The 57387-nt window shown below is 72.4% G+C and carries 50 protein-coding genes and 1 pseudogene (2 of these 51 only partly in view); 18 read left to right on the top strand and 33 right to left on the bottom strand.

Annotation, left to right across the window (positions count from 1 at the left end; all coding sequences use genetic code 11):
- On the top strand, positions 1–1316 hold the 3' portion of the coding sequence (locus GGD88_RS01995) for a DUF4914 family protein (RefSeq protein WP_221236951.1). 583 nt of this gene lie to the left of the window's left edge; only the last 1316 of its 1899 coding nucleotides appear in the window; the start codon falls outside the window, past its left edge; it ends in the stop codon at positions 1314–1316.
- A 227-nt stretch (positions 1317–1543) separates the two neighbouring features.
- Positions 1544–1606, top strand: a pseudogene (locus GGD88_RS19355) (hypothetical protein); the annotation flags it as partial.
- Between the two features lie 28 nt (positions 1607–1634).
- On the opposite strand, the gene GGD88_RS01990 reads toward GGD88_RS19355, so the two are convergent.
- The 9 genes from GGD88_RS01990 to efp form a co-directional block, all read right to left on the bottom strand.
- Positions 1635–2060 (bottom strand): biotin/lipoyl-containing protein, encoded by a 426-nt coding sequence (locus GGD88_RS01990; RefSeq protein WP_184431176.1) that lies wholly within the window; start codon positions 2058–2060, stop codon positions 1635–1637.
- Positions 2061–2153: 93 nt separating this feature from the next.
- The gene (locus tag GGD88_RS01985; RefSeq protein ID WP_184431174.1) at positions 2154–2471 is read right to left on the bottom strand and encodes a hypothetical protein; all 318 of its coding nucleotides are present in this window, start codon (positions 2469–2471) and stop codon (positions 2154–2156) included.
- 50 nt (positions 2472–2521) lie between these two features.
- Positions 2522–4099, bottom strand: a complete 1578-nt coding sequence (locus GGD88_RS01980) for an acyl-CoA carboxylase subunit beta (protein WP_343056194.1) — start codon at positions 4097–4099, stop codon at positions 2522–2524.
- 103 nt (positions 4100–4202) lie between these two features.
- Entirely contained in the window at positions 4203–5720 is a 1518-nt protein-coding gene (locus GGD88_RS01975) for a methylmalonyl-CoA carboxytransferase subunit 5S (RefSeq protein WP_184431172.1), read from the bottom strand.
- Between the two features lie 535 nt (positions 5721–6255).
- On the bottom strand, positions 6256–7734 hold the full coding sequence (locus tag GGD88_RS01970; RefSeq protein ID WP_184431171.1) for a peptidoglycan -binding protein: 1479 nt from the start codon (positions 7732–7734) through the stop codon (positions 6256–6258).
- 88 nt (positions 7735–7822) lie between these two features.
- Entirely contained in the window at positions 7823–9007 is a 1185-nt protein-coding gene (locus GGD88_RS01965; protein ID WP_184431169.1) for a flagellar motor protein MotA, read from the bottom strand.
- 42 nt (positions 9008–9049) lie between these two features.
- Positions 9050–10495: an OmpA family protein gene (locus GGD88_RS01960; RefSeq protein WP_184431167.1), complete on the bottom strand. Its 1446-nt coding sequence runs from the start codon at positions 10493–10495 to the stop codon at positions 9050–9052.
- A 226-nt stretch (positions 10496–10721) separates the two neighbouring features.
- The gene (locus tag GGD88_RS01955) at positions 10722–11522 is read right to left on the bottom strand and encodes an inositol monophosphatase family protein (protein ID WP_184431165.1); all 801 of its coding nucleotides are present in this window, start codon (positions 11520–11522) and stop codon (positions 10722–10724) included.
- A 6-nt stretch (positions 11523–11528) separates the two neighbouring features.
- A complete protein-coding gene (gene efp / locus GGD88_RS01950) occupies positions 11529–12095 on the bottom strand; it encodes an elongation factor P (RefSeq protein WP_184431163.1) in 567 nt (188 codons plus the stop codon).
- Positions 12096–12196: 101 nt separating this feature from the next.
- Between efp and epmA the strand changes: the two genes are divergently transcribed.
- Positions 12197–13267: an EF-P lysine aminoacylase EpmA gene (gene epmA / locus GGD88_RS01945; RefSeq protein WP_184431161.1), complete on the top strand. Its 1071-nt coding sequence runs from the start codon at positions 12197–12199 to the stop codon at positions 13265–13267.
- Between the two features lie 13 nt (positions 13268–13280).
- Here epmA and GGD88_RS01940 read toward each other — a convergent pair whose 3' ends face one another.
- Together GGD88_RS01940 and GGD88_RS01935 are read right to left on the bottom strand one after the other, a co-directional pair.
- Complete coding sequence (locus GGD88_RS01940) at positions 13281–13574, bottom strand: helix-turn-helix domain-containing protein (RefSeq protein ID WP_184431159.1); 294 nt, start codon at positions 13572–13574, stop codon at positions 13281–13283.
- A gap of 108 nt (positions 13575–13682) precedes the next feature.
- Positions 13683–13976: an addiction module toxin RelE gene (locus tag GGD88_RS01935; RefSeq protein ID WP_221236950.1), complete on the bottom strand. Its 294-nt coding sequence runs from the start codon at positions 13974–13976 to the stop codon at positions 13683–13685.
- A 207-nt stretch (positions 13977–14183) separates the two neighbouring features.
- Between GGD88_RS01935 and GGD88_RS01930 the strand changes: the two genes are divergently transcribed.
- Positions 14184–14624 (top strand): DUF29 domain-containing protein, encoded by a 441-nt coding sequence (locus tag GGD88_RS01930; protein WP_184431157.1) that lies wholly within the window; start codon positions 14184–14186, stop codon positions 14622–14624.
- Between the two features lie 9 nt (positions 14625–14633).
- Here the strand turns inward: GGD88_RS01930 and thiE are convergent, their stop codons facing one another.
- The 4 genes from thiE to GGD88_RS01910 all read right to left on the bottom strand — a co-directional run bounded on the left by thiE (position 14634) and on the right by GGD88_RS01910 (position 19106).
- Positions 14634–15302, bottom strand: coding sequence for a thiamine phosphate synthase (gene thiE / locus GGD88_RS01925; protein WP_184431155.1), 669 nt, complete (start codon positions 15300–15302; stop codon positions 14634–14636).
- A 39-nt stretch (positions 15303–15341) separates the two neighbouring features.
- Positions 15342–16373 carry a glycosyltransferase gene (locus GGD88_RS01920; protein ID WP_343056193.1) on the bottom strand — a complete coding sequence of 344 codons (1032 nt, stop codon included), beginning with the start codon at positions 16371–16373 and terminating at the stop codon, positions 15342–15344.
- 370 nt (positions 16374–16743) lie between these two features.
- On the bottom strand, positions 16744–18000 hold the full coding sequence (locus GGD88_RS01915) for a hypothetical protein (protein ID WP_184431153.1): 1257 nt from the start codon (positions 17998–18000) through the stop codon (positions 16744–16746).
- Complete coding sequence (locus tag GGD88_RS01910) at positions 17997–19106, bottom strand: FAD-dependent oxidoreductase (protein ID WP_184431152.1); 1110 nt, start codon at positions 19104–19106, stop codon at positions 17997–17999. Before GGD88_RS01910 ends, GGD88_RS01915 begins: the two co-directional genes overlap by 4 nt.
- Before the next feature lie 308 nt (positions 19107–19414).
- On the opposite strand from GGD88_RS01910, the gene GGD88_RS01905 reads away from it, so the two are divergent.
- A complete protein-coding gene (locus tag GGD88_RS01905; RefSeq protein ID WP_184431150.1) occupies positions 19415–20530 on the top strand; it encodes an alpha/beta hydrolase in 1116 nt (371 codons plus the stop codon).
- Positions 20531–20845: 315 nt separating this feature from the next.
- Here GGD88_RS01905 and GGD88_RS01900 read toward each other — a convergent pair whose 3' ends face one another.
- Positions 20846–22222, bottom strand: a complete 1377-nt coding sequence (locus tag GGD88_RS01900) for an aspartate aminotransferase family protein (RefSeq protein WP_184431148.1) — start codon at positions 22220–22222, stop codon at positions 20846–20848.
- 218 nt (positions 22223–22440) lie between these two features.
- Positions 22441–23946 carry an NAD-dependent succinate-semialdehyde dehydrogenase gene (locus GGD88_RS01895; protein WP_246423496.1) on the bottom strand — a complete coding sequence of 502 codons (1506 nt, stop codon included), beginning with the start codon at positions 23944–23946 and terminating at the stop codon, positions 22441–22443.
- Between the two features lie 202 nt (positions 23947–24148).
- On the opposite strand from GGD88_RS01895, the gene GGD88_RS01890 reads away from it, so the two are divergent.
- From GGD88_RS01890 to GGD88_RS01880, 3 genes are read left to right on the top strand one after another with little or no spacing between them, the layout of a single operon-like run.
- A complete protein-coding gene (locus tag GGD88_RS01890) occupies positions 24149–24940 on the top strand; it encodes an ImuA family protein (RefSeq protein WP_184431146.1) in 792 nt (263 codons plus the stop codon).
- Complete coding sequence (locus GGD88_RS19065; RefSeq protein WP_184431145.1) at positions 24855–26405, top strand: Y-family DNA polymerase; 1551 nt, start codon at positions 24855–24857, stop codon at positions 26403–26405. The genes GGD88_RS01890 and GGD88_RS19065 overlap by 86 nt, the downstream gene beginning before the upstream one ends.
- Positions 26402–29665, top strand: a complete 3264-nt coding sequence (locus GGD88_RS01880; RefSeq protein ID WP_184431144.1) for an error-prone DNA polymerase — start codon at positions 26402–26404, stop codon at positions 29663–29665. The genes GGD88_RS19065 and GGD88_RS01880 overlap by 4 nt, the downstream gene beginning before the upstream one ends.
- Before the next feature lie 35 nt (positions 29666–29700).
- On the opposite strand, the gene GGD88_RS01875 is transcribed toward GGD88_RS01880, so the two are convergent.
- The gene (locus GGD88_RS01875; RefSeq protein WP_184431143.1) at positions 29701–30567 is read right to left on the bottom strand and encodes a metallophosphoesterase; all 867 of its coding nucleotides are present in this window, start codon (positions 30565–30567) and stop codon (positions 29701–29703) included.
- A gap of 279 nt (positions 30568–30846) precedes the next feature.
- Here GGD88_RS01875 and GGD88_RS01870 point away from each other — a divergent pair, with 279 nt between their 5' ends.
- Positions 30847–31188, top strand: a complete 342-nt coding sequence (locus GGD88_RS01870) for a hypothetical protein (RefSeq protein WP_184431142.1) — start codon at positions 30847–30849, stop codon at positions 31186–31188.
- Between the two features lie 7 nt (positions 31189–31195).
- On the opposite strand, the gene GGD88_RS01865 is transcribed toward GGD88_RS01870, so the two are convergent.
- Complete coding sequence (locus GGD88_RS01865) at positions 31196–32380, bottom strand: nicotinate phosphoribosyltransferase (protein ID WP_221236949.1); 1185 nt, start codon at positions 32378–32380, stop codon at positions 31196–31198.
- A gap of 60 nt (positions 32381–32440) precedes the next feature.
- Complete coding sequence (locus GGD88_RS01860) at positions 32441–33835, bottom strand: class II 3-deoxy-7-phosphoheptulonate synthase (protein ID WP_184431141.1); 1395 nt, start codon at positions 33833–33835, stop codon at positions 32441–32443.
- A 340-nt stretch (positions 33836–34175) separates the two neighbouring features.
- Between GGD88_RS01860 and metK the strand changes: the two genes are divergently transcribed.
- A complete protein-coding gene (metK, locus tag GGD88_RS01855) occupies positions 34176–35354 on the top strand; it encodes a methionine adenosyltransferase (protein ID WP_184431140.1) in 1179 nt (392 codons plus the stop codon).
- Positions 35344–36081 (top strand): tRNA (guanosine(46)-N7)-methyltransferase TrmB, encoded by a 738-nt coding sequence (gene trmB, locus GGD88_RS01850; RefSeq protein ID WP_184431139.1) that lies wholly within the window; start codon positions 35344–35346, stop codon positions 36079–36081. The genes metK and trmB overlap by 11 nt, the downstream gene beginning before the upstream one ends.
- Positions 36082–36407: 326 nt before the next feature.
- On the opposite strand, the gene GGD88_RS01845 is transcribed toward trmB, so the two are convergent.
- The 12 genes from GGD88_RS01845 to GGD88_RS01790 form a co-directional block, all read right to left on the bottom strand.
- Complete coding sequence (locus tag GGD88_RS01845) at positions 36408–37337, bottom strand: hypothetical protein (RefSeq protein ID WP_184431138.1); 930 nt, start codon at positions 37335–37337, stop codon at positions 36408–36410.
- 61 nt (positions 37338–37398) lie between these two features.
- The gene (locus GGD88_RS01840) at positions 37399–37893 is read right to left on the bottom strand and encodes an L-2-amino-thiazoline-4-carboxylic acid hydrolase (RefSeq protein ID WP_184431137.1); all 495 of its coding nucleotides are present in this window, start codon (positions 37891–37893) and stop codon (positions 37399–37401) included.
- A 25-nt stretch (positions 37894–37918) separates the two neighbouring features.
- The gene (locus GGD88_RS01835; protein ID WP_343056190.1) at positions 37919–39244 is read right to left on the bottom strand and encodes a TRAP transporter large permease; all 1326 of its coding nucleotides are present in this window, start codon (positions 39242–39244) and stop codon (positions 37919–37921) included.
- A gap of 42 nt (positions 39245–39286) precedes the next feature.
- Positions 39287–39829, bottom strand: coding sequence for a TRAP transporter small permease subunit (locus GGD88_RS01830; protein ID WP_184431136.1), 543 nt, complete (start codon positions 39827–39829; stop codon positions 39287–39289).
- 89 nt (positions 39830–39918) lie between these two features.
- A complete protein-coding gene (dctP, locus tag GGD88_RS01825) occupies positions 39919–40995 on the bottom strand; it encodes a TRAP transporter substrate-binding protein DctP (RefSeq protein ID WP_184431135.1) in 1077 nt (358 codons plus the stop codon).
- 126 nt (positions 40996–41121) lie between these two features.
- The gene (locus tag GGD88_RS01820; protein ID WP_184431134.1) at positions 41122–41865 is read right to left on the bottom strand and encodes an FCD domain-containing protein; all 744 of its coding nucleotides are present in this window, start codon (positions 41863–41865) and stop codon (positions 41122–41124) included.
- Between the two features lie 178 nt (positions 41866–42043).
- Positions 42044–43024 carry a hypothetical protein gene (locus GGD88_RS01815; RefSeq protein ID WP_184431133.1) on the bottom strand — a complete coding sequence of 327 codons (981 nt, stop codon included), beginning with the start codon at positions 43022–43024 and terminating at the stop codon, positions 42044–42046.
- A gap of 4 nt (positions 43025–43028) precedes the next feature.
- A complete protein-coding gene (locus tag GGD88_RS01810; protein WP_184431132.1) occupies positions 43029–43793 on the bottom strand; it encodes an SDR family oxidoreductase in 765 nt (254 codons plus the stop codon).
- On the bottom strand, positions 43794–45200 hold the full coding sequence (locus GGD88_RS01805; protein WP_184431131.1) for an acetoin dehydrogenase dihydrolipoyllysine-residue acetyltransferase subunit: 1407 nt from the start codon (positions 45198–45200) through the stop codon (positions 43794–43796).
- Between the two features lie 15 nt (positions 45201–45215).
- Entirely contained in the window at positions 45216–46187 is a 972-nt protein-coding gene (locus GGD88_RS01800; RefSeq protein WP_184431130.1) for an alpha-ketoacid dehydrogenase subunit beta, read from the bottom strand.
- Position 46188: 1 nt separating this feature from the next.
- On the bottom strand, positions 46189–47223 hold the full coding sequence (locus tag GGD88_RS01795) for a thiamine pyrophosphate-dependent dehydrogenase E1 component subunit alpha (RefSeq protein ID WP_184431129.1): 1035 nt from the start codon (positions 47221–47223) through the stop codon (positions 46189–46191).
- A 263-nt stretch (positions 47224–47486) separates the two neighbouring features.
- Positions 47487–49265, bottom strand: coding sequence for a vWA domain-containing protein (locus tag GGD88_RS01790; RefSeq protein ID WP_221236948.1), 1779 nt, complete (start codon positions 49263–49265; stop codon positions 47487–47489).
- A gap of 235 nt (positions 49266–49500) precedes the next feature.
- Here GGD88_RS01790 and apaG point away from each other — a divergent pair, with 235 nt between their 5' ends.
- From apaG to GGD88_RS01775, 3 genes are all read left to right on the top strand, one after another.
- Positions 49501–49896 carry a Co2+/Mg2+ efflux protein ApaG gene (apaG, locus tag GGD88_RS01785; RefSeq protein WP_184431128.1) on the top strand — a complete coding sequence of 132 codons (396 nt, stop codon included), beginning with the start codon at positions 49501–49503 and terminating at the stop codon, positions 49894–49896.
- A 159-nt stretch (positions 49897–50055) separates the two neighbouring features.
- On the top strand, positions 50056–50751 hold the full coding sequence (locus tag GGD88_RS01780) for a hypothetical protein (RefSeq protein ID WP_184431127.1): 696 nt from the start codon (positions 50056–50058) through the stop codon (positions 50749–50751).
- Positions 50752–50763: 12 nt separating this feature from the next.
- Complete coding sequence (locus tag GGD88_RS01775) at positions 50764–51372, top strand: FlgO family outer membrane protein (RefSeq protein ID WP_184431126.1); 609 nt, start codon at positions 50764–50766, stop codon at positions 51370–51372.
- Between the two features lie 5 nt (positions 51373–51377).
- Here the strand turns inward: GGD88_RS01775 and GGD88_RS01770 are convergent, their stop codons facing one another.
- On the bottom strand, positions 51378–52292 hold the full coding sequence (locus tag GGD88_RS01770) for a diacylglycerol kinase family protein (protein WP_184431125.1): 915 nt from the start codon (positions 52290–52292) through the stop codon (positions 51378–51380).
- A 452-nt stretch (positions 52293–52744) separates the two neighbouring features.
- Between GGD88_RS01770 and GGD88_RS01765 the strand changes: the two genes are divergently transcribed.
- From GGD88_RS01765 to lpxK, 4 genes are all read left to right on the top strand, one after another.
- On the top strand, positions 52745–53743 hold the full coding sequence (locus GGD88_RS01765; RefSeq protein ID WP_221236947.1) for a metallophosphoesterase: 999 nt from the start codon (positions 52745–52747) through the stop codon (positions 53741–53743).
- A 221-nt stretch (positions 53744–53964) separates the two neighbouring features.
- Positions 53965–54999, top strand: coding sequence for a glycosyltransferase family 4 protein (locus GGD88_RS01760; protein ID WP_184431200.1), 1035 nt, complete (start codon positions 53965–53967; stop codon positions 54997–54999).
- A gap of 66 nt (positions 55000–55065) precedes the next feature.
- Positions 55066–56412, top strand: coding sequence for a 3-deoxy-D-manno-octulosonic acid transferase (locus GGD88_RS01755; RefSeq protein ID WP_246423495.1), 1347 nt, complete (start codon positions 55066–55068; stop codon positions 56410–56412).
- Positions 56399–57387, top strand: partial view of a tetraacyldisaccharide 4'-kinase gene (lpxK, locus tag GGD88_RS01750; protein ID WP_184431196.1) — the 5' portion only. 7 nt of this gene lie beyond the right edge of the window; the window shows 989 of its 996 coding nt (coding positions 1–989); its start codon is at positions 56399–56401; the stop codon falls past the right edge of the window. The genes GGD88_RS01755 and lpxK overlap by 14 nt, the downstream gene beginning before the upstream one ends.

Genomic DNA, 57387 nt, shown 5'->3' with positions numbered 1-57387 from the left:
GCGACGGCAAGCAGGTGGTGGTCCACAACCGCTCTGCCGATATGCACGAGATATTCTCGCTTAACCTGTATCCGGGGCCGAGCGCGAAGAAGGGGGTCTACGGCATCCTTCTGAACATCGGCGAGGCCGAGGGCTGGGTGACCAACCACGCCTCCACGGTACAGGTGGTCACCCCGTACGACTACACCTTCACGATCATGCACGAGGGGGCCTCCGGCGGCGGCAAGAGCGAGATGCTCGAATACCCGCACCGAGAACACGACGGGCGCCTGCGCCTGGGCCACAATCTGGTGACCGGCCAGGAGCGCCACCTGGTCCTGCCCCAGACCTGCCGGCTGCATCCCGTCACCGACGATATGGCCCAGTCCCAGCCGGAGCTACAGCGCCCCGGCGGCAAGCTGGTCACCATGGACGCCGAGAACGCGTGGTTCGTCCGGGTCGACCATATCACCGGATACGGCACCGATCCGCACCTCGAACGGATCTGCGCCGCCCCGAGCAAACCGCTGATCTTCATCAACGTCCAGGGGGTGCCCCACGCCACCACCCTGATCTGGGAGCACACCGAGGACGCCCCCGGCAAGCCCTGCCCCAATCCCCGTGTCATCCTGCCGCGCGACGAGGTCCCGAACATCCAGGACGAGCCCGTCGAGGTGGATATCCGCACCCTGGGGATCCGCACCCCGCCGTGCACCCGCGACAAACCCACCTACGGCATCTTCGGCATGATGCATATCCTGCCGCCGGCGCTGGGCTGGCTGTGGCGCCTGGCTGCGCCGCGCGGGCACGCGAATCCGAGCATCGTCGATACCGAGGGCCTGCAAAGCGAGGGCGTGGGCTCGTTCTGGCCATTCGCCACCGGCCGGGTGGTGGACTTCGCCAACATCCTCCTGAACCAGGTCCGCGAGACGCCGGAGACCGACTTCGCCATCTTCCCCAACAGCCATATCGGGGCGTGGCATGTCGGCTTCATGCCGCAGTGGATCGGCCGCGAGTATCTGGCCCGGCGTGGCGGCGCTCGCTTCCGGCGCGGTCAGTTGCGGCGGGCCGATACCCCGCTGCTTGGCTATGTGCTGCTACAGATGCACGTCGAGGGCGCCAACGTGCCCGAGTTCTTTCTCCAGGTGAACCGCCAGCCCGAGGTGGGCGATGCGGCCTATGCGGAGGGGGCCGAGCAGCTCAAGGCGTTCTTCCGGCGCGAGCTGGAGCCCCTGCGGCGGGACCCGCGGCTCGATCCGCTCGGCAAGCGCATCATCGAGGTGTTCTACGACGGCGGCAGTCAGGGGCAGTTCAAGAACGTGTGGGACGCCGCCTGACCCTGACCGGCTCTTGATGCGAGCCTAGAGCGGAACGCCCGATTACGGACTCGCGTGGTGATTTCAAATTCGGACGTTTCGCTCTGACACCAACAGATCGCGCCGAGTCACGCTCCAAATCGGCCCCACCCCGGTGGTTCCGATTTCGAGGGATCGGCCCTAGCCCGCACCGAGAGGACCTCGGTGCGGGCTGGGAGCGCTGACCGCCCGGCGTGCCGGCGCACCTGATGACGCGGCAGCGAGTCAGGCGGTGTTCCTTCAGGCGGTGTTCCTTCAGGCGGTGTTCCTTCAGGCGGTGTTCCTTCAGGCGGTGTTCCTTCAGGCGTAGTCCATCAGGATCTGCCCGACCTTCACGCCATCGCCCTCGGCGACCCGCAGCGCCTTCACGGTTCCCGGGTGGCCGGCGACGACGTTGGTCTCCATCTTCATCGCCTCCAGGACCATGATCAGGTCGTCCTGCTTGAGTTCCTGACCGGGGCTGACGGCGATACGGTTGACCACACCCGAAAGCGGGCTGCGGCTCACCTTCTCCTCGTCCACCGCCGCATCGTCCCCCGCGCCGCCCGCCGGGCCGCCCGCGCCGTCCTCGCCGCCGGCGCCCGGCGCCGGTCCGGCCGAGGAGCGCACCGTCATCGGCGGCGCGTGCGGTGGCAGGTAGCCCGGCCGCGGCGGGGGCCGGTCTTCTTCCAGAACCTCGACATCGAGGTCGTAGGTCTTCCCGTCAAGGTCGATGCGCAGTTTCACGGCCGGAACTCCTGGCGTAGGCGGCCGGGCGGCGGGCCCGGGCAGGTCCGCGGGCGGGCCGGCAGGCCGCTTTCGGATGAGGGTCAAAGGGGCCTAGTGTCCCCGGTGCAACTGATGCGAGGTCTGGATGGCGGCGCGTCCGTGGCGGGTCCAGGCGGGCGCGCCGTCCCCGGCCGACCGGACCCGCCGCGCCGAGCGGATGCGCACGCGCTTGCCCAGGTAGGAGGTCACCGCGGCGGCCAGCATGGCCAGCGTCTCCGCACCGACGTCGGCGTCCCGATCCCGCTCGACCTCGGCCTGACGGGCCTCCAGCACCGCCACCTGGGTCCTGAGCGCATCGAGTTCGCCGCGCATGTCCTCGCGCAGGCGCTCGACCGCGGCCATGACATCGTCCAGGGTCAATTCGCTCATGTCTCTCGCTCCTGCCGGCCTTGCGGCCGATGCACGGTCTGGGGGCGGGCTCACAGCGGGATCAGGCCGTGCTTCTTGGGCGGACGCACCTCGCGTTTGGTCCACAGGCTTGCGAGTGCCTGGCCCAGATAGCGCCGCGTCTCCGACGGTTCGATGATGTCGTCGACAAGCCGCCGCCCGGCGGCGACATAGGGATTGGCGAAGGTCTCCCGGTACAGCCGGATCATCTCCGCGCGCTTGGCCCCCGTATCCTCGGCCTCGGCGATGGCCTTGCGGAAGACGATCTCGGCCGCGCCCTCGGCGCCCATGACGGCAACCTCCGCCGATGGCCAGGCCACCACTCGGTCTGCGCCCAGGTCCTTGCCGCACATGGCGAGATAGGCGCCGCCATAGGCCTTGCGCAGGATCACCGTCAGCTTCGGCACCGTGGTCGCGGAGTAGGCGAACAGCATCTTGGCGCCGTGGCGGATGATGCCCCCATACTCCTGCTCGACCCCGGGCAGGAAGCCCGGCACGTCAACGAAGGTGACCAGCGGGATGTTGAAGGCGTTGCAGAAGCGGATGAAGCGCGCGGCCTTGTCCGAGGCGTCAATGTCGAGGGCGCCCGCCTTCACCGAGGGCTGGTTGGCGACCACGCCGATGCTGCGGCCCTGGATGCGGGCGAAGCCGATGACGAGGTTGGCCGCGAACCCGGCCTGAATCTCCAGCAGGTCGCCATCGTCGACGCACCGCGCGATGACGTCGCGGACGTCGTATCCGGCCTTGACGTCGGCGGGCACGATCTCGTTGAGCGCCGGGTCCGCCTCCAGCGGCTCGTCGAACGGCAGCTGCGGCGGATCCTCAAGGTTGTTCGATGGCAGGAAGCTGAGCAGCCGGCGGCACTGGTAGAGCGCGTCCTCGTCGTTTTCGGCCACCAGGTGGACCACGCCGGAGCGGTTCATCTGCGCATCCGGCCCCCCGAGCGCCTCTGCGCTTACCGTCTCCCCGGTGACCTGCTTGATCACCTGGGGCCCGGTGATGAACATCTGCGCCTGCCGCGTCTGGATGATGAAATCCGTGAGCGCCGGGCTGTAGGAGGCGCCGCCGGCGCACGGGCCGCAGATCAGCGAAATCTGGGGCACCGAGCCGGACAGCATGACGTTGGTGTAGAAGACCCGGCCGTAGCCGGACAGGCTGTCGATGCCCTCCTGCACGCGAGCACCGCCGGAATCGTTGATGAACACGAACGGCGAGCCGGTCTTGAGGGACATCTCCATCATCTCGGCCACCTTGAGGCTGTGCACCTCGCCGGCGGCGCCGCCGGAGACCGTGAAGTCCTGGCTGGCGAGATGCACCACCTTGCCGTCGACCCGGGCGCAGCCGGTGACCACGCCGTCCGCCGGCAGGTCCTTGTCGGCCATGCCGAGCGACGTGGCGCGGTGGCGCGCGAACAGACCGATCTCCTGGAAACTGCCGGTATCGACCAGGTGTTCGATGCGCTGGCGCGCCGTCATCTTGCCGGCGGCGTGCTGTTTGTCGATCTGCGCCGGTCCCCCGCCACCCTCAACGCGGGTCCGGTTGGCGGCGAGGCCGGCGATCTTCTCCTTCATGCTCGGTGTGGGCGGTGCGCCCCCCTGACCCTGAGACATCAGGCGTTCCTCTCCCTGGATTGGCGTGCGTAACCCGGCCGTCGGCGCGGCCGGATTCCGTCCGGCCGCGCCCGCCTGGGTGGGGTGTCGTCGGTGAGTGGGCTCAGGCCGCCGGGGAGACCCGGACCTGGTGCTCCCGGCCGTTGAGAGTGACGACGTACGTCACCGGAGCCTTCGCGGCCTTGTCGGCGTCGCCGGACTTGCCGGAGGCGGGTGCTGGCGGTTCCGTGACCCGCGACGCCTCTGGATCCTTGGCCAGGGTCTTCGGCCCCTCGTGGCGGGTCTTGAAGAACTTGGTCGAGACCTGCGGGAACATGGCGTAGGTCAGCACGTCCTCGTCGCTGCCGTCGAAGCCTTCGAGCGCGGCGGCGGTGGCCCGCAGTTGGTCCCACTCCGGCTCCAGCAGGTCGGCGGGGCGGCCGGTGATGGCCGGCTTCTGCTGCTGTGCCTCGGCCTGCGTCAGCACCTCAGGGTTCTTGTCGCCGAACGTGCTGCCGTAGTACCCCAGCATCAGGTCGGCGAATTCGCTGGTCATGGTCTTGTAGCGGCCCATCAGGACGTTGAAGACGGCCTGCGTGCCCACGATCTGGCTCGACGGCGTGACCAGCGGCGGATAGCCGGAATCGGCCCGCACCCGCGGCACCTCCTCCATGACCTCCTGCACCCGATCGCCGGCGCCCTGGCCCTTGAGCTGGTTCTCCATGTTGGAGAGCATGCCGCCGGGGATCTGGCTTTCGAAGATGTCGGTGTCGATGACGGTGAAATCGCTCATGAAATGCCGGTAGCGCTTGCGCACCTCGGCGAAGTGATCGCGCACCGGGCGGATGCGCTCCAGATCGAGGCGGGTCGTGTAGCCGGTGCCGTCCAGCATCTCGACCAGGGATTCGGTCGGATTATGCCCGGAGCCGAGCGACAGGGAACTGATCGAGGTGTCGACCACGTCGCACCCGGCCTCGATCGCCTTCATCATGGACACGAAGGTGACCCCGGTGGTGGCGTGGCAGTGCAGGTGCACCCGGGTGTCCTCGCCGCAGGTCTCCTTGATGCCGCGCACCAGCTCGTAGGCCGGCTGCGGCTTCAGCAGCGCGGCCATGTCCTTGATGCAGATGGAGTCCACGCCAAGGTCCTTGAGCCGCTGCGCCATCTCCACGAAGGCCTCGGTGGTATGGACCGGCGAGACCGTGTAGCAGATGGTGCCCTGCGCCTCCTTGCCGGTGCGGCGCACGGCGTCGACGGCGGTCTTCAGGTTGCGCAGGTCGTTCAAGGCATCGAAGATGCGGAACACGTCCATGCCGTTCTCGGCCGCCTTGTCGCAGAAGCGCTCGACCACGCCGTCTTCGTAATGGCGATAACCGAGCAGGTTCTGCCCCCGCAGCAGCATCTGCAGCCGGGTCTTCGGCATCAGCTTGCGGAAGGTGCGCAGCCGCTCCCACGGGTCCTCGTTCAGGTAGCGGATGCAGGCGTCATAGGTGGCCCCGCCCCAGCATTCCAGGGACCAGTAGCCGGCGTTGTCCAGGTCCTCGCACACCGGGACCATGTCCTCCATCGCCATGCGCGTGGCCATCAGGCTCTGGTGGGCATCCCGGAGAATGAGCTCGGTGACTTCGATCTGACGTCCCATCGTGATGGTCCTCCCTCGCTGCTGCCGTTCCGCGGGGGCCGGGTGTTCGCCGAACCGTCTGGCGAGCGCGTCGAGTCCGGGCCGACCGGTGCCCACTCGCCGCAGGTGCACCGGACCGCACCTGTGTCCAGCCCATCTGTTGTTCCTGGATCCTTTGGCAGAATATGGGCGGCGGGACAGTCGACACAAGACGGTGACAGGCTACGGTTTCACCGCCGCCACGCGGTCACCTGACGCCGTCCCGACGACTCCGGACTCCGGACAAGGAAGCCGCCGACGAGCCGGCCGCGCTGCCGATCGAGGCCGCCTCCCCCTGGCTGATCATGGCCTGTCAGGCCGAGGCCCTGTGCGACCTGTGCGGCATCCCCGACGCACGCCGTCTGGACGGGCTGGACCCCGGGGGCTGCGCGCCGTGATGTGGCAATGGTGCTGGAAGAAGTTCCGGTGGCGCCAGGTGACCTCTCAAACGTCTCAGACGTCATGCGCCTTGCAGGACCGCCCGCAGGCCGCCCAGGCCACGGCAAGGCTCGCGCGGCTACCGCTGGTCCAGCTTCAGTTCGATGCGGCGATTGCGGGCATAGGCCTGCTCGGTGTCGCCCGCGGCCACCGGGCGGTGCTCGGCGAAGCCGGCGGCGGCCAGGCGTTCCGGCGGCACGCCCTGGTCGATCAGGAACTGCACCACCGAGATGGCCCGCGCCGTCGACAGCTCCCAGTTGTTGGCGAACCGGGGCGTGCTGATCGGCCGTTTGTCGGTGTGCCCGTCGACGCGCAGGATCCAGTCGATCCCGGGCGGGAACTGCTGCGCCACGCTCATCAGGGTGTCGGCTAGGTCGGCCAGGTCGTCGCGCCCCGCCGGCCCCAGCGTGGCCTCACCGACGCCGAACAGCACCTCGGACTGGAACACGAAGCGGTCGCCCTCCACCCGGATGCCCTCGCGGTCGCCCAGCACCGCCCGCAGGCGGCCAAAGAACTCGGAGCGGTAGCGTTGCAGCTCCTGCACCTTGGTGGCCAGGGCGGCGTTGAGGCGCTGGCCCAGGTTGGCGATGGTGGCCTGCTGGGCCTCGCTCTCGGCCTCCTTGGCCTCCAGCAGGTCGTTGAGGCGGGCCAGTTCGGTGCGCACCCGCTTGAGCTGGGCGTTCAGCATCGCCGCCTGGGCGCGCGCCTGCTCGGAGATGCGCTGCTCCTCCGCGAGCGCGCCCTCGGTCTCCGAAAGCTGGCGGTCCATGCTGCGGATGCGATCTTCGAGGTCGTCGCGCAGGGCGGTCAGCGCCTCCACGTCCTGGCGCAGGCGGGCGAGCTGGGCCAGCGAGGTCTCGATCGTCTCCTTGTCGACGCGGATGGTCCGGTTGGCGGCCTCCAGTTCGGCGCGCAGCCGGTCGCGGGTCTCGGTCAGGTCGGCGACCTGGGCCTCCAGCCGCGCCAGGTCGGCGAGGCGCGCCTCCAGGGTCTCGGCGTCGGCCTCGATGGTGGCATAGGCGGCCTCCAGGTCCGCCGCCAGCCGCTCTTCCGCGGCCTCCAGCGCGGCGATGCGGTCCTCGCGCCGGACCAGGGCGGCCTCGCGGTCGGCCACCTGCCCCAGGGCCGCCTGAAGGCGCTCGGCCAGGGTGCGGCGGTCGCCCTCCAGGGCGGCGATTTCCTGGCGCTGGCGCTCGACCAGATCGAGCGCCTCGGCCAGTTCCAGTTCGGTCGCCTCGCTGGCCCGGGCGGTGCCGATCAGCGCCTCCCAGCGGGCGTTGGCGGCCTGTAGATCACCCGAAAGCTGGGCCACGTCGGCGCGCAGGTCGGCGTTGGCCTGGCGCTCGATCGCCAGCAGGTCCTCGTACTGGGCCACCTCGGCGCGCAGCCGGTCGAGGGCGGCGTCGCGCCCGCTCAGCGCCTGGCCAAGGAACACCTGGGCCAGCACGAACACCAGCAGCACGAAAATGACGATGATCAGCAAGGTGGCCAGGACATCGACGAATCCGGGCCAGATGTCGAGGCTCTGGCCGGCGCGGCGGCGGCTGAGACTGGCCATGGCGGTTCCATAGTGTCAGAGACGGCGGCAGACGGGGGCAGACAGGGGCAGACGGGGGCGCTCCGACCGGCCGTGCGCGGCCCGCGGCTCACCCGCCGGAGCGCGAGGCGTCCGAGGTCCCGGCCGCCGCGGCGATGGTGCGCGCCAGCAGCTTGATCTCGGCGCGCAGTTCCTTGACCGTCTGCTCACGGCTGCTCGTCAACTCGTTGGCGATATAGGTGACGGCGGCGTCGGTGTTGCGGATATGGCCGCGCGTGGCCTCGTCCAGCCCCTCGCCGACGCGGTGCTCGGTGGCCGTGACGAGTTGCTGCATCAGCGGCCGCAGGTCGGCGTGGCTCTCGGCCAGCCGCAGCAGCACGGCCTGTTCGGTGCGCATCTGCTCGGTCAGGGTGCCCAGGGTGTCGACGAGCTGGCGCATCTGGGTCTGCATCTGCAAGCGCCCCTCTTCGCCCTGGGCGATGGTGCGTTGCAGGTCGTCAAGGCTGTCGGCGGTCTGTTCCAGCAGCGCCTGGATGTAGGCCGGCACCGAGCCGCCGGCGTCGCCGTCGCCCAGGCCGCCGCCCGACGACAACCGGGTCAGGCGCGACAGCCATTCCTCCAGGTCGTTCAGGAACGCGTTCTGTGCCCGGCTGGACTGAAGGTCCAGGAAGCCCAGGATCAGCGAGCCCGCGAGGCCGAGCAGCGAGGACGAAAACGCCGTACCCATGCCGGACAGGGGCGCCTCCAGGCCGGCCTTGAGGTCATCGAACACCGCTTCGGCGCCACTGCCGCCGATGCTCAGGTCGCGGATCACGTCGCCGATCGAGCCCACGGTCTCCAGCAGGCCCCAGAAGGTGCCCAGCAGGCCGAGAAAGATCGACAGACCGATGAAATAGCGCGCCAGGTCGCGCGCCTCGTCGAGGCGGGACGCCAGCCCGTCCATCAGCGAGCGCATGGCCGGGACCGAGATCGAGAAACGGCCGCGCCCGAGCGACTTCTCCTTGTGCTCGGTGAGCATCTGGGCCATGGCCGCGACCAGCGGCGGAGCCTGCTCGGACGACAGCCCGACCTCGCCGGCGCGGAACCGCTCCACCCAGTCGACCTCGGGCCGCAGCCGCAGCACGAGGCGGAAGTTCAGCCCGATGCCGAACAGCACGACGAACAGGATCAGGCCGTTCAGCGCCGGGTTCGCCATGAAGGCCGAGAACAGCGGCGGGAACAGCCCCGCGGCCACCACCGCCACCATGGCGACGAACAGCACCATGCGGGTGAGGAAACGGCGCGGCCGGGTCATGTGGCGGGCTCCTGGGTGCGGACCGCAGGCGGCGGGCCGGCGTCAGCGTTCGGCCGTGACGACATCGACGCGATCCCTGCGGCCATCCCCGTACTGGTTGCCGAGTGCGCGGACGTCAATGCGGGAACTCTCGACGCCCTGGTCGATCAGATAGGCCCGCACCGACAGCGCCCGAGACAGCGACGTGCGCCGCGCCTGGTTGGCGTCGCCGCCGCCGTCGGCGTAGGCCCGCACGGTGGCCCGCGCCGCCGGATTGCCGGCCAGCACGGCCGCCACGCGATCCAGTGTCCGTTGCGCGGCGTCGGGGAGATCGGTCTGGTCACCGTCGAACAGCACGCTGACGGTGCCGCCCACCGGCACGGCGGCGGCGGATCCGCCGTCCGCCGGACGCGCGGCGGTCTGCGGCGGGGACGCCGGCTCCGGCGCGGGCGCGGTCGAGACCACCTCCGGCAGGCGGGCCGGCGCGGGCGCCGGTTCGGCAGCGGGTCCGGCGGCGGGGTCGGTGGCGCGGTCGGGCGCGGCGCGGTCGGGGGTCGCCGGTGCCGGAGCGGGGGTCGGGGCGGGCGCCGGGGCCTCGACCCGTCGCGTCATCGGCGCCCCCGGCATGCCCAGCGGCGGCGGCGCCGGGCCGAGACGCCCGGTCGCATCCTGCACCAGCCGCGTGGTGCCGGCGGTCAGGCGGGTGCGCAACGGCCGGTCGGCACTGCCCGGGCGCGGCGGCGCCGGCGGCTTGGCCATCGTTACGACGACCGGCACCGCGCGGCCCGTGGCCTCGGTGGCCGCCCCCGCTTCGGTGGCCGCCGAAGGCGGCGGCGCCGGCGGCGCGGCGGCCGTCTGCGCGCCGTCGGACTCGGCAGCGGGCGCCGTGGTCTCGGGGACGGGCGGCGGCGCGGCCGCCGCCGGTGTGGGCGGGGCGGCCGGTGGTTCCGGTTCGGCGGCCGGCAGCTCGGGGGCGGGCTCGGCGCTGGGCTCGGGGGCCGGCTCGGGGGCGGGCGTCGAGGCCACCTCGGGTTCGGCCGGCGCTGGTGTGACCGGCACCGGGGCGCGCGCCGCCTCGGGAGGGGGCGCCTCGGGAGGGGGCGCCTCGGGGGACGGCGCGGCACGGCGAGCCGGCGCGGCGGGAGGCGCGGGGCGCACGGCCACGGCGGGCGGCGTCATGCCGGGCGGCAGGGTCAGGCGCGACCGCGGCATGCCGGCGGGCGGCAACTGCAACGGCCCACCCACGACCGGCGGCGCCGCGCTGGCCGGCGGCTGGTACAGCCCTGCGCCGGGGCCATAGCCGACCCCGGCACCCGGACCGTAGCCATAGCCGGCGCCGACGGAACCGGCGCCGGCGGAGAAGGCGGGGTTGACGACGACGTTAGGCTGGCCGGACTGGGCCAGGGCCGGGGCGACGACGCCCGGACCGGCGACCAGCACCGCGCCAAGGATCAGAGCCCCCAGGACGGGCGGCAACGGGGCTCGGGTCGACGATCGCTGTGCGCGCATGGCCGGCTCGTTCTTCCTGCGTCAGGGTCTCGCCCCGGATGACGCACCCAGGACACTGGTTCGGAGCATGCCGCCACATTGTGGCGTCTTGCGGGCCGCCCGAGGGCCACGCCGCCGCGACCACCGCAGGTCCCGTGGGCGCGGGCACCCCGCGGTTGCACACCGCCCCGCCATGTCACCCTATCCCAGGGCCGGCTTTTCGGGCAAGCCGACAGCGGCGGCCGCCTCAGGCCGCCGCGTCGACCGTCAGCAGGTCCTTGAGCGCCTTGTGCATGGGCTGGTTGGCGGCCAGGATGCTGCCGCCGTGCACCGGGTCGGTGCCGGGCTCCAGGGCCGTGACCGAGCCGCCGGCCTCGCGGACCAGGATGATGCCCGCGGCCACGTCCCAGGGCTGGAGGTCGTGCTCCCAGTAGCCGTCGAAGCGCCCCGCCGCCGTGAAGGCCAGGTCCAGCGAGGCCACGCCCATGCGCCGCACGCCGGCGGAGACCGCCATCACCTTCGACAGGCGCTCCAGGAACGGCTTGTGCCCGGGGCGCCCCCGGAACGGGATGCCGGTGGCGAACAGCGACTGGCCGATGTCGCGGCGCGCCGAGACGCGCAGGCGGCGGTCGTTCATGAACGCCCCGCTGCCCTTCTCGGCCCAGTACATCTCGTCGACGATGGGGCTGTAGACGACGCCGGCGACGATCTCGCCGTCCTTCTCCAGGGCGATGGAGATGGCGAAGTGCGGGATGCCGTGCAGAAAGTTCGTGGTGCCGTCCAGGGGGTCGACGATCCAGCGCCAGCGCGGATCACGGCCCTCGTCGATGCCGCCCTCTTCCATCAGGAAGCCCCAGTCGGGCCGGGCCTTCTTCAGTTCGGCCTTGATGACGCGTTCGGCCTTGGTGTCGGCGGTGGAGACGAAGTCGCTCGGCCCCTTGACCGAGACCTGAAGCTGCTCGACCTCGCCGAAGTCGCGCACGAGGCCGCGCGCCGCCTTGTTGGCGGCCGAGACCATGACGTTGATGTTGGCGGAGCGGAAGGCCATCGGCTGTCAGTCCTTGGCCCGCTCGACGTAGGTGCTGTCCTCGGTGTTGACGACAACGCGGGTGCCGGCCTCGACGAACGGCGGGATCATGATGCGCACGCCGTTCTCCAGGATGCCGGGCTTGTAGGACGCGGCGGCGGTCTGGCCCTTCACCACCGGGTCGGCCTCGACCACCTCCAGGATCACGGTCTGCGGCAGCTTGACCGAGATCGGGGTGCCCTCGATGAAGCTGACCTGGACCTTCATGCCGTCCTGCAGGAACGGCGCCTGCTCGCCCATGGCGTCCTCGGGGAGCTGGAACTGGTCGAAGGTCTCGTCGTCCATGAAATGGCAGCCGACCTCGTCCTTGAACAGGAACTGGCAGTCGCGCTCGCGCACGTCCAGGCGCTCGACCGTATCCGCGGTGCGCCAGCGTTCGTTGGTCTTGTTGCCGGACTGGATGTCGCGCATCTCCACCTGGATGAAGGCGCCGCCCTTGCCCGGCTGGATGAGCTGGATCTTCAGCACCGACCACGTGCGCCCCTGGTGATCCAGGACCATGCCGGGCCGGATGGTGTTGGCATTGATTTTCATGACGTCATTCCCTTGAATGCGGCGGGACCCTATCAGGTTGGCGCCCCCCGGGCAACCGCCTGGGGCCGACCACGCAACCCTCTGATTACTCTGGATTTTCGATGGCAGACCCGCGCCCCGCCCGGCCCTGGTGGCACCCCGACGCGGTGGCCGAGCGCCGCCCCATGCTGGCCGTGCGGACCCGCGTGCTGGCGGCCACGCGGGCCTTCTTCTCGGCCCACGGCTACCTGGAGGTGGAAACCCCGGCACTCCAGATCTCGCCCGGTCTGGAGCCGCACCTGAAGGCCTTCGCCACCGCCTGGACCCCGCCGGACGGCCGGCCGCAGGTGCCGTTGTACCTGCACACCTCGCCCGAGTTCGCCATGAAGAAGCTGCTGGCCGGCGGGCTGGCCCGGGTCTTCCAGATGGCGCGGGTGTATCGCGACGGTGAGCGCTCCGCCACCCATCACCCGGAGTTCACCCTGCTGGAGTGGTACCGGGCGGGCGCGACGTATACCGATCTCATGGACGAAACGGAAGCCTACGTCGCCGCCTGCCAGCGGGCCGCCGGTGCCAAGGCGCTGCGCTGGCGGGAGAGCGAGGCGGACGCGACGCGGCCGTGGCGGCGCCTGTCGGTGGCCGAGGCGATGGCCGAATACGCCGGTGTGGACCTGATGGCCTGTCTGCCACCGGAGCCCGCGCGCGACCCCGACCCGGCACCGCTGGCGGCGGCGGCCCGGCGGCTGGGCCTGACCGTGGGCGACGACGACCGCTTCGACGACGTCTTCTTCCGCATTTTCCTGGAGCATGTCGAGCCGCGCCTGGGCTTCGGCGCGCCGTGTCTCCTCTATGACTATCCCGTCTGCATGGCGGCGCTGTCACGACCCAAGGCGGCGGACCCCCGGCTGGCCGAACGCTTCGAGGTCTATGTCTGCGGCCTGGAACTGGCCAACGCGTTCGGAGAACTGACCGACGCGGCCGAACAGCGCGCCCGCTTCGAGGCCGACATGGATCTCAAGCAGGCGCTGTACGGGGAACGCTACCCCATCGACACGGACTTCCTGTCGGCGCTGGAAGCCGGCCTGCCCGACTGCGCCGGCATCGCCCTGGGCCTCGACCGGCTGGTCATGCTGTGCGCCGGGGCGCGCCGCATCGAGGACGTGCTATGGGCGCCGGTGGCGGAGGGACGGTAGGCGAGCGACCGGATCACCCGTCCCGCAGCGCCTCCAGCACCGCCTCGGGGCGTTTCTCGATCACCTTCAGCAGCACGCGGGCGGGTCCTTCCGGCCGGCGCGCGCCCTGCTCCCAGTTGCGGACCGACCCCACCGAGAAGCCGAAACACCGCGCGAACGCCTGCTGGGTCAACCCCATACGCTCCCGCAGCGCCTTGACATCCACCTCGGCCGGCACGGCGACGACGGTCTCGCGCACGGGCACCGGCCGGCCTTGCGCGTAGGCAACCGCTTCCCGCATGCCTTCGATGATCTTCGAAGCAGACATGTCGCGACGCCTCCATCCGTGCCGAGCGCGGCCCGCCCGGTCAGTCCATGCCATAGGCCGAAACATAGGCTTTGACCAAGCCACGCAGTTCGGCCTTCTCGGAGGCGGTCAGGGTCGCCTTCTCCCCTTGGCGTACACCGCGATCAACGCCAAGGGCATGGCCTCGTTATGGAAATAGTAGATCACGCGGGCGCCGCCCCGCTTGCCCTGACCGCGACGGGCGAGACCCCACCGCAGTTTCCGGACCCCGCCTGTCCCCGGGATTAGGTCCCCGATCCGCGGCGCGCAGGCCAGCGTCACCCTCAGATGATCCAGCTCCTCGACGCTGAACAGGGTGTCGGCGTCCTTTCGGAAGGTTTGGAACTCGAGGATCGTGACGGCACGGTCTTTCGACAGCCCCACGGTCCGCCCCTCCCGACGCTCTCGGTCTACGCTGGATAACGGTAGGACGGGCAGGCGACTGCGTCAATGAGGTATGGCCGTCCCGAACAGGGTCGCGCCGCATCGAGGACGTGCTATGGGCGCCGGTGGCGGACGACACCCCATGACTTGACCGGTTGATGCGAGGGCGGGATCCTAATCCCGACGCGCCTCCGGTGGAGCCCCGCCATGTCCACGCTGTACGATCTGGATTTCCACGCCTGGGCGACCGAGCAGGCCGCCCTGCTGCGGGCCGGCCGGCTGGACGAGGCCGACGTCGCCCATATTGCCGAGGAGATCGACAGCATGGGCCGCACGGAACGGCGCGAGCTGGTCAACCGCCTCGTCATCCTGATGCTGCACCTGCTGAAATGGCAGCACCAGCCGGCCCGTCGCGGCAATTCCTGGCGGCTGTCGATCAGGGAACAGCGGCTCCGTCTGGCTGCCCACCTGGAGGACAACCCGAGCCTCAAGGCCAGCCTCGACGCGGCCATCGTGCGGGCGTGGCGGCTGGCGGTGATCGAAGCCGAGCGCGAAACCGGCCTGCCCGAGGCCACCTTTCCGGTCGCCTGTCCCTATGCGTTCGACGCCATGATGGACGACGGGTTCTGGCCCGACGCGGCGTCGTAGCCCCCCACCCTACCCCTCTTCGCGCTCCGGGGAGTGCGCCTCCATCAGCGCGTTCAGGCGCGCCACCGCCGCCTTCGGCCCCTCGGGCCAGGCCCACACCCCGCCGCTGACGGCCAGGAAGTCGGCGCCGGCCTCGATCAGCGGGCGGGCGTTGTCGGGCGAAATCCCGCCGATGGCGACCACCGGCACCACCATGTCCTGTGCCCACCACTGCAGCAGGTCCAGGTCGGCCCGGGTCCTGGCCTCCTTGGTTTCGGTGGGGAAGAAGGCGCCGAAGGCGACGTAATCGGCCCCGTTCTCCCCGGCCTCCATCGCCAGATGGCGGGAGTCGTGGCAGGTGACCCCCACCACCCCATCCTCGCCGACGATGCGGCGGGCCTCGACCAGGGGTGTATCCTCCTGGCCGACGTGCACGCCGTCGCACCCGGTCTCCACCGCCAGGTCGGGGCGGTCGTTCATCAGCACCGCGACGTTGCGGGCCTGGGCCAGCGGCACCAGCACGCCGGCGACGCGGCGGATGGTGTCGTCGTCCACGTCCTTGAGGCGGATCTGAAGGCAGGCGACATCGCCGCCGTCCAGCGCCTCGGTCAGGGTGGCGGCGAAGGCGTCCCCGTCGTCGATGCGCGGCGGCGTGATGAGGTAGAGGCGGCAGCGGTCTTCGGGTCTGCGGGCGGGCATGGCGGGCCTTGGCTCAGCGGAACGGGAGAGCGTTCCCTCTTACCGCTCCCGCTCCATCTGGTCCAGGAAGGCGCGATAGGCGGCGACCACCCGGGCCGGGGAGAACTCGGCCGCCACGCGCTCGGCGCCACGGCCGACCAGATGGGCGGCCAGATCCGGGCTGTCCAGCACCCGACGAAGGGCCGCGGCCAGGGCGCCGGCGTCGTCCTTGGGCACCAGCAGCGCGTCGTCGCCGTCGCGCACCATCTCGGCCGGGCCGGCGGCGTCGGCCACCACCAGCGGCCTGTCGTGCGCCCAGGCCTCCACGGTCACCGTGCCGTTGGGCTCGTAGCGCGACGGGAACACCACCACATCGGCGGCGCGCATCAAGGCCGTGCGGTCATCGCGCCAGCCCAGGAAGCGCACCCGCCCGGCCACGCCCAGCGAGTCGGCCAGGGCCTCCAGGGCGCCCCGCTCCGGCCCCTCGCCCGCGATCCAGAGGTACGCGCCGGGTACGGCGGCCAGCGCGTGCAGCAGCACGTCCAGCCCCTTGACCGGGTGCAGCCGCCCCAGCGCCAGCAGCAGGGGCGCGTCCGCCGGGGTGTCGTGATGGGCGCGGTCGACCGGGGCCGCCCCCTCGTCCACGACGCAGAAGTTGGGGATGTAATGCACCCGCCGCTCGGGCCAGCCGCCATCCAGGATGTGGCGGCGGATGCCGGGGATGATGGCGATGAGGTGGTCGAAGCCCCGGTAGTACTTCAGATCGTAGTAGCCGCCCAGGCGCGCCGCCCGGATCCAGGCCCCGCCGGGCAGCTTGGCCGCCGCCCGGTTCATCCAGGCCAGCGCAACCGTGGTACGGTGCACATGCATGTAGCGGCGCAGCATCCACGGCGTCCACAGGTCCGGCCGGCCGCCGAACGGCGCGGTGTCGACCCGGCAGCCGGCGGCCCGCAGCGCGGCGACACGCTCGGCGTGGGGCCGGATCACCAGCGACTGGTCGACGCCGTCCTTCTGCAGGGCGACGGCCAGGGTGGTGAAAAAGGTTTCGGCGCCGCCGTGCGCGGCGCCGGCCATGACCTGGGTGAGATGCACGCGGACCTCTCTTGATAAGGCGCGTCATGGGTGGCCGGGATGCGGTCCCACGCGGGAGCGTGGGACCGAGAAAGGGCGCTCGCGCCCACGCTCCCGCGTGGGCGCCGTCGGCGGCATGACGGTCCCACGCCGGAGCATGGGACCGAGAAAGGGGGTCTCGCGCCCATGCTCCCGCGTGGGCGCCGTCGGCGGCATGCCGGTCCCACGCCGGAGCGTGGGACCGAGAAAGGGGGTCTCGCGCCCATGCTCCCGCGTGGGCGCCCCTCTTCCCTCTCGCGCCCATGCTCCCGCGTGGGCGCCGTATCCGGCGTGGGACCGAGAAAGGGGAGGGGAGCGGGGGACCGACAAAGCGGAGCGCGCCCCCGCGGCCCTACTCCACCGGCGTGATGGCCTCCCAGCGATGCACGGCGTCGAGGCCGTCCAGCACCACCCCGTCGAAGCCCAGGTCCATGACCGCGACGAAGAAGTCGCCCAGCAGCGCCTTCCACGCCGGGTCCCAGTACTCGGTGAAGTAGGCCCCGGTCCGGTCGCGCGCGGTCGCCGACAGCCAGCGCGGCGCCCCCAGGCGCCAGTCCGGTTCCCAGTAATAGGCGTCCTCATGCGCGAAGGCCACGTCGAAGGTCGCCAGCACCAGCCGGCGCGCCCCCAGCTTCTTGTAGCGCAACGCCTGGACGTCGGCCTCGCCCAGCGCCACCCCGCCCAGCAGGAACGGGTTCAGCACCAGCATGTCGTGGTTGGTGTCGCGCAGGGCGCCGATCAGCAGGCTGGCGTCGCCGTAGCCGGCCGCGGTCTCCAGCCACAGGATCGAGCGGGCCTGGGCCGGGTCGGTGATGTTGTCCGGGTTCTCGCCCCAGGGCCGCCCGACGGGCACCGTGTCGAGGCGGCCGTCGGCCGCCGTGTCGACATGGATCAGCACGTCGGCGGCCCGCGCCCGGCGGCGCGCCTCGGCGGCGGTCTCGCGGTCGGCGCAGTGCTCGACCGACACCAGCCGCAGGCCCATGTCGGCCAGCCGCGCCAGCCGGTCGTCCGCGATCGGCGGCTCGCCGCAGAACTGGCCGTCCAGCACCAGCCCGTCGACGGCCCCCAGGAACCCGCCGGCCGGCTCGCCCACACCGGCGGCCGGGCTGTCCGGATCGACGGCGCCCAGCCCGCCCGCGGCCGCGCGCGCCGCCTCCAGCACGGCCTCGCGACGGGTGCGGAACGCCAGGGTGGCGCCGCCGCGCGCCAGCACCGCGAAGTTCGGATCGCGGGCGCGGGCATACCGCGCCAGTTCGCGCACGATCAGCCGCAGTTCGGCGCGGAAGTCGGGGATCATCGTCGGCGGCAGCACCAGCAGCGGCTCGCCGGGATCGCGCTCGGCGGCCCGCGCGGCCTCGCGCGCCTCGCGCTCGCGGCGGTAGCGGTCCATCAGGCCGGGCCGCTCGCCCGGGTCGTAGAGGCCCTGGGGGTCCATGCCCTCCTGCTCGGGCGCCAGTCCCAGGTCGCGCATCTGCTCCATCAGCCGGTCGGTGCCCGGCCCGGTCCCGGCGCCCGGCGCGGGCGGAGCGGGATCGGCGGCCCCGGCCGGCGCGGCGCTCAGGCCCACGCTCAGGACAGCGATCAGGGCGAGGGCAAGGGGGCGGATCATGCGGCGCTCTCCGCGACATGCTCGGCGATGGCGAGGCAGGCGGTCAGGCCCGGGCTCTCGATGCCATACAGCGCGGTATAGCCCGGCACCCCGGTCTCGCGCGGGGACTGTATCACGAAATCGCGCGCCGGCTCTCCGGGCGCCTGCACCTTGGGCCGGATGCCGGCGTAGGAGGCCGCCAGCGCGCCGTCCGGCAGCCCCGGCCAGTAGCGCCGGATGGCCTCGACAAACTGGCCCACCCGGCCGTCGTCCACGGTGTAGTCGGGGCGCTCCACCCAGGCCACGTCCGGGCCGAAGCGGCCCTGCCCGCCCAGGTCGCGGGTGTAGTGCAGGCCGAGCCCGGCCTGGTCCGGCACCGGGTAGATCAGCCGCCGGAACGGCGCCCGCCCGGTCAGCGAGAAATAGACGCCCTTGGCATAGTACAGTGGCGGCACCGTCTCCGGCGGCACGCCCGCGAGGGCGCGGCTGACCGCCTGCGCCCCCAGGCCGGCACAGTTGACCACGCCGTCGGCCCGCAGGGTCATGGGATCGGCCCCGCCCACCGCCAGCTCCAGGCCGTCGTCCCCCACGCGGCCGCCGGTGACCGGGGCGTGCACGGCCAGCACGGCGCCGGCGGCCTCGGCATCGCCCAGCAGCGCCAGCATGAGGCCGTGGCTGTCCACGATGCCGGTGGTCGGCGAGTGCAGCGCGGCGGCGCAGTCCAGCCCGTCCGGTTCCAGCGCCATGGCCTCGGCCGCCGACAGCCACGGAAGGTCCACCCCGGCCGCCGCGGCGCGCGTCCGGATCGCGCGCAGCGCGGCCAGATCGGCGTCGCCGCCGGCCCGGCTGGCGACGATCAGCTTCTCGCAGCGCGCGTGCGGGAGGCCGCGTTCGGCCAGATACCGGTAGAGCAGGTGCTTGCCGCGCACACACAGCCGGGCCTTGTGACTGCCCTCCGGGTAGTACACGCCGGCGTGGATGACCTCGCTGTTGCGCGAACTGGTCTCCGTGCCGAAGGTCTCGGCGGCCTCCAGGATCACCACTTCGCGGCCGGCCTCGGCCAGCGCCCGCGCCACCGCCAGGCCGATCACGCCGGCGCCGATCACCACCCGTTCCACCCGCTCCACGCTGCCCGCGCTCCCGTTCCCAGACCGCCACCCGTGCCGCCCCGTCGCCGGGCGGGCAAGTGTGGGCAGACGCCCGGCCACGGTCAAGCCACCCGCACGGCCGGGCGTGAGGCGGGCGGGGGGACGCCAGAGGGATCGCGCAGAGCGTGCAGTCCTCGGGATTCATTCCCTTTGATGGGGGACGCGCTTCGCGGCATCATGGCCAGGACGGGGGCCAGGATGGGGGCCAGGATGGGGGCAGACGCGCGGAGGGTCGACGCACCGGCGCCGGCCTGCGCGTGCGGACCCAAGCGCAGGAGCAGCAGGGCATGACCACACCGATCTGGTTCGCCACCAACCGTACCGAACCGCGCGGCGGGCGCAAGAGTTTCGGCACCCGCTTTCATGCCGACGGGCCGCAGTACTTCCGCGTCGGGCGCGGCGTGGTGACCTGGCTGGACCGCTGGGACGACTTCACCGTCGACTGGGAGGTCGAGCTGGAGAAGCGCCCGCCGGTGGAGGCGCCCGCCGCCGTGCCGGAGATGACCCGCCGGCGCGCCCGCAACGAGCGCCCGGGCAGCCTGCGCCTGTTCGAGAGCCTGCGTGCGACGCTGGACGCGGAGCGGACGGCCGGCCCCGGCCCGGGCGTCGCCGGGGACGCGCTGATCTTCATCCACGGCTTCGCCAACACCTTTGACAGCGCGCTGGGCCGCGCCGCGCAGTTGCGCGAGACCTACACCGTTGACCGCCCCGACCCGGCCAGCGGCGAGATCCGGGCCACCGAGCCGCACACGCTGGTGTTTTCCTGGCCGTCCGACGGTCAGGTTCAGCCCCCGTGGAAGTACAGCGGCGACCGCGAGGACGCCGCCATGTCCGGCCTGGCGATGGCGCGCGCGCTGCGCCGGTTCCTGGACTTCATGGAGGCCGGCGAGCGCTGCCCGCACCGCATCCATCTGGTGGCGCACAGCATGGGCAACTGGGCGCTGCGCCACGCCGTGCAGTGCCTCAAGGGGCTGATGGAGGGCGGCCGCCTGACCAAGGTGTTCGATCACGTGTTCCTGATGGCCGCCGACGAGGACGACGACTGCTTCGAACACGCGGACAAACTCAAACCGCTGACCGAACTGGCGCGGCGGATCCACGTCTACCACGCCGAGACCGATCTGGCGCTGGAGGTCAGCGACAAGACCAAGTTCAACCGCGATCGGCTGGGCACCGCCGGGCCGCGCACCTTCAGCGGGCTCGACACCCGCATCACCGCCGTCGACTGCACCGATGTGGCGGCCACCGAGATCGAGCATGGCTGCCACCAGTACTATCGCCTGCGGCCCGAGGTGATCCGCGACGTCCGCGCCGTGCTGGCCGGCGGCACGGGGGACCGCTTCCCCTGGCGCGAGACCGTCGAGCCGGGGCGGCGCTACCGGTTGCGGGCGGACGGGGGGTGAGGGGCAGGCGCCCACGCCGGAGCGTGGGCGCAAGACCCTTTTTCCCGGTCCCACGCTCCCGCGTGGGACCGTGCATGGCGCAAGACCCTTTTTCTCGGTCCCACGCTCCCGCGTGGGACCGCGCGCACCCCAGGCGCCCATGCCGGCGCGTGGGCGCAAGACCCTTTTTCCCGGTCCCACACTTCCGCGTGGAACCGTGCACACCCCAGGCGCCCACGCCGGAGCGTGGGCGCAAGCCCCCCTTTCCTCGGTCCCACGCTCCCGCGTGGGACCGCGCATACCCAGCGCGCCCGCGTGGGAGCGGACCCGGCGCGATCACCCGGCGCCCAGCACCTCCTCGACCGCGTCGCGGGTGGCGGCGATGATGGTGTCGGCCTCGGCCTTGGTGAGGCACAGCGGCGGCGCGATGCCGATGATGTCGCCCTGCGGCATGGCGCGGGCGATCACGCCCTGGCGCAGCATCGCCGAGACCGTGTTCGGCCCCACCTTGCGCGATGGCTCGAAGAACCGGCGCGGCTCCCGCGCCTCCACCAGTTCCACCGCGCACAGCAGGCCCTGGCCGCGCACCTCGCCGACGTTGGGGTGATGGCCCAGGGCGGCCTCCAGGCCCTCCTTCAGGTAGGCGCCGACGCTGCCGGCGTTGTCCACAAGCCCCAGGTCGTCGATCAGGGCGAGGGTCGCGACACCGGCCGCGGCGCCGATCGGGTGGGCCGAATAGGTCCAGCCGTGGCCGAACACGCCGTACTCGTCGGTGCCCTTCATCAGCACGTCGTAGACCGCGTCCGACACGATGGAGCCCGACAGCGGCGCATAGGCCGACGTCAGGCCCTTGGCGATGGTGATGATGTCCGGGCGCATGCCGTACAGATCGGACCCGAACATGGTGCCCAGGCGGCCGAAGCCGGTCACCACCTCGTCGGCGATCAGCAGGATGTCGTACTTCTCCAGCACCGCCTGGATGGCCTCCCAGTAGCCGGCCGGCGGCGGCACCAGGCCGCCGGTGCCCAGGGCCGGCTCGCCGATGAAGGCCGCCACCGTGTCCGGTCCCTCGGCCAGGATCAGCGCCTCCAGTTGGTCGGCGCACCAGGCGGAGAACTGCGGCTCACTCATGGCCGGGTCCGGGCGGCGGTAGTAGTACGGCGCCTCGGTGTGCTTGATGTAGGGCAGCGGCAGGTCGAACTGGGCATGGAACAGATGCAGCCCGGTGAGAGAGCCGGTCATCAGCCCGGAGCCGTGGTAGCCGCGCCAGCGCGAGATGATCTTCTTCTTCTCCGGGCGGCCCAGGACATTGTTGTAGTACCAGACCAGCTTGATGTTGGTCTCGTTGGCGTCCGAGCCGCTCAGGCCGAAGTAGACCTTGCCCATGCCCTCCGGCGCCCGGTCCACGATCATCTTGGCCAGGGTGATGGACGCCTCGGTGCCATGACCCACATAGGCATGGAAGTAGGCGAGCTGGCGCGCCTGCTCGGCGATGGCGTCGGAAATCTCGCTGCGGCCGTAGCCGGCGTTGACGCAGTACAAGCCGGCGAAGGCGTCGAGCAGCTTGTGGCCGTCGCGGTCCTCGATGTAGACGCCCGACCCGCCCGAAACGATGCGGTTGGCGGCGTCGCCGCGGGCGAACTGGGCCAGGTGGGTCGAGGGGTGCATGAAGCACGCCCGGTCCCAGGCGGAAAGCTGGTCGTTGGTGAGCATCGAACGGGGTTTCCTTGTTTGCTAGGGCGGCCTGGCCGAAACCAGCCGCCCGAACCGTCAGACAGACACCGTCATTGCGAAGAGCGGAGCGACGAGGCAATCCACGGCGGAGCGGGCTGCCGTCCGCTCTGGATTGCGTCGCCCCGCCCGTTTCGCCAGGCGAACAAGGCGGAACTCGCAAGGACGGGCCGCCGCGCCGCAGGCCGGGTGCGGGGGCCTCAGGCCCAATCGCGGCAGACGTACTTGACCTCGGTGAAGGCCTCCATGCCCAGGCGGGCGCCCTCGCGGCCGATGCCGGACTGCTTGTAGCCACCAAAGGGAATGGGGGCACCGGTTACCTTGGTCCGGTTGACCGCCACCATGCCATAGCGCAGCGCCCGGCTGGCGCGATAGATGCGACGCGGGTCGTTGGTGTGCAGATAGGCCACCAGCCCGGCCTCGCTGTCGTTGGCGCGGGCGATGGCCTCCTCCTCGGTGTCGAACGGCGCCAGGGCGGCGACGGGGCCGAAGGTCTCCTCGCGCCAGATCAGGGCGTCCGGCGGCACATCGACCAGCACCGTGGGTTCGAAGAACAACGGCCCGGCGGCGTGCCTCTTGCCGCCGCACAGCAGGCGCGCGCCCTTCTCCAGCGCGTCGGCGACGTGCTCCTCCTGCTTCTTCACGGCCGCCTCGTTCATCAGCGGGCCGATGTCGGGGTCGTCCAGCCCCGGCCCCACGGTCATGGCGGCGGTGGCCTCGGCGAAGGCGGCGCAGTAACGCTCGTACAGCGGCCGCTCGACGAAGATGCGGTTGGCGGCCAGACAGTCCTGGCCCGAGGTGGCGAACTTGGCCTTGATCCCTTCCGCCACCGCCTCGTCGAAGGTGGCGTCGGCGAACACCAGTACCGGCGCGTGCCCGCCCAGCTCCATGACCATGCGCTTCACGGTGTCGGCGGACTGGCGGTAGAGCAGCTTGCCGACCTCGGTCGAGCCGGTGAACGACAGCGCCCGCACGCGCGGCTCCGCCATCCACGGCGGCACCACCTCGGACGACTTGCCGGTGACCACGTTGAACACGCCCGCCGGCACACCGGCGCGGTCGGCCAGCTCGGCCAGCGCCAGGGCGGAGAACGGGGTCTCGCGCGACGGATGCACCACCACCGGGCAGCCGGCGGCCATGGCGGCGGCGGCCTTGCGGGTGATCATGGCGCACGGGAAGTTCCAGGGCGTGACCAGGGCGGCGACGCCGACCGGCTCGCGCCAGATCTCGACCTCGGCGTCGGGCAGGTGGCTGGTCACCCCCTCGATGTTGGGGCGTTTGGCCTCTTCGGCGTAGAACTCGATGAACGAGGCCGCGTAGTCGATCTCGCCCCGCGACTCGGACAGCGGCTTGCCCTGCTCCAGGGTCATGATCACCGCCAGGTCCTCGCGCGCCGCCGCCATCAGGTCGAACCAGCGGCGCAGGATGCGCGAGCGCTCCCAGCCCAGAGTGTGCGCCCACGGGCCGAACGCGGCATGGGCCGCGGCCACGGCGTCGGCGCTCTCCGCGGCGGTCAGCGCGGGAACGGTCCCGACCGGGCCGCCATCGGCCGGGTTGGTGACCGTCACCGTGTGGCCTGAGGCGGTGTCCCGCCAGGCGCCTCCGATGTAGGCGCGCTCGCGCAACAGCGCAGGGTCGGTCAGGGGCACGGACGATAGGTCCGTGCTGCTCGCGTGCCGCAGCATCACCGCCTCCCATGTCAGCATGTGGGTGGGTCGTCTGCCGATCAGGATAGGGGCGCCGGCCGTGAAAGTGGTCCTGAAGTCCGGCCGCCGGCGGAGAAGAATCGCCTGCCCCGACCCGCTGGGGGCAGAGGATCTTCCTGCCCCCATCCGGGCCCGCGCCGGGACCTTGACTCCCGTCCGCCCCCACAATAGAACGAAACAAGAACACATGGGGTGCCGTCGCATGTCTCACCCGCCATCACTGGACCGGCTGCGCCAGCGCATCCGGGTCCTGGAAGGCTCGGCCCGGGAGGCCGGCCGGGTGCTGCCCCTGGGGCTGGCCGCGCTGGATGCCGGCCTGCCCTGGGGCGGGCTGCCGCTGGGATGCCTGCACCAGGTGGTCGGGGAGGCCGACGATCCGGCCGAGGCCGCCACCGGGCCGGCGGCGGCGCTGGGGTTCACCGCCGTTCTGGCGGCGCGGCTGGCGGCGCACGCGGCGGCGCCGGTGCTGTGGTGCGTGCGGCACGGCGCGGCAGACGACACGCTGTTCCCGCCGGGACTGGCCCAGTTCGGCCTGCCGCCGGCGCGGCTGACCATCGCCCGCGCCCGCGACGATGTCCAGGTGCTGTGGTGCATGGAGGAGGGCCTGCGCACCGCCGGCCTCGCCGCCGTCGTGGGCCAGGCCCGCGCCGTCGACCTCACCGCCGGGCGCCGGCTCCAGCTTGCCGCCGAGGCCGGCGGCGTCACCGGCCTGCTGCTGGCCGCCGCCGGGCGGCGCGGCGCCGGGGCCGGGTCCGGAGTCGCATCGGTGGCGGCGACCACCCGCTGGCGGGTGACGCCGCGTCCGGCCGCGCCGGTGAGCTGGCCGGGGCTGGGACCGCCACGCTGGGACGTGACGCTGGAACGCTGCCGCGGCGGGCGCCCGGCACGCTGGAGCCTGGACTGGAACGATGAGACGGGTGATCTTTCTGTGGTTGCCGCGCTTCGCGACCGACCGGGTGACGCGGCCCGGCGACCCGCACGCCGACGCGCGTGACCGGCCCTTCGCGCTGACGGCGGAGACCGGCGCCGCCGCCACCCTGCACGCCGTCAACCGGGCGGCGGAGGCGGCCGGGGTGTTCGCGGGCATGCCGCTGACCGACGCCCGCGCGGTGCGGCCGGCCCTGCGGGTCGGGCCGGCCACACCCGCCGCCGACGTGGCGGCCCTCGGCGCGCTGGCCACCTGGGCCACGCGCTATACCCCCTGGACCGCCCTCGACGGCCCGGGCGACGGCGGTGAGGCCGGGCTCTGGCTGGACATCACCGGCTGCGCCCATCTGTTCGGCGGCGAGGACGCCCTGGCCCGCGACCTGCGGCAGCGCGTCCTGGCCCTGGGGCTCAGCGCCGTGCGCGTCGGCCTGGCCGACACCCAGGGCGCCGCCTGGGCGGCCGCCCGCTTCCTGGCCGACGATGGCGGTGATCCGCCCGGGGTCGCCCTGCTGCCGGAGGGGGCGCAGCGCCAGCTTCTGATGGGCCTGCCGGTGGAGGCCCTGCGGCTGCCGCCCGAGACCGTGGAGACCCTGCGGCGGCTCGGCCTGCGCCGCATCGGCGATCTCGCCACCCTGCCCCGGGCGCCGCTGACCGCGCGCCTGGGGCCGGCGGTGACCCAGCGCCTGGACCAGGCCCTGGGGCGGGAACCGGAGCCCTTCACGCCCCGCCCGCCGGTGGTGCCCTGGCGCGAGACCCTGGCCTTTCCCGAACCGATCGGACGCAGCGAGGACATCCTGGGCGCCGCCGAGGCCCTGTGTCGCGCGCTCCGGCCGCGCCTCGAACGCGCCGGCAAGGGCGCCCGCCGCCTGCTGCTGGAGCTGATGCGCGTCGACGGCACGCGGCTGCACCGCATGTTCGGAACCAGCCGGCCGGTCCGCGATCCGGCGGCCCTGACCCGGCTGTTCCGCGAGACCCTGGACGGCCTCGACGTCGGGTTCGGGATCGAGGCCATGGCGCTGACGCTGACCGCCGTCGAGCCGTTCGGGAGCGAACAGCCGGCCCTCGTCTCCGGGGCCGGCGCCGGAGACGACACGGCCGCGGGCGAGGCACGGCTCGCGCCGCTGCTCGACCGCCTGCGCGCCCGCCTGGGGCCGGACCGGGTGGTCCGCCCCGCGCCCCGCCCCAGCCACTGGCCCGAGACCGCCGTCACCATCGCCGAGCGGACCCCGGCCGGCGCGCCCGCCATCTGGCCAGCGACGGCGCCGCGCCCGCCGCGCCTGCTGGCCCCGGAACCGGTCGAGGTGCTGGCCGACGGCACCCCGCCCGCCCGCTTCCGCTGGCGCCGCCACACCTGGTGCGTGGCCCGCGCCGAAGGGCCGGAGCGGATCGCCCCGGAATGGTGGCACGACGCCGCGCCACCCCCGCCGACGTGCGTCCGCGACCTCTGGCGCATCGAGGACAGCGACGGCCATCGCCTGTGGCTGGCCCGCGAGCCCGGGAGCGGCTGGACCGTGCGGGGGGTGTTCCCATGACACCGTTGCCGTTGCCGTTGCCGTCTCCACCGCCCCCCGCCTACGCCGAACTGGACGTCACGACCAACTTCACCTTCCTGGAGGGCGCCTCGCATGCCGACGAACTGGTGGTCACGGCCGCCGCCCTCGGCCTGCATGCCCTGGCGGTCACCGACCGCAACAGCCTGGCCGGGGTGGTGCGGGCCTGGAGCGCCGCCCGCGACGCCGGCCTGCGCCTGATCGTCGGCTGCCGGCTCGACCTGGAGGACGCGCCGAGCGTGCTGGTCTATCCCACCGACCGCGCCGCCTACGGCCGGCTGTGCACCCTGCTCACCCTCGGCCGCCGGCGCGCCCCCAAGGGGGCGTGCCGGTTGGTCCGCGACGACCTCGCCGCCCACGCCGCCGGCCTGATCGCCGTGGTGCTGCCGCCGGAGGAGACCCCGGGGGCGGCCGCGCTGGACACCTTCGAACGCGACCTGGCGGCGCTGCGCGCGCTGTTCCCCGATCCCGACGCCTGCCACCTCGCCGCCCGCTGCCGCCTGGACGGCCGCGACGCCCGCCGGCTGGCCGTCCTGGCGGCGGTGGCCGGGCGCGCCGGGGTGCCGCTGGTCGCCACCAACGGCGTGCGCATGCACACCCCGGCGCGCCGGCCGCTGCTCGACGTGCTGACCTGCATCCGCGCGCACGTGACGGTCGAGACGGCCGGCTGGCGCCTGGCCGTCAACGCCGAGGCCCACCTGAAGGGACCGGCGGAGATGGCCGTCCTGTTCGCGGACCATCCCGAGGCCCTGGCCCGCACGGTGGCGATCGCGGATCGCTGCACCTTCGACCTGGGAGACCTGCGCTACGAGTACCCGGACGACATCACCCCGCCCGACCGTACACCGCAGCAGCACCTGGAGGACCTGACCCGCGCCGGCATGGCCTGGCGCTGGCCGGACGGCGCGCCCGCGTCTGTGCGCGACACCGTCGCGCGCGAACTGGCGATCATCCGCGACCTCGACTACGCGCCCTATTTCCTGACCGTCTACGACATCGTGCGCTTTGCCCGCTCGCGCGGGATCCTGTGCCAGGGCCGCGGCTCGGCGGCCAACTCGGCGGTGTGCTACTGCCTGGGCATCACGGCCATCGACCCGGCCCGCTTCGACCTGTTGTTCGAGCGTTTCATCTCCGCCGCCCGCAACGAGCCCCCGGACATCGACGTCGACTTCGAGCACGAACGCCGCGAGGAGGTGATCCAGTACCTCTACGAGACCTACGGCCGTGCCCGCGCCGGGCTGGCGGCGACGGTCATCCGCTACCGCACACGCTCGGCCATCCGCGACGTCGGCAAGGCGCTCGGGCTGTCGCAGGACGCGGTCTCGGCGCTCGCCGGCACGGTCTGGGGCTCCTCCGCGCGCCCCCTGGAGGAGGCCCATGTGCGCGAGGTCGGCCTGGACCCCGCGGATCCGCGCCTGCGCCTGGCGCTGACCCTGGTCGACGAGCTGCGCGGCTTCCCCCGCCACCTGTCGCAGCACGTGGGCGGCTTCGTGCTGACGCGGGGGGCGCTGCACACCACCGTACCGATCGAGAACGCCGCCATGGCCGACCGCACGGTCATCCAGTGGGACAAGGACGACCTGGACGCGCTCGGCCTGCTGAAGGTGGACGTGCTGGCGCTGGGCATGCTGACCTGCGTCCGCAAGGCCTTCGACCTGCTGCGCGCCACCGGCGGGCCGGACCTGACCCTGGCCACCGTCCCGGCGGAGGATCCGGCGGTCTACGACATGCTGTGCGCGGCCGACTCGCTGGGCGTGTTCCAGGTCGAGAGTCGCGCTCAGATGAGCATGCTGCCGCGCCTGCGGCCGCGCTGCTTCTACGATCTGGTGGTGGAGGTCGCCATCGTCCGCCCCGGCCCCATCCAGGGCAATATGGTCCATCCCTACCTGCGCCGCCGCCAGGGGCTGGAGCCGGTGACCTATCCCTCCGGCGCCCTGCGCCGGACCCTGGAAAAGACCCTGGGCGTGCCCCTGTTCCAGGAGCAGGCCATGCGCATCGCCATCGACGGCGCCGGCTTCACCCCGGCCGAGGCCGACAACCTGCGCCGCGCCATGGCGGCGTTCCGGCGCGCCGGCACCATCCACCGCTTCCGCGACCGCTTCGTCGCCGGCATGCGGCGCAACGGCCACGACCGCGCCTTCGCCGAGGCCTGCTTCCGCCAGATCGAGGGCTTCGGCGAGTACGGTTTCCCGGAAAGCCACGCCGCCAGCTTCGCCCTGCTGGTGTACGTGTCGGCCTGGCTCAAGCGCCACCACCCGGCGGCCTTCGCCTGCGCCCTGCTCAACAGCCAACCGATGGGGTTCTATTCCGCCGACCAGATCGTGCAGGACGCGCGCCGGCACGGCGTGACGGTGCGGCCGGTGGACGTCACCCGCAGCGCCTGGGACAACACCCTGGAGCCGGTCCGCGGCCCCGACGGCACACCGGCCGGCCTGGCCCTGCGGCTCGGCTTCCGCCAGGTCAAGGGGCTGGCGGGCACGGCGGCCGACCAGGAGGCCCGGCGCATCGCCGCCGCCCGCCTGCGGCGGCCGTTCCGCGACGCCGAGGACCTGTGGGCGCGCGCCGGCCTGTCGGCGCGCACGCTGGACATCCTGGCGCGCGCCGATGCCCTGGCCGGCCTGGGGCTCGACCGCCGCGCCGCGCTGTGGGCGGTCAAGCGCCTGAAGGCGCCGCCGCTGCCGCTGTTCGCCGCCTCCGGGGCGCGCGAGACCGGGGCCGAACCGGCCGTGGCGCTGCCCGAGGCCGGGCTCGGCGAGGCGGTGGTGGAGGACTACGAGAGCCTGCGCCTGACCCTGCGGGCGCACCCCCTGGCGCTGCTACGGCCGACGCTGGACCGCGACGGGGTGCTGTCCACCCGCCGCCTGCGCGCGGCCGCCGACGGCGACCGGGTGCGGGTCGGCGGACTGACGGTGTGCCGGCAGCGGCCGGGCACCGCCAAGGGGACCCTGTTCATCACCCTGGAGGACGAAGAGGGCACCGCCAACCTGATCGTCCCGGCGCGGGTGTTCGAGGCCCACCGCCAGGCGGTGCTGCGCGCCCGCCTGCTGTACGCCGAGGGCCGCTTCCAGACGGAGGGCGAGGTCCAGCACGTCCTGGTGACCCGGCTGGAGGACCGCACCGACCGCCTGGCCGGCCTGACCGCCGATCCGGCCGATCTGGCCCTGATCCCCAGCCGCGCCGACCGGGTGGGCCGCTTCCCCCCTGCCTTGGGAGGGGCCGGCGCCCGCGGCAGTGAACCCTGACCGCCTCGCTTGCGCGCGCTCTCCCGGCCGCCCCCTCAAGGCCCGGGCAGCACCACGCGCATGACGTCGGCCAGGCGCGGCGCCGGGAAGCGGCCGCGCCACTCGCGCGGATAGCCCAGCGAGACCTCCTCGAAGCGGGTGCCGTCGCGCCAGTCGGTGCGCGGGACGTGCTGGTGCCCGGTGACCACGACCGGGGCGTTGAACCGCTGATGCCAGTCCTCGGTGTGCACGGTCCCGCACCAGGGCGCCAGACGTGGCACCCGATGGATGAACAACAGGTCGCGCCGCAGTGGGAAATGATTGATGAGCACCGTCCGCGTTCCCGGCGGCAGCGCCGCCAAGCGGGCGGCGGTCGTCTCCACCCGGCTGCGGCACCAACTCGCCCGGTCGGCGTGCGGCGCCGGCGACAGGTGGAACTCGTCGGCGCACAGGGCGTGGCCCTCCGCCGCCCAGGCCCGCAGGTCGCCGAGCGCGATCCCGGGCGGGCGGAAGCTGTAGTCATAGAGCAGGAACAGCGGACACAGCACCAGCGGACCGTCCGCGCCACCCGCGCCCCCCGCCGGCCTTATGGTGCCGTGCGGGCCGGGCCATTCCGGATAGGGGTCCTCGGGGGTCAGCACCCCGAACGACCGCGCCAGCGCGACCAGGGCCTCGTACTTGGCCTCGCCGGCCAGCGGGCCGTCCGCCTCCTCGGTGGTCCACAACTCGTGATTGCCGGGAACCCAGATCAGCTTCCCGAACCGCGGCGCCAGGGCCTCGAACGCCAGCGCGGCGTGGGCCAGGGATTCGCCGATGTCGCCGCACAGCACCAACCAGTCGTCGCGGTGATCGTCCAGATCGTCCAGGATCGCCCGATTCTCGGCATGTCCCAGGTGTAGGTCGCTGACCGCCAGCAGCCGCACGGTCCGTCCTCCGCGTTCGCCCCGCCCCTCGCTCTTTCCGTCCACGCGACACCAGTGTAGCACACGCCCGGACCGCCCGCCGCGTTCTCCGGGCGCTCCGTCCGTCCCCCGACGCGCATCACTGCCATGCCGCCCGGCCCGTGCTACGCTCGTGTCCTGATCCAGACAAAAGATGCAGCCCGCGTTCTCTTGTCTGGCTCTTGTCTGGATCGAAGGTGCACGAGAAACAGTGTTTTGTGCAGCGACGATCACAGCCGAACGGGCGCAGGAGGGGCGACCATGACGGGAGCCACATGGGGCTGGATCGGCGGCATCGCCGGCACGCTGATCGGACTCGCCGGCGGCGCCTACGGAAGCTGGTGCTCGATCCGCAACGCCCGGCCCGGCCCGCCGCGCCGCTTCATGGTCTGGTCGGTCGTCATCCTGTGGCTGGTGCTGGGCGTGCTGATGGGGCTGATCGGCCTGGTCGTCGCCGGGATGCTGCCGCGCTGGACCGTCTGGGTGGCGCAGACGGCGTTCCTCCTGGCGCTGGGGCCGGCCATCGTGCTGGGCAACCGCCACCTGAGCCGACTCGAGGCGGCCGACCGCGCCCCGGACCCTTCCAAGGGGGACCGATCCTGACCGGCCCTCACCGGTGCGGCTGGTCCTCCTCCAGGCGGCGCAGCAGGAACTCGCGCCCCACCTTGACCTGCGGCGCGCCGTCGTAGGCGATGATATCGGCGGTGGCGTAGGTCTCGTTCCAGTTCTCGGGCAGGAAGCTGCCGGTGCCGATGACGTCGATGGGCGCCTTGGCATAGCCCATGACCCGGCACTTGGCCGGCCCGAACCCGGACGACGCGATGATGCGCACGCGCTCGAAGCCGGCGTCGTTCAGCGCCTCGCGGGCGTACCACACGGCGGCGGCCGAGACGCCGGTGCCGATCAGGTAGCGCAGTTCCCGCTCCGAGCGGTAGCCGCGGATGGCGTCGGGACAGTGCCGCTCCAGCACGGCGTACGACGACTGCGTGTCCAGGCCCTCGATGAAGCGGCCACCGTGGGTATCCAGGCGCACCGCCAGCCGCCCGCTCGCCGCCAGCTCCGGGAACCGGCGGCAGACGGCCAGCGAGTCCGTGATCTCCTGGCCGAAGTAGTCCACCAACACGGTCAGCGGGGTGTCCGGAAAGGTCTCGTGGAACATCTCGGCGGCACGCACCGTGCTGCCCGCGTAGCCGATCAGGCCGTGCGGCATGGTGCCCAGGCCGCGCTCCTGTCCGAAGAAGTGCGCGGTGGCATCGGTGGCGTTGCCGATGAAGCCCTGCGCCCCCGCCTTGCGGCGCGCCCGGTTGGAGCCGACGGACGCGGCATAGGCCATCAACTCGGCCATCTCGGTGCCGGCGCAATGGCGCGCGTCCATGGCCAGGAACGCCACGCCCGGCAGTTCGGCGCTCATGGTGAAGGCATTGTAGGCCGCCACCCCGCAGGCGCCCAGCTTCTGCAGAAACAGGGTCTCCAGATCGACCAGCCCGGCCAGCGAGCCGGTGAGGTACATCATGGGCTCGCCGGCCCCGACCCACTGACTCTCGCGGAACAACTCCTCGACCTCGACCTCGAAGCCGCGCGCCGCCGCCACCGAGCGCAACCACATCAGCGCCAGGCGCGGCGCGTAGACCACCGGCCGGCGCATGAAAATGGCGTAGGTCACCTGACGGTCGCCGAACCGCTGCACGATGTCGCGGGTCCGCACGAAGTAGGAATCGGTCCACGCCCGGATGCGGTCGGCCTGCGGCCACGAGGCGCTGATGCTGCCGGTGGCGTCCGACGGAATGCTGTCCATGATGACTCCAACACCCTCAAGCGGGACGGCCGCAGCCGCCACGGCCCGGCCTCCCGGCGCTCAGGAGACGGCGGCCAGCCCGGGCGGCGCCAGCTTGCCCAGGCTGCGCTCCTGCTTCAGGCCCTCGGCGATCAGGAAGGCCAGCTCCAGTGCCTGATTGGCGTTCAGGCGCGGGTCGCAGTGGGTATGGTAGCGGTCGCCGAGACGGGCCTCGGTGATGGCCTGGGCGCCGCCGATGCATTCGGTGACATCGCGCCCGGTCATCTCGAAGTGCACCCCGCCGGCGTGCGTGCCCTCGGCGCTGTGCACGGCGAAGAAGCCGCGCACCTCGGCCAGGATGCGGTCCACCGAGCGGGTCTTGAAGCCGCTGGACGCCTTCACCGTGTTGCCGTGCATGGGATCGCAGGCCCACACCACGGTGCGCCCCTCGCGCTTGGTGGCGCGCACCAGGGCCGGCAGATGGCTCTCGATCTTGTCCGCGCCCATCCGCGAAATGATCGTCAGCCGTCCCGGATCGTTATGGGGATCGAGCACGTCGATCAGCCGCAGCAGCTCGTCCTCGGTCATGGACGGCCCGGCCTTGAGGCCGATCGGGTTGCGGATGCCGCGCAGGTACTCGATGTGGGCGCCGTCGCGCTGGCGGGTGCGGTCGCCGACCCACAGCATGTGCGCCGTGGTCGAGTAGAACTCGCCGGGGTGGGTCGAGTCCTCGCGCGTCAGGGCCTCCTCGTAGTTCAGCAGCAGCGCCTCGTGCGAGGTGTAGAACTCGGTCTCGCGCAGTTGCGACACCGACTCGCCCGTCAGGCCGCACGCCTCCATGAAGCCCAGCGCCTCGGTGATGCGATTGGCCATGTCCTGGTAACGTTCGGCCGCCGGGCTGCCCTTGATGAAGTCCAGGGTCCAGCGGTGCATCTGGAACAGGTCGGCATAGCCGCCCTGGGCGAAGGCGCGCAACAGGTTCAGGGTCGCGGCCGACTGGTGGTAGACGCGCAGCAGCCGGTCCGGGTCGGGCTGGCGCACGGCCGCCTCGAACTCCATGCCGTTGACCATGTCGCCGCGGTAGGACGGCAACTCGACCCCGTCCACCACCTCCATCGGCGCCGAGCGCGGCTTGGCGAACTGGCCGGCCATGCGGCCCACCTTGACCACCGGGCAGGCGGCGCCGTAGGTCAGCACCACCGCCATCTGAAGGATCACGCGGAAGGTGTCGCGGATGCTGTTGGCGTTGAACTCGGCGAAGCTCTCGGCGCAGTCGCCGCCCTGCAACAGAAACGCCTTGCCGCGCGCCACCTCGCCCAGCGCCCGCCGCAGCCGGCGCGCCTCGCCGGCGAACACCAGCGGCGGCAGCACCGCCAGATCGGCCTCGACGGCCCGCAGGCGCGCGGCGTCCGGATAATCGGGCACCTGCTGGATCGGCTTGTCGCGCCAAGTGTGCGCTGTCCACTCGCGGGCCATCGTCCTGCCTTTCGTCTGCCTCTCTGTCCGCCGCCGCCGGCCGGAGTGCCCTCATATAATGGGACCGCGGGCGCGATGAAAGGACGAAAGACGCCAAGAGCGCGCGTGCCGGCGCACCTGCACTCTTGTCAGCAAAGCGCCTTTCATGCCAAGTACCGCCGCTTGACGGCGGTCGGGAGCCGGACGCCGCGCTCCGGGGGGAGCGCACCGTGGGCGTGGTGGCGCCGCCGGCGCCGTCATCGTCCCTGCCGAGGCCGGGTCCGCGACGCCCCTCCGGGCCGCCGCCCTGCCCCACCCGCCCCCGGAGCCGTACCGCCGCCCGCCGAGAAGGAGCCCGGTCGTGTCGTTGCAAGACTACCTGTTCACCTCTGAATCCGTGTCCGAGGGACATCCGGACAAGGTTTGCGATCGCATCTCCGATGCCGTCGTCGACACCTTCCTCGCCGCCGATCCGATGGCCCGGGTGGCCTGCGAGACGCTGACGACCACCGATCTGGTGATCCTGGCCGGCGAGGTGCGCGGCCCGGCCGAGGTGGCGGAGAACCCCGACCGGCTGGAGGAGGAGGTCCGCGCGGCCATCCGCGATATCGGCTACGACCAGGAGGGCTTCCACTGGGAGCGGGCCAAGGTCCAGATCTATCTGCACAGCCAGTCCAGCGACATCGCCCAGGGTGTCGACGCCAGCGGCAACAAGGACGAGGGCGCGGGCGATCAGGGCATCATGTTCGGCTACGCCTGCGACGAGACCGACGAATTGATGCCGGCGCCGATCGCGTTCTCGCACCGCATCCTCCAGTCCCTGGCGGAGGCCCGCAAGCAGGGCCATGCCCCAATCCTGGGACCGGACTCCAAGAGCCAGGTGACCCTGCGCTACGTCGAGGGCCGGCCCGTGGGGGCGACCAGCGTCGTGGTCTCGACCCAGCACGTCAGCAGCGCCAGCCAGGACGAGGTGCGCGAGCTGGTGCGCCGACACGTCGAAAAGGTGCTGCCCGAGGGCTGGATGTGCCCGGACGACGAGTTCTACGTCAACCCGACCGGACGCTTCGTCATCGGCGGCCCGGTGGGCGACTGCGGCCTGACCGGGCGCAAGATCATCGTCGACACCTACGGCGGCGCGGCCCCGCACGGCGGCGGCGCCTTCTCCGGCAAGGACCCCACCAAGGTGGACCGCTCCGCCGCCTACGCTGCCCGCTATCTGGCCAAGAACGTCGTCGCCGCTGGCCTGGCGCGCAAGTGCACCATCCAGCTGTCCTATGCCATCGGCGTCTCCAAGCCGCTGTCGGTCTACGTCGACACCCACGGCACGGGCACGGTCAACGAGGCCGCGCTGTCGCTGGCGCTGCGTGAGGTCATGAACCTGTCGCCGCGCGGCATCCGCGAGCACCTGGGCCTGAGCCGGCCGATCTATGCCCGCACCGCCGCCTACGGCCACTTCGGCCGCACGCCGCTGGACGACGGCGGCTTCTCGTGGGAGCGGGTGGACCTGGTGGACGACCTGAAGACGGCCCTTGGTCTCTGATCCCGAGCATACGTCCCCCCCGGACGGCGTCCGCACCGAGGACGTCCGCTTCTACGGCCGGCGCAAGGGCAAGCCCCTGCGCGCCGGCCGGCAGGCGGCGATGGACCGGGTCCTGCCCGCGCTCGCCATCCCGGCACCGGCCGAGGGCGAGAGCCTTGATCCACGGACCCTGTTCCCCCGCCCCCCGCGCGCGGTGTGGCTGGAGATCGGCTTCGGCGGCGGCGAGCACCTGGCGGCCCAGGCGGCCGCCCACCCCGATGTCGGCTTTGTCGGCGGCGAGGTGTTCGAATACGGCGTCGCCAAGCTGGTCGCGGCGGTGGACGACGCCGGCCTGACCAACGTGCGGATCTGGCCGGACGACATGCGTCCCCTGCTGGCGCACCTGCCCGACGCCTGCCTTGAGCGCATTTTCGTGCTGTTCCCCGACCCCTGGCCGAAAAGCCGCCATGCCAAACGGCGGCTGATCGCGCCCCGCCGCCTGGACCTGTTCGCCCGCCTGCTGACGGACGGCGGCCTGCTGCGGGTGGCCAGCGACGATCCCGGCTATGTCCGCTGGACGCTGCGCCACGCCACCGCGCACCCGGCCTTCGAGTGGACCGCCCGGCGGCCCGCCGACTGGCGCGCGCCCCCGGCCGACCACGTACAGACCCGCTACGAGGCCAAGGCCCTGGCCGCCGGCCGCCCGCCGGCGTACCTGGATTTCCGGAGGCGTCCGCGGTCCGCGTAGGGCCGCACCCACTCTGTCCTGCCCGTGGTCCCACGCGGGAGCGTGGGACCGAGAAGGAGATCTCGCGCCCACGGTCCTCCGTGGGCGCCAGACTGGCGCGCGGTCCCACGCCGGAGCGTGGGACCGAGAAAGAGATCTCGCGCCCACGGTCCTCCGTGGGCGCCAGACTGGCGCGCGGTCCCACGCCGGAGGGTGGGACCGAGAAGGAGATCTCGCGCCCACGGTCCTCCGTGGGCGCCAGACTGGCGCGCGGTCCCACGCCGGAGCGTAGGACCGAGAAAGAGATCTCGCGCCCACGGTCCTCCGTGGGCGCCATGGTGCACGCCCTACGCCCGCGCCAGATACTCGGACCGGTAGCGCAGTGACCGGCGCACCGTGCCCCCCGCCGTGTCGCGCAGGTCCATCTCCAGCGTCGGATCCGCGCGCATGGCGTCGCGCGCCGCCAGGTGCAGCACCCCCACCGGCCGGTGCGGGATCTCGGCCTCGACGAAGGCGCCGCTGCGGGCGCACACACGCGGCACCTCCAGGTAGTTGCAGGCATGCGGCAGGATCGCCACCGGCAGGCCGTCCAGGTGCACCGCCATCACGATCGCCATCTGGTTCGAGCCCACGATGCGGCCCTTGTGCACCAGCCGCCGCATATGCCCCTGGATCACCGGCCAGTGCGGCGCGTCGGCGGCGAGGGCGAACACCCCGTTGTTGAACGGCCGCACCCGCGCCAGCCGGCGCACCGCCTCCGCTGGCAGGCGGGCGCGGCGGGCGTGCTTCATGCAGTAGGTGCGGGCCAGCACCCAGCCGCCCAGGAAGCCCCGGATGTCGAGCGGGATCGGGCTGGTCGGGCGGTCGTCGTAGCCCACCGCCAGGCCGGCCTCGGCCACCCCGGTCAGCAGCCAGTCGATGGCCGCCGGGTCGCACACCCAGGCGTCGGCGTCGATCCAGATGTAGACGTCGTAGCCGGGAAAGAAATCGCGGGTGTACAGCTTGGCGACCCGGGCCATGAGCCAGTCGCGGCCGGCAGCGCGGCGTTCGGCGGCGTCGATGCTCCAGGTGCCATCGGCGAAATTCTCCACCTGCGGCCGCAGGCTCTCCGCGACGGCCGGGCTCATGCCGGTGCCGATCAGCGACAGGTCGATGTGGTCGAGGACGCGGTGGGCGCGCACGGAGGCGATCAGCTCCGCGGCCAGCGGGGCGTAACGGTCGTCGGCCCCGGTGACGATGGTGATCCGGGGCGATGCAACGGCGGTGCGGTCGGACATGGCGACGGGCGAACCTCGGTGACGGCGGGGCGCGCCACCTTACCCGCGCCGGCGCCGCACCTCAAACGCCGCCACCGCATGGCTTGAAGCGGTAGCGGAAGGTGCAGCGGTCGGCGCCCTCGGCGATGGTCTGGGCGCGCTCCAGGGTGATGCGCGGATCGTAGGCGCTGGCGAAGGTGCCGTCGCGGTTGCACGACAGCACGTCGGCGATCTCTCCCAGGCCCAGCTCCCGGTACACCTCGACAAAGCGGCAGCGGGTGACGTCGAAATCCAGGTGGTCCGGGCCGGCGCTCAGCACCTCCGCCTCCAGGCCGCTCTCCAGGCCGCGGTCGCGGTAGGTGGCGTTGAAGAGCGCCGTGAACCGCTCCATCGAGGTCTCGCCGTCCGGCTCGGCGGCCGCCGCGCGGCGCGCCTCGGCCTCGGCCGAGCGGGTGATGGCCCGCCCCAGCAGGGCACGGGCGCGCGCGGGACCGATCTCGGCCACCAGTTCCTCGTAGATCGGCTTGATCACCTCGCCCTGGAGGCGGCGGCGCGCGATGTTCGGCAGGTCGGCCATACCGTCGGCTCCTTCAGGCTCGGTCTCAGAACCCCGTGACCAGCACCGTCGGCAGCCAGGTGGCCAGGGACGGAACCGCGATCAGGATGGCCAGAACCACGATCTGGCACAGGATGAAGGGCAGCACGCCGGCGTACATCTGCCGCGTCGTCATGCCCGGCGGCGCGATGCCCTTGAGGTAGAAGATCGACGGCGCCATCGGCGGCGTCAGGTACGAGGTCTGGAGCATCACGAAGGTCAGCATCGCGAACCAGATCGGATCCACCCCGTAGAGGTCGAGCAGCGGCACGAAGATGGGCAGGCAGATCAGCAGCACCGAGACCCACTCCAGAATGAACCCGGCCACGAACACGATCGCCAGCAGCAGCAGCACCAGCCCCAGGGCGTCGACCTGGATGGCGTCCACCAGCCCCCGCACCACGTCGTTGCCGCCCAGCCCCCGGAAGATCGAACTGAACATGGAGCCGGCCACCACGATCAGCAGGATCATGCTGGTCAGCCGCACCGTGGTCAGGAAGGCGTCGCGCAGCATGCGCCCGTTGAGGCGCCGATCCGCCGCCGCCAGCAGCAGCGCCCCGAGCGCGCCCACCGACGCCGCCTCGGTCGGGGTCGCGATCCCGAGCAGGATCGTGCCCAGCACCGCCACGATCAGCGCCGTCGCCGGCAGCAGCCCGACCAGGGTCAGCCACAGCTTGCGCCCCAGGGTCATGCCCTCGCCCTCGGTGTCGGCGTAGGGCACCGCCGGCGGCGCCAGGATACCGCGCACGATGATGTAGAGCATGAACAGCCCGACCATCAGGATCCCGGGCAGGATGGCGGCGGCGAACAGCTTGCCCACCGACAGGTTGGCGACCGACGCGTAGACGATCAGCACCAGCGACGGCGGGATCATGGTCCCCAGCGAGCCGCCGGCGCAGACCGTGCCGGCGATCAGGTCGTTGCGGTAGCCCAGCCGCTGCATGGCCGGGATCGCCATCAGGCCGATCATGACCTCGACCGCGCCGACGATGCCGGTGGTGGCCGCGATCATGGTCGCCATCGCCATGGTCGTCAGGGCCAGCCCGTTGGGCAGCCGCCCGACCCAGATCTGCACCACCCGGAACAGGCGCTCGGCGATGCCGGAGCGTTCCAGCACGCAGCCCATGAGAATGAACGGCGGCACCGCGGTCAGCAGGAACTGGGAGGCGGTGGTCTGGATGATGTTGAAGAGCTGGATGCCCACCCGGTAGTCGTACAGCACCCAGCCGAACAGGAACCCGACCGCGATCAGCGAGAACGAGACCTGGAGGCCCAGAAGCAGCAGGGCGATGACCGCCGGAAACATCAGGACGGCGAGGGTCTCGGTCTCCACGGGGCGCGGCCTCCTGTCGGCGGAGTTGGGACGGACCGGGGCTCAGGACGCCGCGGCCGGGTCGTCGTCCGACCCCGGCACGCCGGCCAGACGCAGCAGGTGACGGATGCCCTCGGCCACCGCCTGCACCAGCAGGCCCAGCATGCCCACCGCCAGCCCGGTCAGGAACGGCCAGATCAGCGGCTCCCAGGCGCTGGCGGTCTCCAGCGACCCGCGCGACCAGGCCCGCCACGCCTTGGTCACGGCGTAGTACGTGCCGAACCCCAGCACCGGCGTGAACACCGCCAGCAGGAACAGCGCCTGCACGCCGTGGCGCAGCGCGCGCGGCAGCATCTGCCACAGCACGTCGATGCGCACGTGGGCGTCGCGCCGCAGGGTGTAGGCCGCCGCCAGCATGAACACGCTGCCGTTGAGCATGTAGCTGACGTCGTTCGACCAGATGGTGGGCGCGTTGAAGAAGTGGCGCGCCACCACCTCGTACAGGGTGGCGCCGATCATGACCCCCAGCAGCACGACGGCCAGCGCGGCCATGGCGTCGGACAGGCGGTCGACGCCCCTCAGAACGGTGTGGAGACGATGCAGCACGGGCCTCTCGCGCCGGGACGGGTCGGACCACGACGGCACGGCGGCAGCGGGCCGGCCCCCAGGGACCCGGCCCGGCCGCCGCCGCCGCCCTACTTGCGATAATCCATGACGAGATACTTGGCGTTATCCCGCCAGTAGTCCTGGAACCCGAACACGGACTCGGCCAGCCGCATCGGCAGGTCGTCGCCCTCGGCCTGGGCCTGCTCGGCCAGGCGCATCGCCCAGGCGCGCGCCTTCTCCTGGGCATCGGCGATGAAGGCGTCGTCGAGGCGGACGAACGCATTGCCGCCGTCCTGCAACTCTTCCAGGGCCTTCAGGTCGCGGGTGATCATGGCCTGCAGGCTGCGGTGGGTGGTCAGCTCGGCCGCCAGTTCCATACGGCGCTGAATGTCCTCCGGCAGGCTCTCCCAGGTCTCGGTCAGCATCACCGTCTCGAAGGCCCAGGCCGGAGCCTGGATCCCGGGGTAGATGATGTACTTGGCGACCTCGTGGAAGCCGATCTTCTGGTTCTCAGACGGAATCGAGTATTCCGCCATGTCGATGCCGCCCTTCTCCAGCATACCGTAGATCTCGGAGCCGGCGACGACGGTCGGCGACACGCCGTAGTTCTCTTCCACGATGGCGGCCCAGTTGCCGAGGGTTCGGAACTTCTTGCCCTCCAGGTCATCCGCCCCGGTGATCGGCTCGTTGGCGTGCGCGAAGAACTCCGACGGCCCCAGCGAGGTGACCAGGGCATGCATGCCCATCGTCTCGCGTCGGTGTTCCTGCCACAGCTCCAGGCCGCCGGCCTGGTACAGCCACGGCAGGTAGCTGTCGACCCCGAGGCCGGTCGGGAACGACGCCACCATGGCGTTCACCAGGTCCGAGGTCCCGAGGAAGATCGGCGTCGTCTGGGCCATGTCGATCAGGCCGTCCTGCACCGCGTCGTGCAGCTTGAGGACGCTGCCGACGGTGCCGGCGGGCAGGATTTCGATCTCGACCCGGCCGTCGGTCAGCTCCGCGACCAGATCGGCGAACGGCTTCGCCATGTCTTCGTAGTAGATGCTGTTCTCGCTGGAGATGATCGCCATGCGCAGGTCGATCTCCGCCGCCTGCGCCGCGCCGCCCCAGGCGGCCGCCGCCATCGCGCCGGTCAGCGCCGCACCCGCCACCACAGTCCGCATCATCGGTCCCTCCATGGTCTGCCTCCCTGTTCCGGCCGAAAGCGTAACGCCGGGCGGCCCGCTCTCAAAGGCTGTTTTTTGGACCCGGTGCGCCCCGCCCCCGGGGGCACACCGGATGGTCCCGGACCGTCACGGCACGCCGCCGTCCGGATCGGTGGGCGGCGCCACGCTCGCGCCCGCCGCCCGCGTGCCGCCGCGCGCCCCCGTGATCGCGCCCAGCAGGGCGTGGCTGGCGGTCTCGATGTCCTTCTGCATGGCGACCGCCAGGTGCTCGCCGTCGCCGGCCTGCATGGCCGCGATGATCTCGGCATGGTTCTGAATGCCGCGATCGGTGCGCCCGTAGTCCGGGTACAGCACGTTGAGATAGGAGCCGGTCTTGAGCCAGCAGGTCTCGATCATGCGGGTCAGGTTGGGCATCCGGGCCTGGCGGTAGATCTCGAAGTGGAAGCGCCAGTTGAGATGGATGACAGCGCGGTAGTCCTGTTGCGCGTCCGCCTCCACCAGCCGGTCGTTGATCTCGGTGATGCGCGCCACCGTCTCGGCATCGAGGAAGGGCGCCGCCTCGCGCGCCGCGGCGCTCTCCAGCGCGGTGCGGATCACCAGCAGCTCGCGCACCCGATCCTCGTCCAGGTCGGGGACGTACACGGTGCCGTTCGGCCCCATGTCCAGCGCACCCTCGGACACCAGGCTGTACAGGGCCTCGCGCGCCGGCGTGAGGCTGATGTCCAGCGACCGGGCCACGGAGCGGATGGTCAGCTTGGATCCGGGATCGAAGCGCCCGGCCATGATGGCGGCGCGCAACTGGTCACGCGCCCGATCCGCCAGGGTGCCCGGCCGATTGACGGGATCCAGTTGGCCCAGCGCGCCGTTCACGGCTGCCCTCCCGTCGTGGCGCGCGGGAGGGGATGTCGGGAGTCGTCTCGCACTGTCATCGCTCCGGCCGTTCGACTGTGTCGGATCGTATGTGTTGGAGTCGGGGGCGAACACGACCTGAGCGTGCCGGGCGGTCGCCGCCGCTTGCGGTGGCCCCGCACGGTGGCTGCGGGCGACATCAGTCGTCCGACTCCGCCCCGGGTTCTCCGCGCAGGCGCCGGGTGATCTCGTTCGCCTCCCACCAGGGAATACGAAGGTCCAGCCAGGACGCCATGCGCCCGCAGTACAGGGTCAGGTCCGCCAGTACCTCCGAGACTGGCGCCGCCATCCCGTCCGACGCCCCCTCCGACGCCCCCTCCGACGCCCCCTCCGACGCCCCCTCCGACGCCGCGAGGGCGGACACGCCAGCCTCCAGGATTGTACCCGCCTCGGTCAGATGGCAATAGCCGACCACACGGTCCAGCGTCAGCGACAGGAGTTCGCGCGCCAGTGTCGCACGGACGCGATCGTCATGGCCCGCTTCATTGCGCCACAGCCGCCAGAGGATCTCCTGGGTGCGGCGGAACTCCCCTTCGGCCGTCATCAGCGGACCGAAGGGGATGTTCAGGCCGTCCCGCTTCAGGAACGCCCGCAACTCGTCGGGTTCGGCCGCCCAGGCGGCGCGGCGGCCGGCCCGCAGCCGCGCCAGCGGGGTATCCGACGGCACGGGGCCGGAAGCGGGCGCCGGGGCCCCGTCCGCCCCGGCCGGGACCAGCCGGGCGGTGAACACCCGCGCGCCATGCGCGCGCCGCTGCCGTTCGGCGAAGGCCCGCAGCCAGCCGAGATCACCGGCGAATCGGCCCAGAACGGTGACCGCCGCCGTCTCCGCCTGGAGGGCGTCATAGGTCAGTTCCATGTACTGGCGGTCTGGATAGTACAGAAACGCCCCCCGCGGCAGGGTGTGGATATCGGCCCCCGCCTCCAGGGTCTCCAGGATCGGGCACGGCCAGTAGATGTGGCAGCCCGCGATCTTGGCGCAGTGGATCGTCACCTCGGCAGGCAGCCAGGCATCGAGTGCGGCCCGCGTGCGCGGCGCGTGCGCGGTCTCCAGCATGATCGGATGCTCGGTGCCCTCGCACCGGAACAGCAGCGTATCGGGGGCGGAGGCGGGGGCGGCCATCGGCTCAGCGCCCGCGCGTCTGGATGAAGCCGTTGGCGAGCCAGCCGCCATCGACGGGCAGCACCGTGCCCGTGACCATCCCGGCCTCCCCGCTGGCGAGGAAGGCGCAGGCCGCCGCCACCTCCTCGGCCGTGGCCAGGCGGCCGAGCGGCGTCCGTCCCGCCACCCCGGCCTCGTCGTAGACGCCACGGTCGATCAGGTCCTGCACCATGGGCGTGCGAACGCCGGTGGGCGCGACCACGTTGACGCGAACCCCGCGCGGCCCCAGCTCCACGGCCAGCGCCTGGGCCAGCATGTGCACGGCGCCCTTGGAGGCACAGTAGGGCGAGCGGTCCGGCGCCCCGTCGGCCCCATAGACCGACCCCAGCATGACCACCCAGCCGCCCCCGGCCGGCATCGCCGGCAGCGCCGCGCGCACCGTCAGCCAGGTGCCGGTGACGTTGGTGTCCAGGACGGCGCGGAACTGCGCCGGCGTGAGGGAGTCGATCGGCGCCACCTGGGTGATGCCGGCCGCGGTCACCACGCCGTCCACGCCGCCGAACGCCGCGGTCATCTGCGCCACGGCGGCGTCGAGGTCGGCGGCATCGGTCACGTCGCCGGTGACGGCCAGCGCATCGGGCGCGCCCAGGGACTCCCGCGCGGCCTCCATCCCGCTGCGCCCGAACAGGCACAGCCGCGCCCCGGCGTCCCGGAACCGCGCCGCGATGGCGAAGCCGAGGCCCCGGCGGGCGCCCGTCACGAGGATTCGTTGACCGCTCAGATCCGACACTCACGCCTCCTGCGTCGACAGCAGCGACCCGTCCGGGGTCGCCGACGTCACGGTTGAGACGCCATCATCGGTACAGGTGATGAGATCTTCAAGCACGCGAAGCACCGTCTCGGGCGCTTCCAGGTGCGGCAGATGGCCGACCGCCGGCAACAGGTGCAGCCCGGCGTGTCCCGGCGCGGCCAGGGCATGCCGCCACGGCACCACGGCGTCGGCCCGGCCCCAGATCATGCGCAGCGACACCCGCACCCGGCGCAGCAACGGGGTCACGTTGACGGCCTGGGTGCCGTCCGGGAACAGCATCGCGGCCAGCGCCCCCTGGGCCAGGCGCAGCGCGGGGTCGGCGCGGGCCGCCATGGCCGCGCGGGCGTAGGCATCCCCGACCCGGGCCGGATCGACGACCAGATGCCGCAGCCACGGCTCCAGACTCTCGACCCGGGAGGCCCGGCACAGGCCCTCGATGATGCCGCCGTCGATCTCGCTGCCCAGCCCCACCGGCGCGATCAGGCTCAGCGACCGCACCGCCTGCGGCCGCTGGTCGGCGAGCGCGAGCGCCACCGCCCCGCCCAGGGAGTGGCCGACCACGTGCAGGGGGCCGGTGTCCCAGCCCGCAACGGTGGCGATGACGTCACCGGCGAAGTCGCGGAAGCAGCGGTAGCGGCGCCGCGGCGACCGGCCATGGCACGGCAGATCGAGACGCAGGACGGGATGCCGACGGGCCAGCTCCCGCTCCAGCGCATGCCAGACCGTGCTGTCGCCCGCGAACCCGTGCAGCAGCAAGACGGGGGTGCCGTTGGCCGGGCCGCTGCGGCGCACGGCGAGCGGGCGGTCACCCTCTGGCGAGCCGGCCACAGCCGGCAGCCCCGCCTCGCCGGCCGGGGCCCCGGCCCGCAGGATGGCCATGACATCGCGCCGCTTGATGCGCCCCCCCGGACCGGTGCCGGCGACGACCCGAAGGTCGACCCGGGTTTCGGCCGCCATGCGGCGCGCGGCCGGGCTGGCGACGAGGCGCGCGCCGTCCCCGGCCTCTGGCACGCGGCGGTCGGCCGGCCCCGGGTCCGACTCGGCGCCCGCATCGGCGCCCGCATCGGCGTTGATCTCTGGCGCGGGGACCGGCGTGGGGGGCTCGGGGGTCGGCTGGTCGCCGGCAGCATCGGCGGCATCGGCAGCATCGGCGCCGATCAGGCCCAGGCGGGCGCCGACCGGAACCTCGGTTCCCACCGGCGCCAGGATCGGCCCCATCACGCCGTCACAGGGGGCCTCGACCTCGGTGGCGGCCTTGGCGGTCTCGACCACGGCGACGACGTCGCCCTGGCGCACGGCATCGCCCGGCCCGACCCGCCACTCGACCACCAGGACGTGGTCCATGTACTCGCCGCCGACCGCGCCCGTGGTGATTGCCGTGACCATGGTCCCCTCCCCGTCTCAGGCGAGCGCGCGCAGCGCCGCGTGGACGATCCGCGCCGCGTTGGGGATCACCGCGTCCTCCAGCGGCTGCGCATACGGTATCGGCATGTCGCGCGTCGCGACGCGCTCGACCGGCGCGTCCAGATCGTCGAACGCATGATCCATGATGGTCGCCGACAGCTCGGCGGCATAGCCGCAGAAGCCCCAGTCCTCGTTGATGACGACGGCGTGATGCGTCTTCGCCACCGAGGCCGTGATCGCCGCGACGTCCAGCGGCCGCAGCGTGCGCAGGTCGATGACTTCGGCCTCGATGCCGGACTCGGCCAGCCGGTCGGCGGCGGCTTCCGCCTCCAGCACCATGCGCGACGTGGCGATCAGCGAGACATCGCGCCCGGGCCGCGCCACCCGGGCGCGGCCGATCTCGACCGGCGCGCCGCCGTCCGGGACCTCGCCGCGCGTGTTGTAGAGCAGCTTGTGTTCCAGCACGACCACCGGCGCCGGGTCCTGGATCGCGGCCAGCAACAGGCCTCTCGCGTCGGCCGGGGTCACGGGCGCCACCACCTTCAGGCCGGGGATGTGGGCGACGAACGAGTCCAGCGACTTGGCATGCTGCGCGCCGGTGCCGAGGCCGCCGCCGCCCTGGGTGCGCAGCACGAACGGCAACTCGACCTGATCACCCCACAGGTAGCCATAGACCGACGCCTGATTGACCAGCGCATCCAGGGTCAGCGGCATGAAGTCGGCATACATGATCTCCAGCACCGGCCGGGTGCCCGTCATGGCCGCCGTGACCGCCATGGCGGTCAGGGTCTGCTCGCTGATGGGCGTGTCGCGAACCCGGTCGCCGAACGCATCGCGCAGGCCCTTCGTCACCTTGAAAACGCCGCCGTATTGGGCGATGTCCTCACCCAAGACGAACACGCGAGGGTCTTCGGACAGAGCTTGATACAATGCGGCATTGAGGGCTTCGGCATACCTTATCACGGGCATGTCACGCCGCTCCCAATGCCGCTCCCCGGGCCGCTCCCCGGACCGGTCCCGGGGTCGCGTAGGGCGCGCTGGCGGGATGCGGGGCGAAGCGCGGCGGCGGATCGGCGAGCGCTGCGGCGAACGCGGCCGCGACGATCTCCGCGGCCTCCGCCTCGACCGCCTCGACCCGGTCCGCCCCCACGCTCTCGACCAGCGCCGCGCGCGACACCGTCAAGGGATCGCGCGCCCGCCAGCGGGCCAGGTCGGCCTCCGACTGGTAGCCGCCCACGTCGGAGGTGGAGAATCCTTCCATGCGGTAGGTGCGGGCCTCGATCAGGCTCGGCCCCTCGCCCCGGCGCGCCCGCTGCACGGCGGCGGCGACCGCCTGATGGACCGCGACCACGTCGTTGCCGTCGATCTGGACGCCCGGCATGTCGTAGCCGGCCGCGCGCACGTGCAGGTCACGGACCGCCGACTGCGCGGTGTAGGGCACCGTCAGGCCGTACTCGTTGTTCTCCAGCAGGAACACCACGGGCAGCCGCCACAGCGCGGCCAGGTTCATGGATTCGTGACAGATGCCGGTCTGCGCCGCCCCGTCGCCGAACACCGCCACCGCCACCCGGTCCTGGCGTCGGAGCTGCACCGACAGCGCCATGCCGGCCGCCGCCGGGATCGAGGCGCCGACGATGGCGTTGCCGCCCAGCATGCCGTGAGCCGCCGAGCCCAGCAGCATGTGGCCGGCGCGGCCGCCGTTGTAGCCGGTCTCGCGGCCCAGGATCTCGGCCACGACCTTACGCGGGTCGAGGCCCTTGCCGATGTAGACGGCATGGCCTCGGTGGGTGGTGGTGACGTAGTCGTCGGCCGTCAGGACCGCCGTGGCCCCGACCCCGACGGCCTCCTGGCCGTCGCAGCGATGGATCGGGCCACGGGTGCGTCCGGCCTTGTGCAGGGCGCCCAGTTCCTGTTCGATCCCGCGCGTGATCGCCATGCGGCGATGCATCGTGAGATGGTCGTCTATCGACGGCCGGTTGGCGAGCGGGGTGAGGTCGGCGCTCATCCGGGGCTCCTCCGCCAGATGCGTGATGTGTTATAACACATAGCATCCTTGGCGTGCAGGCGACCACCCCAATCCGTATACGGGATTCGATTTTCCGGGATGGCGCGCCGAAAAGTCCGACCTATGTTTGTGTTCTTCGGACGTTGCATCTCCGGATCGGTGTCGGCTCGGGGATAGCCGCGGGTCGCCGCCGCCCCGCGGATCCGCGCCCATCGTCACCCGACACCTCGCCCATGTCCCACCCAGCGGGTCTGCGACCCTGCTCACGGCCCCGCCATGGCGGCCCGCACCAGCGCCAAGAAGCGGCCGCGGTGGCCGTTGGGATCGTCGCCCACGGCGCCGGCCGCCAGTTCCAGGACATCGCCCAGTCCGGTCTCGCCCACCGCCGAGTCGCCCCGCAGGATCTGGGCAAATCCGGCCACCGCGACGGCGAAGCGGGCGTCGTCGTCCTGCTGCGCCAGCGGCGCCCGGTCGGCCTCGGTCACCGGCCGTTCCATCAGCCGCGAGGCGGTCGCCCCCGGCGGCTTCCAGCGGATGCGCAGGTGCGCGATCTCGGCGTCGCGCCCACCGGCCGGCGCCACCGCCGCGGCGTCGCCGTAGCGCCGCGCGGGCAGGCGCAGCCCGGCCGAACCCGGCGCGGCCAGTTCATAGAGCACCGTGACGCTGTGACCGTCGCCGATCTCGCCGGCGTCCACGGCGTTGTTGGCGAAGTCCTCCTCGCGCAGCAGCCGGGTCTCGTAGCCCACCAGGCGGTACTCGGCGACGCGGGCCGGGTTGAACTCGATCTGGAACTTGACGTCGTCGGCGATGGGCTGGAGCTGCGCGGCCAGCTTCTCCACCAGCACGCGGCGCCCCTCGGCCAGCGAGTCCAGATAGGCCGCCATGCCGTTGCCCGCCTGCGCCAGCCGCTGCATGGTGCGGTCGTTGTAGTTGCCGCGCCCGACGCCCAGGATGCTGAGATAGATCCCGGTCTCGCGCTTGGCCGCGACGGTATCCTCCAGGCGGCCGTCGTCGACGATCCCCAAATTGAAGTCGCCGTCGGTGGCCAGAATGATTCGGTTGATGCCGCCCTTGCGGAAGCTCTCCTCGGCCAGCGCATAGGCCGTGGCGATGCCCTTCGCGCCCGCCGTGCCACCGCCCGACGCGAGACGACCAAGGGCCGTGCAGATGGTGTCGCGCGCGTCCGCCGGGGTCGGCTCCAGAACCACGCGGTCGGCGCCGGCATAGGTCACCAGCGAGACCGTGTCGCGGGCGCCGAGCTGGTCCACCAGCAGCGCCATCGACCGCTTCACCAGGCCCAGGCGATCAGGGCCATGCATGGAGCCGGACACATCGGCCAGCAGCACGATGTTGGCCGGCGGCCGTGCGCTGCGCTCCGGCGACCAGCCGCGGATGCCGATCACCAGCAGGTCGCGCCCCGCCCCCCAGGGCGATGGCATCAGGGTCACCGATGGCGCGAACGGCTGGTCCGCCGACATCGGCTTGGGGTAGTCGTAGTCGAACGAGTTCACCATCTCCTCGACCCGCACCGCATCGCTGGGCGGGCGGTCGCCGTCGCGCAGGAAGCGGCGCACCACCCCCATGGACGCGGTGTCCACGTCGGCGGCGAAGGTGGAGACCGGCTGGTCGGTCACGCGGACGACGCCGTTGACGGCGGCCTCCGGGAAGCGGTCGCGCTCCACCCGCGGCGGCGGCCCCCCAACCGGGGCCGGGGCCGGTGGCGGCGTCGGAGCGGTGGCGGCCTGCGGCCGGGCCTCGGCGAGCGGCTGAGCGGCCGGCGCCCGGGTGGTGAGCCGCGCCGCGTCGCGGGTCATTCCGTGGACGGCCCCGCCGCCCCCGACGCCGGGCACCGCCGGCAGGGTCCGCGTCAAGCCGGTCTCGGTCTCCAGGTCGCGCTCCAGACGCTCGACGATTGCCAGGCAGCTCTCCGGCTCCGCCGCCCGGGCCGCCGGCACGGATGCCGCGCCCAGACCTCCCAGCAGCGCCAGGGCGATCATCGCCGCGCCGCCGATCCCCGTCCTCAAAGGCGTCTCAAGGTGCATGATGCGTCCTCCCCGCGAAACGGCGCCGGCATCCGCCCCCCGGACCGGCCGCCGCGATCTGGCCTCAGGACACGCGCCGAAGGCGTCGACATCATGGCGGGGCCGGTGCGAAACCGGGGCATGGACGCCGGCCGCGCGGCGCCCGGCCCCGGCACGACCGGGACGACGGTTCCGCCAGCCCCACGAATGCAGTACACCTCGGCCGAGCCGCCGCAGTCAGGGAGGCCCGTCGCCCATGTACAGCCGCACCACCCGCGCCATCCGCATCACCGTCCGGCCCATCTTCCTGGAGGACCAGTCCGATCCGGACGAGGGGCATTTCGTCTGGGCCTATCAGGTGACCATCGACAACGAGGGCGGCGAGACGGTGCAACTCCTGCGCCGACGCTGGGTCATCACCGACGCCAACGGCTTCGTGCAGGAGGTCGAGGGGCCGGGCGTGGTCGGCGTCCAGCCGGTGCTGGAGCCGGGGGAGGCCTTCGAGTACACCAGCGGCTGCCCGCTGGCGACGCCCTCCGGGTTCATGGAGGGCACCTACGCCATGCGCCAGACCGAGACCGGGGAGGTCTTCGACGTGACCGTGCCGACCTTCTCCCTCGACAGCCCGCACGGCGGCCACAGCATCCATTGAGCCCCCGGCCGCGCCCCCGGCCCCGTCCGGGACCGCGGCAACGCGCGCGCCGCCTTCAACAAGAGCTGGAATTGCGTCTCATAGACCCCTAATCACATTGACATTCTTCTTCGTGCGGCCGTACAGTGCGGACAGATGTGTCAAGGAAGGATAAGGCCCGTGCGCACGCCGCTTTCCGCGCTCCTCGCCGCCGTGGCGATCTCCGGGCTGGCCGGCTGCACGGACGTGCCGATCCGCACGGCGCATCCGATGCAGGCCCAGCCGGAGCTGTTGTCCAACACGCACTGGCGCTCGATGGCGACCGACACCGGCTTCAAGCTGGCCCAGCACCTGCGCGAGGAGATTCCGGACGACGCCCGGTTCTACGTCCAGGGCCACGCCAGCTACACCGACTTCGACCGCATCTTCCGCAACGGTCTGGCCGAAGAACTGCGCCGCCACGACTATGCCGTGGTGCCCACCAAGGCACAGGCCACGCACCAGATCGCCTACGGCACCCGGGTCAGCGACCACGACATCGCCGACGAGCGCCCGTTCGGCAAGGTAACACTGCTGACGTCGGGCCTGTGGGGGTTGTCCGAACTGGCCCAACTCGCCCCGCCGGCCGCCACCGCGGTGGCCAGCGCCACGTTCCTCGACCTGGCCACCGACCGTGCCGACGAGGGCGGCCTGTCCGAGATCACCGTGGCCGTCACCATCCTGGGGCCCGAGGGCGCCGAGATCACGCGCGAGACCACCTATTACGTCGCCCGGCGCAACATCCAGCACTACCCCGAACTGGCCATGCCGCCGCTGTACGCGGCCCAGGGCCGGTCCCTGCCGGAGCCGCCGGTGGCGCGCTTCGCCGTCGAATAACAGAGGCCGGTCATGAGTCCCCTGCTGCGTCCGCTCCTGATCATCCCGGCCCTGCTGCTCGCGGCCTGCGCCGAGGACCCCCGGCCGGCCTCGACCCTGACCGAACCCGAGGCGGGCCGGCCCGCCGTGGACATCGAACTGGCCAGCTATGCGGCCGCGGACCAGCTCATGGAGTTCTCGCGCGCCCCGCTCAACCCGGACAAGCCCATCGTGGTGACCACCCTGGTCAGCGGCAGCGACCTGCGCACCTCGTCGCCGCTCGGCCGGCTGGTGTCGGAGCAGGTCGCCACCCGCCTCGCCAACGCCGGCTTCACGGTCCGCGAACTGCGCTTCGGCACCGCCTTCAAGGCCCGCGAGGGCACCGGCGAGCTGGTGCTGTCGCGCGACATGCGCGACCTCAGCCGCAGCGTCGGCGCCCAGGCGGTGGTGGCCGGCACCTATACCCCGGCGCGCACCCGCGTGTTCATCAACGCCAAGCTGATCCAGGCGTCCACCGGCGACGTCCTGTCGGCCGTCGACTTCGAGCTGCCGCGCTCCGACGACCTGGAGACCCTGACGCCGATGCCGGCCAGCGGCTTCAACGCCACGCGCTACGACCGTCACCCCGTGTCGGCGTACTGACCCGCTCAGGCCGGCGCCAGCACCTCCAGCGCGACCGGGCCGACGCCGATCTCGGCCGGCAGCGTCCCGATGGCGTCGCCATCGGCCTGAAGCGGCAGCGCCGCGCCCGCCGAGTCCGCGCCCGGCTCCGCCGCCGCCAGCCGGACCCGCCGCGCCGGGCACAGCCGGACGCCGGGCTGACGCGGCAGCCGCCCGGCCAGCAGCGCCAGCCCATAGCGCGCGGTCGCCCAGGCGCCGCCCCGGGTCAGCACCACCGCCCACAGCAGCGGCGTGCCGATATCGGCCTCCGGCGCCACCACCAGCGGGCCGCCGTAGCAGCGCCCGCGCGTAATCAGCACCAGCGGGCCGCGCAGCGTCTCCGTATGGCCGTCCGGGGCCTCCACCGTGACCGCGACGGGCGGATACCGGTAGCGGAAGGCGGCACCCAGCAGCGCCCAGACATAGGCCAGCTTGCCGGTGCGCCGCTTCAGGCCGGCGTCCATGTGGTGTACGATGTGCGAATCGATGCCGACACTGGCCATCATCATGAAGGGCCGACCGTTGACGATCCCCGGCCACAAGACGCGCCGGTGCCCCGCCCGCAGCACCCGGGCCGCGGCCTCCGGCCGGCGCGGCAGACCCAGTTCATGGGCCAGCACATTGGCGGTGCCAAGCGGCAGCACGCCCAGCGCCGGCCGTCGGCCGTCCGGCGAACCCGCACCGTCGAGCAAGCCGGCCGCCACCTCGGCCACGGTGCCGTCGCCGCCGGCGGCGACCACCACATCGTAGCCGGAGGCGGCGGCGCCGGCGGCGCGGGCGCGGGCGTCGGCCGGTCCCTGGGGCCGGGCCACGTCGACGCAGACGCCGCCGGCCCGCAGATCCGTGAGGGCGCGCGCCAAGCGCCGGCCGCCGGCCCGACCGGCGCGGGGATTGGCAATCACCAACACGCGCGTCGCGCGTGCCGCGTCCCCCGTCTCTGGGGCCGCACGGCGACGGGAGGCATGAATTATTTGTTTCAGGATCAAAATGCGGTGCGCTCCTCTGGATGCTATACTAGTCTTTGTGTCCGACACGCCTGCGGCGGCGCGGCACCGCCGGCCCGAGGGGGTCGTTTCCCTTGCGCCCCCCGGTTCGACTGCTTAGACGGACGGGGTGTTTTGGCCGCCGGCTCGGGCGGTCCAGGCCGGCCCGCCGATCGTAGGCCGAACACCCCGGTGTGGGGATGCCATGACGACGAAGGCGTCATCGGCGATGGCAGCGGCAGCGGCGGACGATCGGACTGCGGCATAGGACGAACGGCGCTCCGGTGGGTGGTGAGACGATGGAGCCAAGCGCACAGGCCCCGAACGAGCAGGCCCCTCGCGATCCGGGGGGCGGGGAGCAGGCCAGGGACATGACCGCACTCGGTGCAACGACACGCTACTATAAGACCATTTTCCTGTCGGATATCCATCTCGGGACGCGCGGCTGCAAGGCCGACATGCTGCTGGACTTCCTGCGCAGCACCGAGTCGGAGACGCTGTACCTGGTGGGCGACGTGGTCGACGGCTGGCGCCTCAAGAACCACTGGCACTGGCCCCAGGCCCACAACGACGTGATTCAGAAGCTGTTGCGCAAGGCGCGCAAGGGCACCCGGGTGATCTTCATCCCCGGCAATCACGACGAATTCGCCCGCGACTACTGCGATGCCAACTTCGGGGACGTGGAACTGCGCCGCGAGGCCATCCACGAGGGCGCCGACGGCCGCCGCTACCTGGTCATCCACGGCGACGAGTTCGACGGCGTGGTGATGTACGCCCGCTGGCTGGCGGTGCTGGGGGACTGGGCCTATGTCCTGGTGCTGGAGCTGAACCACTGGTTCAACGTGGCCCGGCGCCGCCTCGGCCTGCCCTACTGGTCGGTGTCGCAGTACCTCAAGCACAAGGTGAAGAACGCCGTCCAGTACATCAACAAGTTCGAGGAGAGCATGGCCGAGCTGGCGCAGAAGCGCGGCGTCGACGGCATCATCTGCGGCCACATCCACCATGCCGAGATCCGACAGGTGGGTGAGATCCTCTATTGCAACGACGGCGACTGGGTCGAAAGCTGCACCGCCATGGTCGAGCATGCCGACGGCCGCATGGAGATCCTCGACTGGACCAAGGTGCGCGACATCTCGATGGTCGAGGCCTACCGCAGCCGGGGCAAGAAGGCCCGGGCCGCCCGGCGGGCGCTGGAGGAGACGTCCCCCGACCTCGCCGGCCTCGCGCAGGCGCCCGCGCCGCTGTCGCGCCCGTCTCGCGTGACGGCCCCGGCCGAGTCCACGCCTGCCTCCCCCGAGGCCGGCGCCGGCGAGCGCCCCGCCGAGGCCGAACCGGCCGAGCACGCCCACCCCACCTCCGGCGCCGCCTGACCGGCGCCGCGCCCGCCGTCTCGGCGCCCGTCTCGGGGCGGACCCCTGCGCCGCCCGCCGTTCCGTCGAGTCCTCGTGCCATGACCAGCCCCGACATCACGCCCGACCCCCGCGCCCTCACCCCCGTCGAGGCCGCGTCCCCCGACCCGGGCGCCGGGCCGGCGCGGTCGGCCCCCAAGTCGACGGCCGGCTCTGCGGCGGACGACTCCCGGCACCGGATCATGATCGTCAGCGACGCGTGGTTCCCCCAGGTCAACGGCGTGGTGCGCACCCTGGACACCCTGCGCGAGCACCTGGAGCGGCGCGGTCACGCCGTGCGCATGGTGACCCCGGACCAGTTCGACACCGTGCCCTGCCCGACTTATCCGCAGATCCGGCTGGCGCTGGCGCCGCGCCACCGCCTCACCAAGGCGCTGACCGAGTGGCACCCGAGCGTGATTCACATCGCCACCGAGGGTCCGCTGGGCTGGGCCGCGCGCGGCCTCTGCCTGGATCGTGGCCTGCCCTTCACCACCGCCTTCCACACCCGCTTTCCCGAGTATGTCCACGCCCGGTTCTGGGTGCCGGTGGACTGGAGCTACGCCCTGCTGCGCCATTTCCACAGCCGCGCCGAGGCCGTCATGGTGGCGACCCCGTCGATCGAGGCGGAGCTGACGCGCTGGGGCTTCACCAACATCCGCCGCTGGGGCCGCGGCGTCGACACCGACCTGTTCCGGCCGCGCGACAAGGGCGCGCTCGACGGTGTCATCAGTGGCCCGCGGCCCTGGTTCGTCTACGTCGGCCGGGTCGCGATCGAAAAGAACATCGAGGCCTTCCTGTCGCTCGACCTGCCGGGCACCCGGATCGTGGTCGGCGGCGGCCCGCAACTGGAGGAACTGCGCACGGCCCATCCGGACGTGGTGTTTGTCGGCGAGAAGCGCGGCGAGGACCTGGCCCTGCACTACGCCGTGGCCGACGCCTTCGTGTTCCCCAGCCTGACCGACACCTTCGGCCTGGTGCTGCTGGAGGCGCTGGCCTGCGGCGTGCCGGTGGCGGCGTTCCCGGTGGCCGGCCCGCTGGACGTCATCGGCGATGCGCCGGTGGGCCGGCTGGACGACGACTTGCGCGCCGCCGCCCTGGCCGCGCTGGAGGTCCCGGCCGCGCGCTGCCGCGCGTTCGCCCTGCGGCACGGCTGGGAGGCCAGCGTGGACCAGTTCCTCGGCAACGTCTGCCCGTTCGACACCGACGCCCTGGCGAGCGCCGCCGGCGGTGCTTGACCCGCGCGCCCAGCCCTCGTAAGGCTGCGCGGTTCCCCCCTTTCCACCGACGGCCCTGGCGGACGGATGCTGCTGCTCACCCTGTACCGGGGACTCACCGACCTGTCCGCGCCGGTGGTCCGCCTGCTGCTGCTGCACCGGCGGGCGCGTGGCAAAGAGGATCCGGCGCGCCTGGGCGAACGCCTGGGCCATGCCGGCCGGCCGCGCCCGGACGGACCGCTGGTGTGGCTGCACGGCGCCAGCGTGGGCGAGGCGCTGTCGCTGCTGCCGCTGATCGACCGCATGACGGCGGAGCGACCGGGCCTGTCGGTGCTGTGTACCACCGGCACGGTGACCTCGGCGGCGCTGATGGCCGAGCGGCTGCCGCCCGGCGCGGTGCACCAGTTCGTGCCGGTCGACCGCGTATCGGGCGTGCGGCGCTTCCTGGACCACTGGCGCCCGGATCTGCTGCTGCTGGCCGAAAGCGAGTTCTGGCCCAACCTGCTGGTGGAGACCGCGCGCCGCGGCGTGCCCATGGTGCTGCTCAACGGCCGCGTCTCGGACGGCTCGTTCACGGCCTGGCGCCGCCACGCCGCCGCCCCGCTGCGCCACCTGCTAGGCCTGTTCCGGCTGTCCCTGGCGCAGAGCGAGACCGACGCCGCCCGCCTGGCCGCCCTCGGCGCAGCGCCGGTGCGCTGCGTCGGCAACCTGAAGTTCGCCGCCCCGCCGGCGCCCGCCGACGCGGACGAGCTGGCCCGGCTGCGGGCGGTGCTGGCGGGGCGGCCGTGCTGGCTGGCGCTGTCGACGCACCCGGGCGAGGAGGCGCTGGCGGCGCGTGTGCACCGCGCGGTGGCCGAGCGCGTGCCGGGCCTGCTGACCCTGGTGATGCCCCGCCACGCCCCGCGCGGCGACGCCGTGCGGGCGGCGCTGGAAGCCGAGGGCGTGACGGTGGCGCAACGCTCGGCCGGGGTGCTGCCCGGCCCGGGCACGGACGTCTACCTGGCCGACACCATGGGCGAGGTCGGGCTGTTCGCCCGCCTGGCGCCGGTGGTGGTGATGGGCAAGAGCCTGCTCGGCGAGGGCGGCGGCCAGAACCCCCTGGAGCCGGCGCGGCTGGGCGCGGCGGTGCTGTTCGGGCCGCGCATGGAGAACTTCCGCGAGATCGCAGCACGCATGATCGGCGCCGACGCCGCGCGCTGCGTCTCGGACGCGGCGGCGCTGGCCGACGCGGTGGCCGACCTGCTGCTCGACGCGGCCGACCGGAGCGCCCTGGGGGCGCGCGGCGCCGCCTTCGCCGCCGGCGAGGCCGACGTGCTGACGCGGGTGCTGGAGGCGCTGGCGCCATGGCTCGACCCTCTGGCGCCGGTCCGCGCGACGCCGCCGGAGGCCCTGAGCCATGCCGGGGGTCAGGCGGGCGGCCATGCGGGCCCCTGAGTTCTGGTGGACCGCCGAGGGCGGGCTGCCGGCGCGCCTGTTGGAGCCGGCCGGGCTGGCCTACGGCTGGGCCACGGCGCGGCGCCTGGCGCGCGGCCGGGGGCGGGCGGTCCGCCTGCCGGTGCTCGTGGTGTGCGTGGGGAATCTGGTCGCGGGCGGCGCCGGCAAGACCCCGGTGGTGGCCGACCTGACACGGCGGCTGCGCCGCGACCGGGGCCTTGATGCCGTGGTGCTATCGCGCGGTCACGGCGGACGGGCGCGCGGGCCGCTGCGGGTCGATCCGCACGGCCACGACGCCGCCACGGTGGGCGACGAACCGCTGATGCTGGCCCGCGACGGCCTGCCGGTGTGGATCGCCCGCGACCGGGCCGCCGGCGGCCGCGCCGCCGTGGCGGCCGGCGCCGGGGCGGTGGTGATGGACGACGGCTTCCAGAACCCGGCGCTGGTGCAGGACCTGTCCCTGGTGGTGGTGGACGGCGCCCGCGGCTTCGGCAACGGCCGCCTGATCCCCGCCGGGCCCCTGCGCGAGCCGGTCCCCGTGGGCCTGGGGCGGGCGGGCGCGGTGGTCATCATGGGCCGCGACACCGCCCGCGTGGCCCGCCGGGTGCCGGCGCACGTGCCGACCCTGGGCGCGCGGCTGGTGCCGGGGCCGCGGGTGCGGCGGCTGGCCGGGCAGCCCGTGGTGGCCTTCGCCGGCATCGGCGACCCGGACAAGGTGTTCCGGATGCTGCACGACGTGGGCTGCCGGGTGCTGGCGACCCATCCGTTTGCCGACCACCACCCCTACCAGGGCGCGGACATCCAGCCGATCCTCGACGAGGCCTTCGCGCTGGGCGCAGCGCCGGTGACCACGGCCAAGGACGCCGCCCGCTTGCCGCCCGACCAGCGCCAGCAGGTGGACGTCATCGACGTGGCCGTGGCCTGGGACGACCCGGCGGCGCTGGCGCGCCTGCTCGGGCGGGCGCTGGCGGCGGC

The sequence above is a fragment of the Roseospira goensis genome, from assembly GCF_014197795.1.
Taxonomy (GTDB): Bacteria; Pseudomonadota; Alphaproteobacteria; order Rhodospirillales; family Rhodospirillaceae; genus Rhodospira; species Rhodospira goensis.
Note: the sequence above shows the minus strand (reverse complement) of the source record. Positions and strands in the feature narration are given on the sequence as shown.

Bases quoted from the DNA above. Each gene is read 5' to 3' on its own strand.
- GGD88_RS01755 (WP_246423495.1), top strand. From the start codon at position 55,066: ATGCTGCTGCTCACCCTGTACCGGGGACTCACCGACCTGTCCGCGCCG.
- GGD88_RS01915 (WP_184431153.1), bottom strand. From the start codon at position 18,000: ATGATCCGCCCCCTTGCCCTCGCCCTGATCGCTGTCCTGAGCGTGGGC.
- GGD88_RS01805 (WP_184431131.1), bottom strand. From the start codon at position 45,200: ATGGTCACGGCAATCACCACGGGCGCGGTCGGCGGCGAGTACATGGAC.
- GGD88_RS01880 (WP_184431144.1), top strand. From the start codon at position 26,402: ATGACACCGTTGCCGTTGCCGTTGCCGTCTCCACCGCCCCCCGCCTAC.
- GGD88_RS01760 (WP_184431200.1), top strand. From the start codon at position 53,965: ATGATCGTCAGCGACGCGTGGTTCCCCCAGGTCAACGGCGTGGTGCGC.
- GGD88_RS01895 (WP_246423496.1), bottom strand. From the start codon at position 23,946: ATGCTGACATGGGAGGCGGTGATGCTGCGGCACGCGAGCAGCACGGAC.
- dctP (WP_184431135.1), bottom strand. From the start codon at position 40,995: ATGATGCGGACTGTGGTGGCGGGTGCGGCGCTGACCGGCGCGATGGCG.
- GGD88_RS01865 (WP_221236949.1), bottom strand. From the start codon at position 32,380: ATGGACAGCATTCCGTCGGACGCCACCGGCAGCATCAGCGCCTCGTGG.
- GGD88_RS01815 (WP_184431133.1), bottom strand. From the start codon at position 43,024: ATGGCCGCCCCCGCCTCCGCCCCCGATACGCTGCTGTTCCGGTGCGAG.
- thiE (WP_184431155.1), bottom strand. From the start codon at position 15,302: ATGCCCGCCCGCAGACCCGAAGACCGCTGCCGCCTCTACCTCATCACG.
- GGD88_RS01900 (WP_184431148.1), bottom strand. From the start codon at position 22,222: ATGCTCACCAACGACCAGCTTTCCGCCTGGGACCGGGCGTGCTTCATG.
- GGD88_RS01905 (WP_184431150.1), top strand. From the start codon at position 19,415: ATGACCACACCGATCTGGTTCGCCACCAACCGTACCGAACCGCGCGGC.
- GGD88_RS01845 (WP_184431138.1), bottom strand. From the start codon at position 37,337: ATGTCCGACCGCACCGCCGTTGCATCGCCCCGGATCACCATCGTCACC.
- epmA (WP_184431161.1), top strand. From the start codon at position 12,197: ATGGCAGACCCGCGCCCCGCCCGGCCCTGGTGGCACCCCGACGCGGTG.
- GGD88_RS01955 (WP_184431165.1), bottom strand. From the start codon at position 11,522: ATGGCCTTCCGCTCCGCCAACATCAACGTCATGGTCTCGGCCGCCAAC.
- GGD88_RS01985 (WP_184431174.1), bottom strand. From the start codon at position 2,471: ATGAGCGAATTGACCCTGGACGATGTCATGGCCGCGGTCGAGCGCCTG.
- GGD88_RS01975 (WP_184431172.1), bottom strand. From the start codon at position 5,720: ATGGGACGTCAGATCGAAGTCACCGAGCTCATTCTCCGGGATGCCCAC.
- GGD88_RS01960 (WP_184431167.1), bottom strand. From the start codon at position 10,495: ATGCGCGCACAGCGATCGTCGACCCGAGCCCCGTTGCCGCCCGTCCTG.
- GGD88_RS19065 (WP_184431145.1), top strand. From the start codon at position 24,855: ATGAGACGGGTGATCTTTCTGTGGTTGCCGCGCTTCGCGACCGACCGG.
- GGD88_RS01765 (WP_221236947.1), top strand. From the start codon at position 52,745: ATGACCGCACTCGGTGCAACGACACGCTACTATAAGACCATTTTCCTG.
- GGD88_RS01980 (WP_343056194.1), bottom strand. From the start codon at position 4,099: ATGTCTCAGGGTCAGGGGGGCGCACCGCCCACACCGAGCATGAAGGAG.
- GGD88_RS01840 (WP_184431137.1), bottom strand. From the start codon at position 37,893: ATGGCCGACCTGCCGAACATCGCGCGCCGCCGCCTCCAGGGCGAGGTG.
- GGD88_RS01860 (WP_184431141.1), bottom strand. From the start codon at position 33,835: ATGGCCCGCGAGTGGACAGCGCACACTTGGCGCGACAAGCCGATCCAG.
- GGD88_RS01800 (WP_184431130.1), bottom strand. From the start codon at position 46,187: ATGCCCGTGATAAGGTATGCCGAAGCCCTCAATGCCGCATTGTATCAA.
- efp (WP_184431163.1), bottom strand. From the start codon at position 12,095: ATGAAAATCAATGCCAACACCATCCGGCCCGGCATGGTCCTGGATCAC.
- GGD88_RS01940 (WP_184431159.1), bottom strand. From the start codon at position 13,574: ATGTCTGCTTCGAAGATCATCGAAGGCATGCGGGAAGCGGTTGCCTAC.
- GGD88_RS01795 (WP_184431129.1), bottom strand. From the start codon at position 47,223: ATGAGCGCCGACCTCACCCCGCTCGCCAACCGGCCGTCGATAGACGAC.
- GGD88_RS01970 (WP_184431171.1), bottom strand. From the start codon at position 7,734: ATGGCCAGTCTCAGCCGCCGCCGCGCCGGCCAGAGCCTCGACATCTGG.
- GGD88_RS01890 (WP_184431146.1), top strand. From the start codon at position 24,149: ATGTCTCACCCGCCATCACTGGACCGGCTGCGCCAGCGCATCCGGGTC.
- GGD88_RS01870 (WP_184431142.1), top strand. From the start codon at position 30,847: ATGACGGGAGCCACATGGGGCTGGATCGGCGGCATCGCCGGCACGCTG.
- GGD88_RS01965 (WP_184431169.1), bottom strand. From the start codon at position 9,007: ATGACCCGGCCGCGCCGTTTCCTCACCCGCATGGTGCTGTTCGTCGCC.
- GGD88_RS01775 (WP_184431126.1), top strand. From the start codon at position 50,764: ATGAGTCCCCTGCTGCGTCCGCTCCTGATCATCCCGGCCCTGCTGCTC.
- apaG (WP_184431128.1), top strand. From the start codon at position 49,501: ATGTACAGCCGCACCACCCGCGCCATCCGCATCACCGTCCGGCCCATC.
- GGD88_RS01930 (WP_184431157.1), top strand. From the start codon at position 14,184: ATGTCCACGCTGTACGATCTGGATTTCCACGCCTGGGCGACCGAGCAG.
- GGD88_RS01790 (WP_221236948.1), bottom strand. From the start codon at position 49,265: ATGCACCTTGAGACGCCTTTGAGGACGGGGATCGGCGGCGCGGCGATG.